The organism is Nocardia sp. NPDC003183 (assembly GCF_053590715.1).
Genome location: NZ_JBSFTG010000018.1, coordinates 57,546 through 115,013 on the forward strand (window position 1 = coordinate 57,546; position 57,468 = coordinate 115,013).

Sequence of the window (57,468 nt, forward strand, 5' to 3'; positions counted from 1 at the left end):
CCAAAAGACGCGTGAAGGGATCCTTCGATGCCGCTGACTCCTGCCGATGTGCACAACGTCGCGTTCAGCAAACCGCCGATCGGTAAGCGCGGCTACAACGAGGACGAGGTCGATGCCTTCCTGGATCTCGTCGAACAGGAGCTTTCGCGCCTGATCGAGGAGAACGCCGACCTGCGTCAGCGGGTCGCCGAACTCGACACCGAGCTGGCCGACGCCAAGAAGAACCGTGGTCCTGCCCCGGTCAGCGCCGCGAAGGCGCCCGTACAGCAGGCACCTCCTCCCGCGCCGGAACCTGTTCCGCAGCCGGTTCCCGTCGCGCCGCCCGCCCCGATGCCCGTCGCGGCGCCGGCGCAGAACAACGGCCCGGACGCGAACATGCAGGCCGCGAAGGTGCTCACCCTGGCGCAGGAGATGGCCGACCGCCTCACCACCGACGCCAAGACCGAGGCCGAGGGTCTGCTCTCGAACGCGCGAGCAAACTCCGAGCGACTGGTCGGCGACGCTCGCACCCGTTCGGAAGCGATGATCGCCGACGCGCGTCAGAAGTCCGACGCGATGCTGGCCGACGCGCAGAACCGCTCCGACACCCAGATCCGGCAAGCCAAGGACAAGGCGGAGGCGCTCACCGCCGACGCCGAGCGTCAGCACGCCGAGATCATGGCCACGATCACTCAGCAGCGCACGGTGCTGGAAAGCCGCATCGAGCAGCTGAAGACCTTCGAGCGCGAGTACCGCGTGCGCCTGAAGTCCTACCTGGAATCGCAGCTGGAAGAGCTCGAGAACCGTGGGTCGGCCGTGCCGGTCGACGGCGGCGAGTTCGCGGGCGAAACCAACGGTTCGGCCAACAGTCTGGCTCCGGCTTCCTTCGCCAAGGGCGGCAAGTAAACTGGTTCCCGAGTCGCGCGACGCAGCGCGTCGCGTGATTCGGGAATGCCCAGTTATCGTCGGGCTGCTCGGTTGGCTTGGGAGTCACCATGCTCGTCTTGACGCTTGTTCTAGCGGCGATCGGCTTCGGACTGCTCGTCGCAGCGCTCGCCACCGGTTCGGTGGTGTGGGCGTGGGGGTGCATTCTGATCTGCGTAGTCGGTGCCGCGAGTTTGCTCGTGAGCGCGCTGGCCACCCGAAAACCCGAGAGCGAACCGGCCTCACCCGGCCGACACGCCCGGCGGAACTGAGCGGCGCGGAATATCCACTGGACGCACCCGGTTAGAATCGAACTACACATGGCGCTGATCCGGCTATCACCGGGGAGCCTTCGGAAGAACGGCGCGTCAGCGCTCAGTAGAACCGAACGGGTGAGCCCGTCACAGCTCACACAACGAGAGGCCTGAACCCTTCGCAGGGAGTGGATCAGGCAAACGGGGTGGTACCGCGGTACGGCGCACCGGCGCCGACATCGTCCCCGTGCCCACATTCCGCGCTCACGGCGCGGCGGCACGAGGAGCAATCCGCGATGGCGGACGAGACAACTACCGGTAGCGCATACCCCCGGGTCGATTTCGGCGCGGCGTCGGGCGCGACGTTCCCGGAGCTCGAAACCCAGGTGCTCGACTACTGGGCCCGCGACGACACCTTCCGCGCCAGCATCGACAACCGCGACGGTGAGGGTGAGTTCGTCTTCTACGACGGTCCGCCGTTCGCCAACGGTCTGCCGCACTACGGCCACCTGCTGACCGGCTACGTCAAGGACCTGATCCCGCGCTTCCAGACCATGCGCGGCAAGAAGGTCGACCGCCGCTTCGGCTGGGACACCCACGGTCTGCCCGCCGAGATCGAAGCCGAGAAGCAGCTCGGCATCACCGACAAGGCCCAGATCGACGAGATGGGGCTGGCCGAGTTCAACGCCGCCTGTAAGTCGTCGGTGCTGCGCTACACCGGTGAGTGGCGCGACTACGTCACCCGCCAGGCCCGCTGGGTCGACTTCGACAACGACTACAAGACCCTCGACCTCGACTTCATGGAGTCGGTCATGTGGGCGTTCAAGTCGCTGCACGAGAAGGGCCTGATCTACCAGGGCTTCCGCGTGCTGCCCTACAGCTGGTACGAGCAGACGCCGCTGTCGAACCAGGAGACCCGCCTCGACGACGCGTACAAGATGCGTCAGGACCCCGCGGTCACCGTCGACATGCGCCTGTCCGTCCCCGCCGAGCACCCCTTCGCCGCGCTGGACGGCGCGAACGCGCTGATCTGGACCACCACGCCGTGGACCCTCCCGTCCAACCTCGCGATCGCGGTGCACCCCGACGTGCGCTATGTGCACGTGCGCGGCGCCGACGACAAGCGCTACCTGCTCGCCGCCGAGCGTCTGTCGCACTACAGCCGCGAACTGGGCGAGGAGCCGGAGGTGCTCGGCGAGTACGACGGCGCGGCGCTGGCCGATCTGTCCTACGCCCCGCCGTTCGACTTCTTCGTCGGCCACCCGAACTCGCACCGCGTGCTCACCGCCGACTACGTCACCACCGACTCCGGCACCGGAATCGTCCACCTCGCACCGGCTTTCGGTGAAGAGGACATGGACGTGGCCACGGCCAACGGCATCGAGATCGTCCAGCCACTCGACCCGGCGGGCAAGTTCACCTCGATGGTGCCGCCGTACGAGGGTCTGATGGTCTTCGACGCCAACCCGGTGATCATCAAGGATCTCAAGGCCGCCGGAAAGCTGTTGCGGCACGAGACGATCGAGCACTCGTACCCGCACAGCTGGCGCTCCGGTCAGCCGCTGATCTATATGGCCGTGCCGTCCTGGTTCGTCGCGGTCACCAAGTTCCGCGACCGGATGGTGGAGCTGAACCAGCAGATCAGCTGGGTGCCCGAGCACATCCGCGACGGACAGTTCGGTAAGTGGCTCGAAGGTGCGCGCGACTGGAACATCAGCCGAAACCGCTACTGGGGCAGCCCGATCCCGGTCTGGGTCTCCGACGATCCGGCCTACCCGCGCGTGGACGTCTACGGTTCGCTGGACCAGCTCGAGGCCGACTTCGGCGTGCGCCCCACCGACCTGCACCGCCCGCACATCGACGATCTCACCCGGCCCAATCCCGATGACCCGACCGGGAATTCGACGATGCGCCGGGTCCCCGAGGTGCTCGACTGCTGGTTCGAGTCGGGCTCGATGCCCTACGCCCAGGTGCACTACCCGTTCGAGAACAAGGAGTGGTTCGACAGCCACTTCCCCGGCGATTTCATCGTCGAGTACAACGGGCAGACGCGCGGCTGGTTCTACACCCTGCACGTGCTCTCCACCGCGCTGTTCGACTCGCCGTCGTTCAAAACCGTGGCCGCGCACGGCATCGTGCTCGGTGAGGACGGCCTCAAGATGTCGAAGTCGAAGGGCAACTACCCCGACGTCAACGAGGTCTTCGACCGCGACGGTTCCGACGCCATGCGCTGGTTCCTGATGAGCTCGCCCATCCTGCGTGGCGGCAATCTCATCGTCACCGAGCGTGGCATCCGCGAGGGCGTGAGCCATGCGATGCGGCCGCTGTGGAACGCGTGGACCTTCCTGCAGCTCTACGCCTCGAAGCCCGGTGTGTGGCGCACGGATTCACCGAACGTGCTCGATCGCTACATCCTCGCCAAACTCGCGGTCACCCGCGACGTGGTCACCGAGGCCCTGGAAACCTACGACATCGCCGGTGCCGCCGACGAGTTGCGTGGGTTCGCCGACGCGCTCACCAATTGGTATGTGCGCCGGTCGCGTTCGCGGTTCTGGTCCGAGGATCGCGACGCGGTCGACACCCTGCACACGGTGCTGGAAGTGGTCACCCGGCTCGCCGCGCCGCTGCTGCCGCTGATCACCGAGGTGATCTGGCGGGGGCTCACCGGCGAGCGTTCGGTGCACCTCACCGACTGGCCGACCGAGACCGAGCTGCCGCACGATCCCGAACTCGTCGCCGCCATGGACGAGGTGCGGGTGGTGTGCTCGACGGTGCTGAGCCTGCGCAAGGCGCAGAACCTGCGGGTGCGGCTGCCCCTGGCCGAGGTCACCATCGCCGCGGCCGATGCCGAGCGGCTCGCGCCGTTCACCGAGCTGATCGCCGACGAGGTCAACGTCAAGAAGGTCGACCTGACCACCGACGTCTCCGCGCACGGCCGGTTCGAGCTGGTCGTGAACGCGCGCGCCGCGGGACCGCGCATCGGCAAGCAGGTCCAGACGGTGATCAAGGCCGTGAAGGCGGGGGAGTGGAGCGAGTCCGCCGACGGTGTCGTCACCGCCGCCGGGATCACCCTGCTGCCCGAGGAGTACACCCAGCGTCTGGTGGCCGCCGAACCCGAGTTCACTGCCGCCCTGCCCGGCAATGCCGGCCTGGTGGTGCTGAACTCGGTGGTCACCGAGGAGCTCGAGGCCGAGGGCTGGGCCCGCGACCTGATCCGCGACCTGCAGGAAACCCGCAAGTCGCAGGGTCTGGAGGTGTCCGACCGGATCAGTGTGGTGCTGGACGTGCCCGCGGAGCGGGCCGAGTGGGCCGCGACCCACCGGGACCTGATCGCCGGGGAAATCCTCGCCACCACACTGACTTTCGGTGACGCCGGTGCCGATGCCGCCGAGATCACGGGCGGCGTGAAGGTATCGGTCGCGAAGGTCTAGTACGTCGGGACACGAAAAAGGGCGGGACCAGCTGGTCCCGCCCTTTTTCGCGTGAATGCGGTTACTCGACGACCAGTTCCACCGGGATGTTGCCCCGGGTGGCGTTGGAGTACGGGCACACCTGGTGGGTCGCCTCGATGAGCTGCTGCCCCTGCTCGTTGTGCAGGTGCTCGGGCAGTTCCACCCGCAGCACGACCGAGAGTCCGAACCGGCCGCCGTCGAGGGGGTTCAGGCCGACTTCGGCGGTTACCGACGCGTCGTCGGCGTCCAGCTTCATCCGCTTGGAGACCAACTGCAGCGCACTGGCGAAACAGGCCGAATAGCCCGCCGCGAAGAGTTGCTCCGGGTTGGTGCCCGCGCCGTCGCCGCCCATCGCCTTGGGGCGGGCGAGCGTCAGATCGAGCACGCCGTCGTCGCTGTAGGAACGGCCGTCGCGGCCGACCGAGGTGGCTACTGCGGTGTAGATGGATGCCATGGTGTCCTCCTAGACAGACTTGTCTGTTCGCTTGTGATCTCAGAGTAGACAGACCTGTCTGGTATCGTCAAGGGAAAGCGCTGAATCCCGGAAAGGACACAGGTCAGGCGATGAGTGCGGCTCGTGAACGTCTGCTCGATACGGCAACCCGGTTGTTCTATGCCGAGGGTGTCCACACGGTGGGCATCGACCGGATCATCGCCGAGGCCGGTATCGCCAAGGCCACGTTCTACCGGCACTTCAAGAGCAAAGATGACCTGGTAGTCGCCTATTTGCAGCGCGAATACGCGCGCCAGCGCGAGGCGCTGGAATCGGTCGAGGGCGAAGGCTTCGCCGCGATCGCCACCACCTTCGACGCGCTCCGTGACATCAGCTGCGGCCCCGGCTTCCGCGGCTGCCCGTTCCTCAACGCCGCCGTCGAATTCACCGACCCGGCGCACCCGGTCCGCCGCGTCGTCGACGACTACCGCACCTGGTTCCGTGAACTCATGGCCGAACACCTGCGCGCCGGCGGTCACTCCGCCCCCGGCGACGCGGCCCGCGCCCTGCTGCTCACCCGCGACGGCGTCACCATCAGCGGCGGCGTAGGCGACACAGACACCGTGCGCGCCGGCATCGAGGCGGCGCTGAAACTCATCGGCTGATCACGCGAGACCGGGGCGACTCACCGGATACGCCCACGACTCGGCTTCGACCCGACCGTCGGCCCGGCAACCTCGTGGCCACGCCGTCACGACCGGCAGAAGTCGCCGAGTGGCCGCACAGTCGTGCAGAATTGTGACGTTACTGCTGATGCGCATGGAACCGCTGAGGCGACAGTGACTGCTCGTGACGTTTGTCCTGTGGAAACGGTGCCGCGCCGATGATGGCGACATCCCGGCGCGACACCGGATCAGTGGGTGGCCCACCCGGATCAGGCGATGCCGCCCGATAGCCGACCAGCCGGAAGCTCAGCTCCCGGCCGTGAGGAAGGGCGCGCACATGAAGCGAAAACTCCTGGGACGGTTGGCCTTCGGCTTCGTCGCCACCGTCACCACCACCATGGTCCTCGCTGGGCCCGTGTGGTCGCAGCCGGGCAGCTCGTCGGGCTCGGGGACGTCAGGTTCCTCGTCGGGGAGTTCCAGCGGCTCCGGCATGATTCCGCTGCCCAGCGCCACCGGCATCGGCGCACTCACCGCCGCCATGACCCAGCTCGGCAAACCCTACGAGTGGGGTGCCATGGGACCGCATTCCTGGGACTGCTCGGCGCTGGTGCAATGGGCATTCCGGCAGGTCGGCGTCACCTTGCCGCGCACCACGTGGGAGCAGGCGAAGGTCGGCCTTCCGGTGACCTTCGGCGGCCTGGCACCCGGCGATGTCGTCATCCTCAACGGCGACGGCTCCCACGTCGGCATCTACGCGGGCCTGGGCCAGCTGCTCGATGCCCATGACTGGGGCGTCCCGGTCGGCCTGCACCCGTTGCGCGAATTCGATATCTTCGCGATTCGCCGGTTCTAGTTCTCGTCCACCAGCTGACGCAACAGCGGGCCGTATTCGGGATGGGCCAGTGCCGAGGCGAACTGGGCCACCAGGTAGTCGGCCGGGTTGCCGGTGTCGTACCAGCGGCCCTGGATGACCTGGCCGTACACCGCGTGCTCGGCGGCGTAGTTGTTGATCGCGTCGGTCAGGTACACCTCGCCGGTCTGGTGGGTGTACCAGTTCTCGGTCTGGATGCGCAGCTCGTCGATGATGCCCGGCGTCACCACGTAGCCACCGATCGCGGCGAAGGCCGACGGCGCGTCTTCGGGCTTGGGCTTCTCCATCAGGCCGGAGATGCGCAGCAGTCCGTCGTCGAGGTCCTCACGCACCACGGGCACGCCGTAGCGCTGCGATTCACCCGGCGACATCGGCAGCAGCGCCAACACCGGGCATCCGGTGGATTCGTAGGCGGTGATCAGCTGCTGAGCGCGCGGTACCTCGGCGACGAACACGTCGTCGGGCCACAGCACCAGCATCGGCTCGTCGCCCAGATGACGTGCGGCGTTGAGCACCGGCGTGCCGTTGCCGTACGGGCCGTGCTGGTCGAGGTAGGTGATGTGGCCCTCGCGGGAGAGCTCGCCGACCTCCTCCACGGCGTCGGCGTAGGCGGACTTGCCGTCGGCGCGCAGCTGCGCGACCAGTGCCGGATTGGGCCGGAAGTGATCCTGGATCAACGACTTGCCGCTGCTCACGACGATGGTGATGTCGGTGATCCCGGAGGCCACCAACTCACGCACGGTGTGCTCGATGACCGGTTTGTCCCCGACCGGCAGCATCTCCTTCGGCGTCGCCTTGGTCAGCGGAAGCAGCCGGGAGCCGATTCCCGCCGCCGGAATGACAGCCTTGCGGATCTTCATCTCCCGATCATCACATATTCGGCTGTGTGATCGGTGTGCGACGGCTGGCAACGGGCTCGAGGAATTGTCGGTGACCCGGCGTAGATTGCGCTCGTGAGCACTCACACTCCTGTCGCCGGGGCTCCGGCCAGGCCCGATGCGGCGGTCACCGCCCGTCGCTGGGTGCTGCATATCGATATGGACGCGTTCTTCGCCTCGGTAGAACAATTGACCAGACCCACGCTGCGTGGCCGTCCGGTCCTCGTGGGTGGGGCGAGTCAGCGTGGCGTCGTCGCGGGGGCCAGCTACGAGGCTCGGGTCTACGGCGCGCGTTCGGCCATGCCGATGCACCAGGCCCGGCGGCTGATCGGCGTGTCGGCGGTGGTCGTCCCGCCGCGTGGCGCGCTGTACTCGGTGCTGAGCGGGCAGGTGTTCGACGCGTTGCGCAGCTGTGTCCCGGTGCTGGAGACGCTGTCGTTCGACGAGGCCTTCGCCGAACCGGCCGAATTGGCCGGAGCGAGTGTCGCGCAGGTGCAGGACTACTGCGCGATGCTGCGCGCGCTCGTTCGAGCACAGACCGGGCTCACCGCCTCGATCGGCGCGGCGACCGGGAAACAGCTCGCCAAGATCGGTTCCGGTCTCGCCAAACCCGATGGGATGCGGGTCATCTCGCCCTCGGAGCAGGGCGAGCTGCTCGCCTCGCTGCCGGTGCGCAAGCTGTGGGGGATCGGCCCGGTCGCCGAGTCGAGGCTGCGCAGCCTCGGCATCGAGACGGTCGGCGCGTTCGCCGCGCTGCCGGAATCGGAGGCCGTCTCGACCCTCGGCGGCAGCATGGGCGCCGCCCTGCACCGGCTCGCGCGCGGGATCGACGATCGCCCGGTCACCGAACGCGCCGAGGCCAAGCAGATCAGCGCCGAGAACACCTACGAGCGCGACATCGTCACGATGGCCGACCTGCGGGCCGCCGTCACCGCGATGGCCGCGTCGGCGCATCGCAGGCTCGAACGCGACGGCCGCGCCGCCCGCACCGTGGTCCTCAAACTCAAGAAGTCCGATATGGGCATCGTGACCAGGTCCTTCACCCTGCCGTACGCCACCGCCGACCTGACCACCCTGGCCGCGGCCGCGCAGCGTTCGGCGATCGATCCCGCGGAACTGGGCCCGATCCGGCTCGTCGGTGTCGGGTACGGGGGATTGTCGCTGGTGCGCCAGGAATCGCTGTTCCCCGAACTGGATCAGGCGGTGCCCGCCGATCTCGGCACCGTCGAGGATCCGCCGCCGCCGTCACCGGAAGAGCCGAATCTGGCTGCGGGACTGTGGTTTCCGGGAATGGATGTGCATCATCCGGAATTCGGGCACGGCTGGGTGCAGGGCGCGGGCTACGGCGTGGTGACCGTGCGATTCGAGACCAGCTCGACAGGTCCCGGTGCGGCGCGTACCTTTCCAGCCGACGACACGGGGCTGACACGGGCCGATCCGCTCGCCAGTCTCGCGTGAAGAGTAGCCTCGGCTACCGCGATGGAACGACTCCCCCCTCGAACGCAAAGGACGAGCAGTTGAAGCTTCGTACGACCGGACGTGTAGCGATCGCCGGACTGGCCGTGGTCGCCGCCCTCGGCCTGAGCGCGTGCAGCGACGACAAGGGTGACAAGCCCGCCGCCAAAGCCACCACCAGCGCGAAGGCTTCGGCTTCGGCGGCCACGGACCTGCCCCCCGTGCCGACCGTGGAACAGCTCAACCAGCAGCTCACCACCGCGTTGGATCCCGCGGTCCCCAACGACCAGAAGCTGGACTTCGTGCAGGGCGGCGAGGCCGACCCCGAGCTGCCGAACCGCTTGGCCCAGGCCGCCTCGGACGCCAATGTGCAGGTGCAGGTCACCGAGGTGACCTCCTTCGGTGACAGCGTCAACGCCAAGGCCAACTTCACCGTCAACGGCCAGACCAATGTCGTCGACGTGCCGTTCGTGGCCGAAGACGGCAAGTGGAAGGTCCAGAAGTCGTGGGCCTGCGGCATGATGACCAACCTGGGTCAGACCTCGGTCGCCTGCCCCTGATCTGCCACGCTCGAGCCCCGTTCGGATGTTTCCGGGCGGGGCTTTCGCGTGTGAGTCGCGACGGTGTTTCGCCTGCTGCCGGTGGCGCGGCTACTATCGGGCCCCGTGGTAGAGACGATCGTGCGGCAGGGGCATCCGCCCAAGGATGTGTCGGAGCCGGCGCGACGTGATCGCCCGGGGTGGGCGCGCATCGTCGCGATCGTCGCGGGACTGATCGGCATTCTCAGCGCCGCGGTGATCCCGTTCCTGCCCGTGCGGGTCGACGCCGCGACGGTGTCCTGGCCCCAGCAGGGGTCGCCCGCCGCGGTCGAATCGCCGCTCGTCGCCTACGCGCCCGCCGCCCTCTCGGCGACGGTGCCGTGTGCCGCGCTGAGTTCGCTGGCCGCGACCGGCGGTGTCGCGGTCTCGACCGTGCCGCGGCAATCGGCCGATATGGAGAAGTACGGCTTCGTCGTGAAGGTGGTCGCCGACACCGCCGAACGCCCCGGCCGGGTGGACGTGGTCTCGCGTTCGACCCTGGTGTGGACGGCCCCGCTCGCCGACGTGCTCGACCGCTCCTGCGCGCTGACGATCGCGATCACTCCGCAGGAATCCACGGTCACCACGTCAGGTCTCGGTGCGGGCGCCGCCGTGGCCGCCGACCTGCGTCCCCAGGTCGTGGGTGTGTTCAGTGAGCTCACCGGCGCCGCCCCCGCGGACCTGGCGGTGCGCGTCGACGTCGACGCCCGCTACACGTCGTCGCCGACCTGGCTCAAACTGGCCGCCATCGTGCTGTGCCTGTTGGCCACCGCGGTGTCACTGTTCGCCCTGCACCGTCTCGACGCCCTCGACGGCCGCTCCGCGCGCCGATTCCTGCCGCAACGCTGGTGGCGGCTGCGCCCGGTCGACTGGCTGGTGTTCGCGGTGCTGCTCGTCTGGCATTTCATCGGCGCCAACACCTCCGACGACGGCTACATCCTCGGGATGGCGAGAGGTGCGCGCAGTTCGGGCAACATGTCCAACTACTACCGCTGGTTCAGCGTCGACGAGGGCCCGTTCTACACCCCTTATGTCGACATCATCGGCTGGCTCACCCACATCTCCGCGGTCAGCCCGCTGGTCCGGCTGCCCGCCCTCGCTGCGGGCGTGCTCACCTGGTGGTTGATCAGCCGCGAAGTGCTGCCCCGCCTCGGCGTCGCGGTGCGCCGCGAACGCATCGCCACCTGGACCGCGGCCTTCGTCTTCCTGGCCTTCTGGCTGCCCTACAACAACGGGCTGCGCGCGGAATTCGTTGTCGCGCTGGGTGTTCTGGTCACCTGGGTATCGGTCGAACGAGCGATCGCGACCCGGCGGCTCGTGCCGTTCGCCGTCGCGGTGATCGTGGCCGCGTTCACCCTCACCGGCGCACCCTCGGGCCTGATCTGCCTCGGCGCGCTGGTGGCCGGCGCGCGTGTCGTCACCGCGATGATCGTGACGCGGTCGAAGTCGGTGGGCTACCTCGCGCAACTGCTGCCGATCCTGGCCGCGGGCGCGGTGGTGCTCACCGTCGTCTTCGCCGACCGGACGTTCGCCGGGGTGCGGGAGATGTTCGCCGTGCACAGCGTGATCGGGCCGGGGGAGTCCTGGTTCTTCGAGTTCCTGCGCTATCAATATCTTCTGCAGCTCAATGCTGATGGCTGGCTGACCAGGCGATTCGGTGTCTTCGCGATGCTGATCGGCCTGATCGTCTGCACTGCCGTCATGCTGCGGCGCGGCGGCCGTATCCCCGGCATCGCTGTCGGCCCCACTCGGCGCATGCTGGGCATCACCCTGGCCGCCATGGTGCTGATGATGTTCTCGCCCACCAAGTGGACCCACCAGTTCGGCGTGTTCGCGGGCCTGGCCACCTGTGTCGCCGCGGTGACGGCGGTCGCGGTGAGCGCGCACGTCCTGCGGCCGATGCGTAATCGCGCGCTGTTCGCCGCGGGTGTCTTCTTCGCCCTCGCCATGACCTGGGTCGGCGCCAACGGCTACTGGTACGTCTCCTCGTGGGGGATCCCCTGGTGGGACAAGCCGCCGACCGTCGCCGGATACGGCGTCTCGACCGTGTTCGTCGGTCTGACTCTGCTCGCGCTCGCCGCGGCCGCGTGGTACCACGTCCATCCGAACCTGAACCCGAAGGCCGAGGTCGGCTGGTTCGCGGGGACACCCGTTCTCGCTGTCGCCGCCGCGGTGATGGTGCTGTTCGAGGTGGCATCCTTCGCCAAGGCCACCGTCGCCCAGTATCCCGCGTACTCCCTCGCCGGCTCCAACCTCTCCGCGGCCTTCGCCGGCGGGTGTGGGATGGCCGACGAGGTGCTCGTCGAAACCGACCCGAACGCCTCGATGCTCGCGCCGCTGTCCGGCGACATGACCAGCACGATGAACGGCACCGACTCCACCGGCTTCCGGGCCGGCGGAGTCGCGCCGGTGCTCACCTCCGACGAGGTGGAATCGACCACCGGCCAAGCGAATTCGGTATCCGACGACCCCGACAAGCTGCGCGACGCCTCCACCTCGGCGGGCTCGGAATCACGACAGGGCTCGCTGCAACTGCCCTTCGGTCTCGACCCCGCGACCCCGGTTCTGGGCAGCTACCGCCCCGGTGCCCAGGAGCCCTCCGCGCTGACCACGGGCTGGTTCCGGCTGCCGGACGGCCCGCGCGGCCCGCTGCTGGCGATGTCGGTGGCAGGCCGGATCCGCTCGGTCGACGCCGACGGCATCGTCCACCCCGGCCAGGAGCTGGCCCTCGAATACGGCACCGCCGCGGCCGACGGCACCGTCACCGTGACCGGCCAGATCGCGCCGACCGATATCGGCCCGGCGCCGATGTGGCGCAATCTGCGCGTCCCGATGGATCAGCTGCCGTCCGAGACGAGCGTTGTCCGCTTGGTCGCCGCCGACAAGGATCTCGGCCCCGACCAGTGGCTCGCTCTCACCCCGCCGCGCATGCCACAGACCACCACGCTCAGCGCGCTGGTCGGCCGTGCGGCGCCGGTGCTGCTGGATTGGGCTGTGGGGCTGCACTTCCCGTGCCAGAACCAGATGCCCACCTACAACGGCGTCGCTGAGCTCCCCGAATATCGCATCCTGCCCGACCGCAACGGCGCCACCATCACCAACCTCTGGCAGGGCCACGACGGTGGCGGCCCGCTCGGCTGGACCCAGCTCCTCTTCACTGCCCGCACCCTGCCGACGTACCTGAACAACGACTGGGACAGGGACTGGGGCTCCCTCGAGCAGTACCTTCCCCTCGACCCCACCGCCGGCCCCGCGAAGATCACCGTCGACTCCGAAAACCGCTGGGGCACCTGGACCCCCGGCCCGATCATCACCGCCTGGTAGCCACGGCGGTGGGCCGGTCGATCACCACGCTGCCGGTGGAGCGCCGCCGAGTGCGGTCCGCACCACGGTGTGGTGATCAGCTGCCCACCGTCAGCGGGAGTTGGTGGCGATGCGCAGGGCCAGATCGGGCAGGTCGGCGCCGGTGAGGCCGGGGTAGCCGTGCAGGATGGCGCGCCAGCGAGCGGGGACCGCCGAGGCGCCCCAGCGGGCGCCGAGGAGGCCCCCCGCGATGGCCGCGGTGGTGTCGGTGTCGTTTCCGGCCCGGACGCACGCCTCCAAGGCGAGCGGAAGGTGCTCGGGCGTCGACTGATCGGTGGTCGTGATCGCCCACCACGCGGTCTGGAGGGCGTGCACGACCCAGCCGTTGTTCGGGAAGTCGGCGGGCGTGCCCTTCTCCGCTTCGTCGAGACGGTCGGTCCAATAGTCGGACTGGGGTGAGCCGCTGACGTATTCGCGAACGCCGTCGAAATCGGCGTTCAATACCGCATGCCGGATCGCGTAGGTCCACATCTTGCACGCCTCGACAGCGTTGTCGTCGTGGTGCGTGAGCAACCCGACCCGGCCCGCCGCCGCGACGCATTCGGCGGCATCGTCGAGATAGGCCAGCGCGACCGGCGCGGTCCGCATCAGCGAGCCGTTGCCACCGGTTCGGCCGGTGAGCGACATCGCCACCGCCTGCATGTCCAGTGCGGAGGAAGGTCTGGCGGACAACACGTTTCGCGTCTGGTTCCCGATGTCGGGCGGCTTCGAGTCGTACCAGGAGACGAACCCGGCCGCGACCGCGTCGAGATCGATGCCCGGGCCGCCGGCAGCGGCGACCGCCACGGCGACGGACATCGACGTATCGTCGGTCCACTCGCCCGGCGCCCAGTCGAATACTCCGCCGCCGATCATGTCGATCACCGTGTCCGGTCCGGGATGTGTGAACTCGTAGCCTGCCCCCAGCGCGTCGCCGGCGGCGGTACCGACCAGCACGCCGGCGACCCGATCCGAGTACCCCGCATCGTGCACAGAATCCACCCCTCTCGGGTGTGCCCACTATCCGATTGTTCGATGGGCAAGCCTACCGGTCGGCTTGTGGTCCTCCGGCGATTCGTGCCGGTGTGACACCGAATCGAGCTTCGGGTGTGACACCGAATGGGCTAGTGCGTGGTCGCGTCCACCGTCTCGGCCACCGAGAGCTGCCTGGTGCGGCGTGCACGCAGCAGCGCGTCGGTGGTGAACACCGCCAGCGCCGTCCAGATCAGGGCGAATCCGGCCCAGCGCGACACGGGCATGGGTTCGTGCATCACCGCCACACCCCAGGCCATCTGCAGGGCGGGGGTGAGGTATTGCAGAATGCCCATCGTCGAGAGCGGGACCCGCTTGGCCGCGACGGCGAACAGCAGCAGCGGCAGCAGCGTGACCGGCCCGGTGGCCAGCATGAGACCGAAATGGGCGGGGCTGGAGGTCATCTCACTGCGGCCGGTGGCCATCGAGACGATCAGGAAAGCCAGCGCGAACGGCACAGCGACTATCCCCTCGGCCGCGATGCCGGGGAGCGCGTCGAGCCGGATCACCTTCTTCACCAGCCCGTAGGTGGCGAACGAGCAGGCCAGGATCAGCGCGATCACCGGCGGCCTGCCGTAGTCGACCGTGAGCACCACCACCGCCAGCGCGCCCAGCCCCAACGCCGCCCACTGCGCCCTGGTGAGCCGCTCCCGGAACAGCAACACGCCGATGGCAACGGTGACCAGCGGGTTGATGAAGTAACCGAGCGCGCATTCGACGATGTGCCCGGTGGTGACGCCGAAGACGTACACACCCCAGTTCAGCGACAAGGCCGCCGAGGCCGCGGCCGCCAGGCGCCAGGTCCTGGCATCGATGCCGCGCAGGTTTCCCAGCCGTCCCGTCAGCGTGAGCACCAGCAGGACCACGACCAGCGTCCACACGATCCGCTGCGCCACCACCTCGGCGGGCGAGGCGAACGACAACAGTCCGAAGAAGGCGGCGAACGAACCCCAGATGAGGTAGGCCCCCGCCCCGAAAACGACACCGGGCGGGGATGAGCTGCGCTGCATTCATCCCATGTTACGACCGGCTAATCTGGCGAGCATGTCCATTTCCGTGCAGGAACCGGCGGCTGCCGGGCTCACCGCCGCACAGGTCGACGAGCGCCGCCGCGACGGGCGCACCAACGACGTCCCCGCCAGGGCGAGCCGGTCGGTCGGCGAGATCGTCCGCGCGAATGTGTTCACCCGCATCAATGCCATTCTCGGTGTGCTGTTCCTGCTGGTGCTGTCGACGGGCTCGATCATCGACGGTATGTTCGGGCTGCTCATCGTGGCCAACAGCGCGGTCGGCATCATCCAGGAGGTCAGGGCGAAGCGGACCCTGGACGAGCTGGCGATCGTCAGCCAGGCCAAGCCGACGGTGCGCCGCGACGGCGTCGCCCAGCAGATCTCCCCCGGCGAAGTGGTGCTCGACGATCTGATCGAGCTCGGCCCCGGCGACCAGATCGTGGTCGACGGTGAGGTCGAGGAGGCCGCCGCGCTCGAGATCGACGAATCGCTGCTGACCGGCGAGGCCGACCCGATCGACAAGGGCGTCGGCGCGCCGGTGATGTCGGGCAGTTTCGTGGTGTCGGGTTCGGGCGCCTACCGCGCCACCAAGGTCGGCAAGGACGCCTACGCGGCGAAACTGGCCGAGGAGGCCAGCAAGTTCACGCTGGTGCACTCCGAATTGCGTTCGGGCATCGACAAGATCCTGAAATTCATCACCTACCTGCTCATTCCCGCCGGCCTGCTCAGCATCTACAACCAGCTGGTCTCGAGCGGGGAATCGTGGCGCCCGGCCGTCACCGGCATGGTCGCGGCGTTGGTGCCGATGGTCCCCGAGGGCCTGGTCCTGATGACATCGATCGCCTTCGCGGTCGGTGTGGTCCGCCTGGGTAAACGTCAGTGCCTGGTACAGGAATTGCCCGCGATCGAGGGCCTGGCCAGGGTCGACGTAGTGTGCGCCGACAAGACCGGCACGCTCACCGAGAACGGTATGCGCCTGGCGCAGGTCGAACCGCTCGGCGCGTTCGACGAGGCACAGGTGAAGGCCGCGCTGGCCGCGCTGGCGAGCGACGATCCGCGCCCCAATGCCAGCGTCCAGGCCATCGCCGAAGCGCTGCCCGACTCGCCCGGCTGGTCGCAGACCGCCGTCGCGCCGTTCTCCTCGGCCAAGAAGTGGAGCGGCATCTCCTATGGCGACCACGGTGATTGGCTGCTCGGCGCCGCCGACGTGCTGCTCGACCCCGACTCCGAGGACGCCGCCCACGCCGAGCAACTGGGCTCGTCGGGGCTGCGCGTGCTGCTGCTGGCACGCAGCGACCGTGCGGTCGACGCCGAGGACGCGCCAGGCCGGGTCGAGCCCGCCGCGCTGGTCGTGCTCGAACAGAAGGTGCGTCCCGATGCCAAGGCGACGCTGGAATACTTCGCGAGTCAGCAGGTCTCGATCAAGGTGATCTCCGGCGACAACGCCGTATCGGTCGGCGCGGTCGCCTCCTCGCTCGACCTGCCCGGCGGTGACCACGCCGTCGACGCGCGCACCCTGCCCGACGATCCGGCCGCGCTCGCCGACGTGCTCGATCACGAAACCACCTTCGGCCGGGTGCGTCCCGATCAGAAGCGCGCCATGGTCGGTGCGCTGCAATCGCGCGGGCACACCGTCGCCATGACCGGTGACGGCGTCAACGACGTGCTGGCGCTCAAGGACGCCGATATCGGTGTCGCGATGGGCGCCGGTAGCCCGGCCACCCGCGCGGTGGCGCAGATCGTGTTGCTGGACAACAAGTTCGCGACCCTGCCCTACGTGGTGGGGGAGGGGCGCCGGGTGATCGGCAATATCGAACGCGTCTCGAACCTGTTCCTCACCAAGACCGTGTACTCGGTGCTGCTGGCCTTCCTCGTCGGGCTGGCCGGTGTCGGCTCGCAGATCTTCGGCTACGACCCCATCGGGTATCCGTTCCTGCCGCGCCACGTCACCATCGCGGCCTGGTTCACCATCGGCATCCCCGCGTTCGTGCTCTCGCTCGCGCCGAACAACGAGCGCGCCCGCACCGGCTTCGTCGGCCGGGTGATGCGTCTGGCCGTGCCCTCGGGCGTGGTGATCGGCGTGGCGACGTTCGTGGCCTACCTCATCGCCTACGCCGGACCGGAAGCCACGGAAACGCAGAAGGTGCAGGCGGGCACCACCGCGTTGATCACGCTGATCATGATCGCGGTGTGGGTGCTCGTGCTGGTCGCGCGGCCGTATGTGTGGTGGAAGGTGGTGCTGATCGCGGTGTCCGTGCTGGCCTATGTCGCGCTGTTCACGATCCCGTTCACCCGCGAGTTCTTCAAACTCGATCCGTCCAACCCGCGCCTGACGCTGGCGGCGGTGGTCTGCGGTGTGATCGGCATCGTGCTGGTCGAGCTGGCATGGTGGGTGCAGGCACGGCGCTCCGGCGGCGCGGGCAAGCTCTTTCCCCCGGTGGGCGCGCAGGGGGCGTGACCGGCCGCTGACGCGGGTCTGGTGGTTTCGAGAACCCTTGTGCCCGACGAACATTCGGTGTTGGAGTACCTTTGCCGGTTATGGAGGTATTGCTGCCGCTGTCGCACCGTCTCGGGACCACCCGGTGACCCCCGACGAATTGGATGATCTGTTCGCCGACCTCATCGGGCAGATCGATCGGCTCGACGTCGATGCGCTGGAATTGATGGCAGCCGCTTATGACCAGGCCGGAGATGTCGACCGGGCCCGCGAGCTGTGGGTGATGGCCGAGACGCGCCGCGGCAGTGATCGGCCGTAGACGCAGCGGCTCGGCGCGATCGAGCGGCGCGAACCTACTCGGTGGGAACCGGGCCGTCGTCGGGGCTCGGTGCGACGGTGTCGCTGCTGCCGGGGAGTAGGGGACTCACCGCGAACCGTCCCGCGACGGCGTCGGCCGGCAACGCCTGCACTGCTCTGACGCCGGGTTGTGTTGCCAGGTCACGTAATTGGGGCAGGGTGCCGCGCACCACGAGGCCCGCCGTGCACGCGCAGCCCGCACGCAGGCGGCTCTCGGTGACGTGCGCGATCGCGGCGCTGCGCTCGTCGCGGAACTGCTGGGCCGCGACCAATCCCGCGGCTGCCTCGCCGGACTTCACCGCGGGTTCGTCACCGCCCGGCGTCGCGACGGTGATCACCGGTGTCTGCACCCGGTCGACCGGCACGTGCTGGATCACCCCGGAGATCCGCAAGCCGTCGGCCGTGGCCGGAAGCTGTTGGGGTGCGATGTATTCGGTGAACGACACCAGCGCCCAGTGCTGGTCGGTATCGGCGCCGTCGAGGGAAGCCTTCGCGTCGACCAGGTAGTGCTCGACCTGCTCGCCGGGCGCGGGCCCCAGTCGATCGGTGGCCACCGCCGACGCGGGCGGCGGCTCGCGAAAGGCGATCACCAACAGGATCGCCGCGCCGACAGCCGCGATCCCGAAGATCACCGAGTTGCGCAGCGACATCCGCCGGTCGGCTGAATCGTCTTCGGCGGCAGTCGATTCGGCGGGCATGTTCCCGAGATCCTCGGCGGTCGAACCCGGACCACCGTCCCGCGGCGCCTGCCCGGCCGATGAATTCCCGCGGTCGTCCGACGCCGTATCCGGCGCCGGTTCGGACGACCGCGGGTCGTCAGGCATTGCGTAGTACGTCCAAGGCGCCCGCCAGATCGTCGGGGTACTCGCTGGTGATCTCCAGCCAGCGACCGTCGGCGGGATGGTGGAAGCCGAGCTGACGCGCGTGCAACCACTGCCGTTCCAGACCGAGGCGTTTGGCCAGCGTCGGGTCGGCGCCGTAGGTGAGGTCACCCGCGCAGGGGTGGCGGACCGCGGAGAAGTGCACCCGGATCTGGTGCGTGCGGCCGGTCTCGAGGTGGACGTCGAGCAGGCTGGCGGCCTGGAACGCCTCGATGGTGTCGTAGTGGGTGACGCTGGGCCTGCCGTCGCCGGTCACCGCGAACTTCCAGGCATTGCCCCGCGCACGCCCGATCGGCGCGTCGATGGTGCCGCTGCTCGGATCCGGGTGTCCCTGCACGAGTGCATGGTATTGCTTGTCGACCGTGCGTTCCTTGAAGGCGCGCTTGAGCATCGTGTAAGCGTGTTCGGATTGTGCCACCACCATCACCCCGGAGGTGCCCACGTCGAGCCGGTGCACGATGCCCTGGCGTTCGTGCGCGCCCGAGGTGGAGATGCGGTAACCCATCGCCGCCAGGCCGCCGACCACGGTCGGACCGGTCCAGCCGACGCCGGAGTGCGCGGCGACCCCGATCGGCTTGTCCACGGCCACGATGTCGTCGTCGGCGTAGAGAATGTTCATCCCGTCGACCGGCGTGGCCTCGACCGTGAGCTCGCGCTTGGGTTCGGGGAAGATCACTTCCAGCCACGCGCCCGCGGTCAGCCGGTCGGACTTGCCCGCGGCGACGCCGTCGATCTGCACCGAGCCGTCCTCGGTGAGCGCCACGACCGCGGTCCGTGAGAGACCGAGCAGGCGGGCGAGTCCCGCATCCACCCGCATCCCGTCCAGTCCGTCGGGAACGGGCATTGTCCTGGTTTCTCTCATGCGGTCTCCTCGGTGTGTTTGCGACCGCTGCGGGTGCCGTCCGGTTCGAAACCGAACACGGTGAGCGCGACCAGCAGGATCGCCCCGCACACGATGGCCGAGTCGGCGACGTTGAAGACCGGCCACCAGCCGACGGCGACGAAGTCGACCACATGGCCCTGCAGCGGGCCTGGGTATCGGAAGAGCCGGTCGACCAGGTTGCCCAGCGCGCCACCCAGGACCATGCCGAGGCCGATGGCCCACCACAGTGATCGCAGGGTGCGTCCGATCCGGATCACACCGATCACCACCGCGGCGGCGATCAGGGTGAGCAGCCAGGTCATGCCGGTCGCCATCGAGAACGCCGCGCCCGGGTTGCGGACCAGGGTGAACCGCGCGAAATCGCCGATGATCGGCACCGATTCGCCCGGGTCGATGAAGGCGACCGCGAGGCACTTGGTCAGCAGGTCGAGCCCGAACAGCACGACGGCGATGATCAGCAACGTCGTCAAACGACGGCGACCAGCGGGTTTCGCCGTCTCGGACGTCTCGGGCACGGCTGCCGCCGACGGTGTGGCTGAGTCGTCGCCGGTCTCGGGGACAGCAGCGTTGTCGGTTGGCCGGTCTTCACTCACGCGTCCATCATTCCCTAGTGGCGATCCGGCCCGCGCCGCGGTGCCGAGGAGTCCCAGGTGTTACTCAGGAAGCGGTCGTACCCTGATGGCTGTGACGGTGTTGTCTAGATCTCGCTTACCCCGCATCGCGCGCCCCGGGGTGTTACTGGTGGCGCTCGTGCTCGGGTTCGCGACCTTCGGCGCCGGCTGCGCCGATCGCTCGGCCCCTGCCGCGGAGGTCGACGGCACCGAGCCGCTCGGTATCGGCAAGGAAGTCACCGTGCCGATCTCGGCCGCGGTCACCACGATGGTCTCGCCCGGCGAGGAGCCGCGCGATCTGTTGCGGCCGCGCTATGCCGCGGGCACCACGCAGGAGGTGACGCTGCGCACCGACTACCGGATCCAGCAGCAGGTCAACGATCAGCCCGCTCGCGACTTCTCGCCTGCCGCGCTGACCATCCCGATGACCGCGCGCACGGGCGCCGACGGCGTCGATCTCACCGTCGGTGCGGTCACCACGCCCGACCCCGCGCTCAACAAGGCGTTCACCTCTGCCGACGGTTCACACGCCGGTTTGGGGATGAGCGACTTCGGTGCGATCACCGAGCTGCGCATGGCGCCCTCGCCGGACACCCCGAACACCGCGCGGGCCGCGCTCGAACAGGCCTTCTATCAGGCTGTGTACCAGTCGATCGCGTTCCCGGACCAGCCCGTCGGCGTCGGCGCGGTCTGGACGGTGCACCAGCAGATCACCGGCGGGGTGACCCTGGACCAGATCACCACCGCCACGCTCACCAGCCGCGAGGGCGACCGGCTCACCATCGATCTCCAGGTGAATCAGACGCCCACCGACAACGTGTGGGAGCTGCCCAACGACGCCGGTGAGCTCGACATCGACGGTTACGTCATGGAAGGCGTCGGCTCGATCACCATCGATCTCGGTATGCCACTGCCGGTTTCGGGTTCCATCGAGATCGGTGGACAGCAGACCTACCGCGACGCGCGCAGTGTGAGCACCTTGGTGCAGACACAGTCGACCCGCGTCTCCTGGACGGAATGATGCGGGCGGATTCGCTGCGCGTAGGCGCGGTGGTTTCAGCGTGTGTCGGGTTGGTCGGCGTTGCGGGCTGTGGGTCCGACGACACGGTGGACACGCCGGGATCGGGTCCGTTCTCCGCCGCCGTCACGGCCGCACCGGGAACCGGGGCCGTGATCGGCGATGCGGCGCAGTTGTCGGCCGGTCTGCTCGCCGCTACCGATCTGCCCGGTGATTTCGCGGTCGTACCGTCGCGCGGTGAATCCGACGAGCCCGCGGTGCCGCCCGCGGCGCTGACGGATCCGCCGGATTGTGGGCGCCTGCTCTCACCGATCGCGCAGCAGTGGCCGGGGTCGGCTGCCGCCGCGTCGGTGCAGTTCGCGGGGCCCAGCTTCGCCACCATCGACATCGACGCCGCCAGCTACTCCGACGCGGCGCTGGTGCCGGCATTCGACGCGCTCCAGGCGCAGCCTCGGCGCTGTACCAGCTACTCCGGCGACGATGCGGGCGTGCGGATCGAGTATCGAACCAGCGCGCTCGCGCAGCCGGTCGCGGGCGACGCGGGCTCGGCGTTCACCCTGACCGCCACGAGTGAGGGGCTCACCCTCACGTCGGCGACCTCGCTTGTCCAAGTGGGGAACACGCTGGTTCAGGTTGTCGTCACGGCACCGGAAGTCGTCGATCCCGGTGTACTCGCCGATCTCACCGCGGCGCAAGTGCGCAAACTCCGCGGCTGAGACCGGCTCGGGTTCACGCCGATACGGCGAGTTTCCCGCCGAGATGGCCGAGGTAGCCACGGACCTCGTCGGCACTCTTGTCGGGCAGCCCGAAGACCACCTCGGTGACGCCTTGGTCGGCCCAGCTCGCGAGCTGCTCGGCGTTGTGACGACCGGCCAGCGCGATCACCCGCGGGGTGCCCTCGCGGCCGGCTTCCTTCCAGACCCGGTGCAGGAGATCGACTTTGGCGCCCAGGTCACCTTCGGTCGGGGTGGTGATCCAACCGTCGGCGTTGGCGGCCAGCCATCCGAACGATTTCTCGGTACCGCCCGCTCCGAGCAACACCGGAACCCCGGCGCGTACCGGCTTCGGCCAGGACCAGCTCGGGCCGAACTTCACGAAGTCGCCGGCGAATTCTGCTTCCTCCTGCGACCACAGCGCCCGCATCGCGTCGAGGTTCTCGCGCAACACCGTGCGCCGCTTGTTCGCCGGAACGCCGTGATGGGCGAGTTCGTCGGTGTTCCAGCCGAATCCGACGCCCAGCTCCACCCGTCCACCGGACAGGTGATCGAGCGAGGCGATGGTCTTGGCGAGGGTGATCGGGTGGTGTTCGGCGGGCAGCGCGACCGCTGTCGACAGGGTGATCCGCTCGGTGACCGCGGCGGCGGTGGCCAGCGCGACCCACGGGTCGAGCGTGCGCAGGTACCGGTCGTCGGGTAGCGAGGAGTCGCCGGTCTGCGGATGGGCCGCGGCCCGCACGACCGGGATATGGGTGTGCTCGGGGACGTAGAACGCGTCGAATCCGGCGTCCTCGGCGGCCTTGGCCGCATCGGCGGGCGCGATGCCCCGGTCACTGGTGAACAAGACAACCCCGTAGCGCACGTCCCGGCCCTCCGACTTCGACAGCAAAACTGAAACAGGTTCTAAACCTGAGACAAGTTCTACAGGAGTAAAACGAGTTCTACTAGTCCTGATCTCATCGGACGGCCGAAACGGCGAGGCCCTTTTCCCGATCAGGCGAGGGGAATACGCTGGTGGTCGTCCGAGCATCACTCTCGACACGGAGGTATCCGATGTCTGATGTTTCCCCTTTTCCCGAGGGTTATCCGCGGATCTGTCCCGGCCTGGCGTGCGTGGGAGCGGCCGCCGCGATCGACTTCTACACCGCGGTCTTCGGCGCCACTGTGCGCATGAAAATGGACGGCCCCGGTGGCACCATCGTCCACAGTGAACTGCTCGTCGGCGATTCGGTGCTGATGGTGGGCGATCCGGTCCCCGAGATCGGCTTCAACGACCCGAAGGCCGTCGGCGGTTCGCCGGTGAACCTGATGGTCTACGTCGCCGACGCCGACGCTGCCTTCGGCGCGGCCCTCGACGCGGGCGCTACCGCCATCACTCCCATGACCGACCAGTTCTACGGCGACCGCAGCGGCGCCTTCGAGGACCCGTGGGGACACCGCTGGACCGTGGCCACCCACATCGAAGACGTCTCGGCGGAAGAAATGGAACGGCGTATGTCCGAAATGATGGACGCCGCCGGCTGAGCTGAACGGCACGCCCGCACCGTCGGCGAGGACCGCAGTGCGGGCGTGCCGCGCGTCTAAGCGGGAACGATCGAGTCTCCCTCGACGCGAACAGGTTTGGCGGGCAGCGGCTCGGTCGCGGGACCGCCGCGCACCGCGCCGTCGAGCTCGAATCGGCTGCCGTGGCAGGGGCAGTTGATCGTGCCTCTGGCCACCGTGGCGACCTTGCATCCAGCGTGCGTGCAGGTCGACGACAGCCCGATGAAATTACCCGCGGTCGGCTGGGTGACGACGGTGTCACCGACGATCACCCCACCGCCTACCGGAACATCCGCCGCTTTGGTCAGCGCACCCGCCGGCGCCCCCGGTTCGGGTGACGCGGCGGCCGCCGACTCGGTGTTGTCGTCGGCACTGCACGCGGTCATCGTCGCCGCGGCGGCCAAGACGCCGACACCCACCACGACGGTGCGGCGGTTCAGCGAGAAATCGTTGATGGTCATCGGTCGTTCTCCGCTTCAGTTGGTGCGGCCGCCGGTCCGTGGCCCCATGCCCACCGGCTCCTTCCCTGTCAACGGCCCACACCCCCTCGCGGTTCGACCGATTCCTCGAGATTTCGAAGCGTTCGGTGCCACGCGGGCAATTCCGCACCTGGCGTGAAATCTCCGGAGACATCGGGGAATTCCCTGATGTGGGTGGGCGGGTCGGGCGCCTAGCGTTCTCGGTGTGAGGGCGATCGTGCAGCAGGTATACGGGTCATCGGCGATGTTGGCGACGGCGGAGATCGGGCGGCCGTCGGCGGGGGTGGGGGAGGTGCTGGTGCGCGTTCGCGCCGCGTCGGTGAATGCGCGGGATTGGCATGTGATGCGGGGCGATCCGAAGATCGCGCGGTGGATGGACCGGTCGGTCTTCGGCCGACGGGGGCCGGCGAATCCGGTGCCGGGCGGTGATTTCGCGGGGACGGTCGAGGAGATGGGGGACGGTGTCACGGAGCTGGCGGTAGGCGACGAAGTCTTCGGGGAGGCGGTCAGCGGTGCGTTCGCGGAATACGTCGCGGTGCCGCGGGGGTTGCTCGATCGGAAACCGGCGAACCTGAGTTTCGAGGAATCGGCGGCGGTGCCGTTGGCCGCCAACACCGCCCTGACCTGCCTGCGTCACGTCGGCGAGGGCGAGCGGGTGCTGATCATCGGCGCGTCCGGTGGCGTCGGCACCTTCGCGGTTCAGATCGCCCGAGCACGGGGTGCGCGAGTCAGCGCGGTGTGCAGCACCCGCAATGTCGAGGCGGCGCGCAGACTCGGCGCCGAACACGTCGTCGACTACACCCGCGACACTCTGACCGGCCGCTACGACACTGTCCTCGACCTGGCCGGAACGCGGACGCTGCGGGAACTGCTCCGCCTGGTCGAACCCACCGGCACGCTCGTCCTGTCCGGTGGCGGCAACTTCGACGGCGGCAGCTGGTTCGGCCCGGTCGGCCTGCTCGCGCGCGGTCAGCTGGCTCGACCGTTCGTGAAACCGGCCGTCCGTGCTCCGCTGGCGGAGCAGACGCCGGAGTCGCTGACCGAGCTTCGCGAACTGATCGAGTCGGGCCTGCTCCGCCCGGCCATCGACCGGACCTATCCGCTGGCGGATACGCCGGCCGCCATCGAGTACATGGAGACCGAACACGCCCGCGCGAAGATCGTGATCACCATCGCGCCGGCGGGCTGACGTCACAGCAGACGGAACTCCATCATCGCGATCGCGTCGTCGACGGAGGTGGACAGGGCCTCGAGCCGGCTGTGCGCGTTCGGGGCGGACAGGGCCGACTGACGGTCGGTCGGTCCGATCGGCAGGCGAGCCGCGAGCTCGTAGGAGCGAGTGGTTGGATCATCGGACAGATCGTTCAGCGAGGCCGACGGCGGCGGACGGCGGATGCCGTTGCGTCGCGCGAACTGGGCCGTGAGGGTGTGCAGGCGGTCCGCGCGTTCACGCAAACCCGCCAGCAACGCGCTGTCGTCGAGGCCGGGGTCGTCCGGCCAGGTCTCGGCTTCCGCCTGGGGATACGGCGCGTCGACGAGCCATTTCTCGATGCGAATGCGGTCGGTTCCTTTGCAGCGCAGCCGGTATCGCGAGCCGGGCAGTTCGATGACCTCGGTGATCCGGGCGACGGTGCCCACTTCCGTGCGTACCTCACCGCCGCCCACCTCGTGCCCGCGCGCGATCAGCACGACACCGAATTCCGGCTCCCGCCGACCGTCCATGCAGTCCTCGATCAGCGCTACGTACCGCGGCTCGAAGATCTGCAACGACAACGACTCACCGGGTAGCAGCACCGCTCCCAGCGGGAACATAGGTATCTCCACCGTCCCAGCATGCCCGGTGCCGCGCGGACTACGTCCATCCGGCGCGCTCACGCTGTGTCCTTTCGGCAGGTTCGGGTCCGGTCCACGGTGACAGGGGCCGGCCGATGCTTCCCGCGCCACCGACCGGTGGCGCGGGCTGTTGTCCTGCCGTCACGCGGTGGCGATCGACTCGAACACCGTCGGATCGACCAGTGTCGAGGTGTCGCCGAGCTCGCGTCCCTCGGCGACATCGCGCAGCAGCCTGCGCATGATCTTGCCGCTGCGGGTCTTGGGCAGTTCCGGCACGATGTGGATTTCGCGTGGCCGCGCGATCGGGCTGATCTCGAGCGACACCGCCGCCTTCAGCTCCGACACGAGCCCGTCGGCCGTGGCCGCCGATCCCGTGAGGATGACGAAGGCGACGATTCCCTGCCCAGTGGTCTCGTCGGACGCACCGACCACCGCGGCCTCGGCGACGGCCGGGTGCCCGACGAGCGCGGATTCCACCTCGGCGGTGGAGATGCGGTGACCGGACACATTCATCACGTCGTCGACGCGCCCCAGGATCCACAGATCACCGTCGGCATCGAGCTTGGCACCGTCCCCGGCGAAATACCAGCCTTCGGAAGCGAAACGCTGCCAATAGGTTTCGCGGTAGCGGTCCATGTCGTTCCAGATGCCGCGCAGCATCGACGGCCACGGCTGATCCAGGACGAGCAGACCGGACCCGTCGGGACCCACCGGTGTGCCCTCGTCGTCGACGACTTTCGCGGAGATCCCCGGCAGCGGGCCCATCGCGGCGCCGGGCTTGGTGTCGGTGACGCCGGGCAGCGGCGCGATCATGATGGCGCCGGTCTCGGTCTGCCACCAGGTGTCGACGATAGGAGTCTCGTTGGCGCCGAAGACTTCCCGGTACCAGCGCCAGGCTTCGGGGTTGATCGGTTCGCCGACGGAGCCCAGCAGTCGCAGCGTGCTCAGATCGTGCGCGTCGGCGATGTCGCGGCCCCACTTCATGAACGTGCGGATCAATGTCGGCGCGGTGTAATAGATCGTGACGCCGTACTTCTCGATGATCTCGAAATGACGATTCTCGTCAGGGAAGTTCGGAGTGCCCTCGTACACGATTTGCGTCGCGCGGTTGGCGAGGGGACCGTAGACGATGTAGCTGTGCCCGGTGACCCAGCCGATGTCGGCGGTGCACCAGTAGACGTCCTGTCCCGCTTTGTGGTCGAAGACGTTGTGGTGGGTGTAGGCGGTTTGGGTGAGGTAGCCGCCGGTGGTGTGCAGGATGCCCTTGGGTTTTCCGGTGGTGCCGGAGGTGTAGAGGATGAACAGCGGGTGTTCGGCGGGGAAGGGCTGTGCCTCGTGGGAAGGTGAAGCGACAGCGACGGTTTCGTCCCACCACAGATCGCGCACCTCGGTCCACGGCACGTCGAGGCCGACCCGGCGCACCACCAGCACATGCTCGACGCTCGACGGATCCGAACCCAGCGCCTCGTCGACGGCGTACTTCAGCGCGGCGGGCTTGCCGCGACGCCACTGCCCGTCGGTGGTCACGATCAACCTGGCCTCGGCGTCGTCGACCCGCTGGCGCAGTGCCGTGGGGGAGAACCCGGCGAACACCACCGAGTGTGTGAGACCGAGCCGTGCGCATGCCAGCATCGTCACGATCGCTTCGGGCACCATCGGCATGTAGATCGCGACGCGATCGCCCGCCTCGAGTCCCAACGCGGTGAAAGTGTTCGCGGCCCTGCACACCTCATCGAGCAACTCCGCGTAGGTGATCGCGCGGGAGTCGCCGGGTTCGCCCTCCCAGTGGATGGCGACCTGGTCGCCGTGGCGGTCGATGACGTGGCGGTCGAGGCAGTTGTAGGCGACGTTGAGCTCGCCGTCGCCGAACCAGCGCGCGACCGGCGCGTCGGTCCAGTCGAGTACCTCGGTGAAGGGCTTGTGCCAGTGCAGCCGGTTGGCCTGCTCGGCCCAGAAACCGTCGCGGTCGGTGCGCGCCCGCTCGTACAGCGCGGCATCGGCATTGGCCTGCGCGACGAACTCCGGGGCGGGCGGGTAACTGGTCACAAGAATCTCTCCTTCGAAAAGCATGGGGGTACAACCCGTGCCGGTGGGGCGAACCACCGGCACGGGCAGGGTTGGCGTCAGTGCGCGATCGCCTTCTCCGCACCGACGCCGGTCAGGGACCGGACTTCCATCTCCGCGGCCTTGGCCTGGTCGACCTGCTCACCGCGGCCACCCAGGTAGGTGCCGAGGATGCCGAGCACGAAGGCCAGCGGAATGGACACGATGCCCGGGTTGGACAGCGGGAACCAGTCGAAATCCGCGCCCTTGATCATCGCGGTCTTGTTGCCCGACACCGCGGGCGAGAACACGATGAGCACGATGGTCGAGATCAGGCCGCCGTACATCGACCACAGCGCACCGGTGGTGTTGAAGCGCTTCCAGAACAGCGAGTACAGGATCGTCGGCAGGTTCGCCGCCGCCGCCACCGCGAACGCCAGCGCCACCAGGAACGCGATGTTCTGGCCGTTGGCGAGGATGCCGAGACCGATCGCGAGGACACCGATCACCACCGCGGTGATCCGCGAGACCCGCACCTGCTTGACCTCGTCGACGTTGCCCTTCTTGAGCACGCTGGCGTAGATGTCGTGGGCGAACGAGGCCGACGCGGTGATGGTGAGACCGGCCACGACCGCGAGGATCGTCGCGAACGCGACCGCCGAGATCACCCCGAGCAGGATCACCCCGCCGAGTTCGAACGCCAGCAGCGGCGCCGCCGAGTTCTGGCCACCCGCCGCGGCGAGGATCCTGTCCGGGCCCACGATGGCCGCCGCGCCGTAACCGAGCACCAGGGTGAACAGGTAGAAGGCGCCGATCAGGCCGATCGCCCACACCACCGAGCGCCGAGCCTCTTTCGCGGTCGGGACCGTGTAGAAGCGCATCAGCACGTGCGGCAGACCCGCGGTGCCGAGTACCAGGGCCAGGCCCAGCGACAGGAAGTTCAGCTTCGACATCTCGCTGCCGCCGTATTGCGCGCCGGGCGCGAGCACGTCGCGGGCGGCGACCGCCTTGCTGGTGGACTCGCTCACCGATTCCTGTGCGGCACCGAGGATGTCGGAGAAGTTGAAGCCGAACTTCGCCAGCACCATCACCGTCATCAGCGCGGCGCCCGCGATCAGCAGCACCGCCTTGATGATCTGCACCCAGGTGGTGCCCTTCATGCCACCGACCAGCACATACACGATCATCAGCACACCGACGGCCGCGATGACGATGGATTGCCCGGTGCGGCTGGAGATATCGAGCAGCAGCGCCACCAGGCCGCCGGCGCCCGCCATCTGCGCGAGCAGATAGAACAGCGAGACGGTGAGGGTGGTCAGCGCGGCCGCGGTGCGCACCGGGCCTTCCTTCAGCCGGAAGCTGAGGACGTCGGCCATGGTGAATTTGCCGGTGTTGCGCAGCATTTCGGCCACCAGCAGCAGCGCGACGAGCCAGGCGACGAGGAACCCGATCGAATACAGGAACCCGTCGTAGCCGTAGACGGCGATCGCGCCCGCGATGCCGAGGAAGCTCGCGGCCGACAGGTAGTCACCGGCGATGGCGATGCCGTTCTGCGGACCGGAGAAGCCGCGTCCGCCGGTGAAATAGTCGGCGGCACTGGCGTTGTTGCGGCTGGCCCGGATCACCACCACCATGGTGACCGCGACGAACAGCAGGAAAATGGCGATGTTGGCGATGGGATTGCCCACCGTCGACGACGCGGCAAGGGTGACGCTCATGATGCCTGGCCCCCTTCGAGTTCTTCGCGGATGGCCGCGGCGCGCGGATCCAGTTCACGGTTGGCGAAACGGACGTAGAGCCCGGTGATCAGGAACGTGGAGACGAACTGCCCGAGTCCGAGCAGCAGACCCACGTTGATGTTGCCGAAAACCTTCTGGGCCATGAAGTCGTGCGCGTACGCGCCGAGCAGCACATAGCTCAGGTACCACACCAGGAACAGCGCGGTCATCGGGAAGATGAAGCGGCGCAGCCGGTTTCGCAGATCTTGGAACTGCGGACTCGCTTGTACCGCGAGCCATTCGTCGGCACTCGGCGTGCGCGGATCTGGCGCCTCGGTGTCGGTTTGGGTCATGCCGGTCGTCCTAGCGTGAAGGGGGGTCGTGCGTGGAGATGACGGTAGGTCCCCGGACGCGGGCGCATGAGGGTGTGGCGTGGGTCACTCGGTGAAGGTGGCCGCCCGTGCGGTGAGCGGTCGGTGTGGTGCGACGAACGGTCGGTGCGAGATCACCGATGAGTGGCGGTTTCGGGGTCGCGATCGGCACTCATCCCGAGCCGTTCGGGGGCGTGCATGCGCAGGAACACCCCCGCCACCGCCCGGGGATCCTGACCCGTGGTGGCGAGGCTCACCAGGATGGTCACCGCGAAGGCCAGCGGAACACTGACCGCGCCCGGATAGTCGACGATCGCGGCCGGCCAGCCGTTCGCCAGGTCGGGGGAGACGCCACCGAGCACCGCCAGCACGGTCGCTCCGCCCGCGGTGACCCCGCCGGTGAGCATGCCCGCGGCCGCGCCGGTCGCGGTGAGTCCGCGCCACCAGATGCCGAGCACGAGCAGCGGGCACAGCGTCGACGCGGCCACCGAGAAGGCCAGGGCGACAGTGCGCGACAGATCCAGGGACGCCACGGTGACCGCGAGCGTCAGCGGGACCAGGCCCGCGACCAGGGCGGCGAGGCGGAAGTCCCGGATCCGGCCGCGCAGCACGTCGGTACTGAGCACTCCCGCCAAGCTGACCAGCAGCCCCGACGAGGTGGACAGGAATGCCGCGATCGCCCCGGCCGCCGCCAGCGCGGCCAGCAGCTGTCCGCCGAGTCCACCGAGCACTGCACCGGGCAGCAGCACGACGGCCGCGTCGGAGGCGCCGGTGATCAGCAGTTGGGGCACGTAGAGGCGGGCGAAGACGCCGAGCAGGATCGGGAACAGGTAGAAGACGCCGACCAGCCCGATCACCGTCAGCGCGGTCCGGCGCGCGGACGGGCCGTCGCGATTGGTGTAGAAGCGGACGAGCACGTGGGGTAATCCCATGGTGCCGAGGAAGGTCGCCACGATCAGCGAGAACACCTGGTACTGCGGGTGTTCCCCGCCGAATCCGCCGCCGGGCGCCACCCAGCCGGCGCCGTCGGCCGGTGCGCCGGCCACCACCGGAACGGCCGAGCCCGGCGCGAGGATCAGTTCGGTGCCTTCGTCGAGGGTGTGGTTGCCCGGTGTCAGCACGACCGGGCCCGCGGTGGGGTGTCCGTCAAGTGTTCCGGTGATCGTCACCTGCTGCGAAACGTCGAGGTGCACGACGACATCGGTCGAGATGTCGACGGTGGTGCGCTCGTCGACCGTGGGTGGCACCGGGGTGGCGACCGGTCGTTCGTCGGCGAGGAAATGCATTCCGAGCACCAATGCGGGTACCGCCACCGCGGTCAATTTCAGCCAATACTGGAATGCCTGCACCAGGGTCACCGACCGCATGCCGCCGCCGATCACATTCGCCGACACGATCGCGCCCACCGCGACCGCCCCCACCCAGGCGGGTACGCCGAGCAGAATGTGCAGCGTCAATCCGGCTCCTTGGAACTGCGGAATCAGATACACCGCGCAGACCAGCACCACGAGACCGGCGGCCATGCGCCGCAACCGAATAGATCCCAACCGGAATTCGGCGAAGTCCGGCACGGTGTACGCACCGGATCGGCGCAGCGGGGCGGCCACGAACATCAGCAGGCCCAGATAGCCCGCGGTGAAACCCACCGGATACCACAGGGCGTCCGCACCGTATTTGGCGATCAGTCCGGCGACGCCGAGAAAGGAAGCGGCGGAAAGATATTCACCGGAGACCGCTGCGGCGTTCCATCGCGAACCCACCGTGCGTGACGCGACCAGGAAATCCGAAGTCGTGCGGGACAGGCGCACTCCATAAAACCCGATGCCGACAGTGGCAAGCGCCGCCAGCAGCAGTGCGGCGACCGTGAGCGCCGGATTGTCGGGGCTCATGAGCTCGGCCCGCCCGACGGTGCCGGTTTCGATCCGCGGGCGCGGTCAGGCCCATACGGCGCTGTCGACAGCTCGTACGGCATGTGTCAGTCCCCGGCCAGTTCCAGGAAATCGTCTTCGTTGCGCTGGGCGAGGCGAACGTACGACCACCCCACCGCGTACAGCGCCGGGAACGCGAGCACGCCGAGAATCAGCCAGGGCAGCCGGATGCCGGCCACTGTCGCCTCGGCGATCGCGTCGACGCGCAACAGCACCGGCAGCGCGCCGAACCCGACCGCCACCATCAGTCCCAGGCGCAATGCCAGGCCCAGCTGCGCCCGGATCAGCCCACCGATCAGCGCCGTGCCGAGGTCGGTCTGCTCGACCATCTCCGTGCGCGTGCGCACCTGGCGCGCACCCCGCCGCTGCGCCAGCACCACGCGTTCCCGCGGCGGTCGCTGCGGACCCGTCACCGCTGTGACCAGTTCTGCCGAGGTCCGTGCACCAGCCGCTGCTTGAGTTCGCGCACCTGGCGACGACTCACCGGCAATTCCACCGCGCCCGCCGCCCCTTCGGCCCGCAGACACACCACCGTCGCGTTGCCCGCGCTCCGCAGCCCGGTCACCAACCGCAAGGCCACCAGATAGGACCGATGCACCCGCAGAAATCCGGCATCCTCCCACCGTGATTCCAGCGCCGACAGCGGAATTCGCACCAAATGCGACCCGCTGCCGGTGTGCAACCGTGCGTAATCCCCATCCGCTTCGACCCACGCCACATCAGCCCGGTTCACCAAGGTGGTCACCCCGCCGAGCTCCACCGGAATCACCTCGCTCGGATGCGCGGACTGCGCCACGACCGTCGCGGGCACCGAAATACGCCCCGCCAGAATCCGTCGCACCGCCTCACCCAATCGAGCACCTCGCAGGGGCTTCAACAGGTAATCCACGGCCCCCAGATCGAAGGCTGCCACCGCGTGATCATCATGGGCGGTCACGAACACCACCGCGGGCGGCTCAGCGAATTCCGACAGGATTCCCGCCAATTCCATCCCCGTGAGCCCCGGCATATCGATATCGAGAAATACCGCGTCGATCGGATGTGCCCGCAACAACCGCAAAGCCCCGGTCGCTTCACCGGCCCGATAGATCTCACCGACTCCCGCCTGCGTGCTCAGCAGATACACGAGCTCGTCCAGCGCCGGTTTCTCATCATCGACGGCGAGCACCCGCAGAGCGGTCGAGGGTTCATCGGTGTTCCAAGTCACAACCCATCCATCGTAACCGGCAGGGTCGGCGGCGGTGCCGAACGCCGCCATGAGACCGGGATCAGGCCCGAATACCGGCGCGAAACTTCGGGACCCGCATGCTGACTTTCGTGCCTGCGCCGGGGGCGGTTTCCACGACCAGGCCGTAGTCGTTGCCGAAAGCGGCGCGGAGGCGGTCGTCGACGTTGGCCAGGCCCACGTGGGCCGCCTCGCCGGTGCGGGCGGGGCCGGAGCCGGTGTCGACGGCGTCGAGTGCGCCGGAGCGCAACAGGTCCGGGTCCATGCCGATGCCGTCGTCTTCGACACTGATCAGGCAGTCGGTGCCGGCGTCGGTGGCGACGATGCTCAGCTGGCCGCCTCGGCCGCCGCCGGCGAGGCCGTGCCGGACCGCGTTCTCGACGAGTGGCTGCAAGGCGAGGAAGGGCAGCACGACACCGAGAACTTCTGGTGCGATGCGCAGCCGCACGTCGAGCGCGTCGCCGAAGCGGGCCTGTTCCAATGCCAGATATCGCTCGATGTTGCGTAGTTCGTCGGCGAGCACGGTGAATTCGCCTGCGGCGCGGAAGGAATAGCGGGTGAAGTCGGCGAATTCGAGGATCAGTTCGCGAGCCCGATCCGGGTCGGTGCGGACGAACGAGGCGATCGTGTTGAGCGCGTTGTAGATGAAATGCGGGCTGATCTGGGCTCGCAGCGCCCGCAATTCCGCCCGGTCGACCCGCGCCCTCGACGCGTCGAGCTCGGCGAGTTCCAGCTGTCCACACGCGTAGCGCGCCACCTCCGCGACCGCCCCGAGCATGCCGGGCCCCGGCTTCCCGGTCGTCACCATGCCGAGCGCCCCGACCGCCGCCCCCGTGTCGATCGGCAACGGTTGCGCGATCAACGTGTGCTCGTCACCGGTGACCAGCACGGGCCGCTCATCGGCGACGGCGCGGCGCGCCGCCTCGGCGAACGAGGCGAACATCCCGGTCTGCGGACCGTCCCACGCCAGCAGCGTCCCCTCGGCATCGGCCACACCCAGCGCCTCGGCACCCGCGAGCGCCCGCAGGTGTGGCGCCGCTTCACTCGCGGACTCCTCGGTCAGCCCGCGCCGCAACGGCACGGCGGCCAGCGACGCGGTGTGCAGTGCTTGGTGGACGGCCCGCTGGGCGGGTGTGGTGACGACCCGCTGGGTTCGCCGCCAGACCAGCAACGCCACGACCAGCAGGGCGAGGGCCGCGGCGGCCACGATGAAGGGGGTCATCGAGTCGGCCGATCGGTGTGCACCGATCGATTATGTCGGGGCGAGCGCCGGAATCGGATCAGGCCGCCTTCTTCGCGAGATCGAGGGCCCGTCGGTGACGTTCACCACGACACGCCGCCCCTCGCCCAGGCGCGGTTCGTGGCGTGCCGAATCTGTCGGACCCCCGTGCATAGAATGCCAAGGCCAACCCCCGCCGACTCTATGGGAGGAAGGACCGTCTTGGCTCCGTCCGGATCGTTCGTTCACCTGCACAACCACACCGAGTACTCGATGCTCGATGGAGCGGCGAAGATCTCGCCGCTGTTCGCGGAGGCGGATCGGTTGGGCATGACCGCGGTCGGCATGACCGACCACGGCAACATGTACGGCGCCTCGGAGTTCTACAACTCGGCCAAGAAGGCGGGCATCAAGCCGATCATCGGCATCGAGGCCTACATCGCACCGGGCTCGCGCTTCGACACCAAGCGGGTGAAGTGGGGCGATCCGGGTCAGAAGGGCGACGACGTCTCGGGCTCGGGTGCCTACACCCACATGACGATGGTCGCCGAGAACGCGACCGGCCTGCGCAACCTGTTCAAGCTGTCCTCGCTCGCCTCGATCGAGGGCCAGCTCGGCAAGTGGGCGCGCATGGACGAGGAGATCATCGCCCAGCATGCCGAGGGCATCATCGCGACCACCGGCTGTCCGTCGGGTGAAGTACAGACCCGCCTGCGTCTGGGCCACGACCGCGAAGCGCTCGAAGCCGCCGCGAAGTGGCAGGAGATCTTCGGCGCCGACAACTTCTTCCTCGAGGTGATGGACCACGGTCTGTCCATCGAGCGCCGGGTCCGCGAGGGCCTGATCGACATCAGCAAGCAGCTCGGCATCCCGCCGATCGCCACCAACGACTGCCACTACGTCACCAAGGACCAGTCGGTCAACCACGAAGCGCTGCTGTGCATTCAGACCGGCAAGACGCTGTCGGACCCGACCCGTTTCAAGTTCGATGGTGACGGCTACTACCTCAAGTCCGCCGCGGAGATGCGCGCGATCTGGGATGCCGAGGTCCCCGGCGCGTGCGACAACACCGAGCTCATCGGTGAGCGGGTGCAGTCCTACGACGACGTGTGGGCTCACCGCGACCGGATGCCGATCTTCCCGGTGCCCGAAGGCCACGACCAGGCCAGCTGGTTGCGCAAGGAAGTCCTCGACGGTCTCGATCGCCGCTTCCCGGACGGTCCCTCGCGCGAATACCTCGACCGTGCCGACTTCGAACTCAAAGTCATCTGCGAGATGGGTTTCCCGGCCTACTTCCTCGTCGTCGGTGACCTGATCAAGCACGCGCTCGAGGTCGGTATCCGGGTCGGTCCCGGTCGTGGTTCGGCCGCCGGTTCGCTGGTCGCCTACGCGATGGGTATCACCAATATCGACCCCATCCCGCACGGTCTGCTGTTCGAGCGATTCCTCAATCCCGAGCGCGTGTCGATGCCCGATATCGATATCGACTTCGATGATCGCCGCCGCGGTGAGATGGTCCGCTACGCCACCGAGAAGTGGGGCAGCGACCGCGTAGCCCAGGTGATCACCTTCGGCACCATCAAGACCAAGGCCGCGATCAAGGACTCCGCGCGAGTCCTGTTCGGCCAGCCCGGTTTCGCCATCGCCGACCAGATCTCCAAGGCGCTGCCGCCGCCGATCATGGCCAAGGACATCTCGGTCTCCGGCATCACCGATCCCGACCATGAGCGGTACAAGGAAGCTGCCGAGGTCCGCGAACTGATCGGCTCCAATCCCGACATCGCCAAGATCTACGAGACCGCGAAAGGCCTGGAAGGTCTGATCCGCAACGCGGGTGTGCACGCCTGCGCGGTCATCATGTCCTCGGAGCCGCTCACCGACGCGATCCCGGTGTGGAAGCGCGCCCAGGACGGCGCGATCATCACCGGCTGGGACTACCCGTCGTGCGAGGCCATCGGCCTGCTGAAGATGGACTTCCTCGGCCTGCGCAACCTCACCGTCATCGGTGACGCCCTGGAGAACATCAAGGCCAACCGCGGCATCGATCTCGACATGGACAACCTGCCGCTCGACGACCCGGCCACCTACGAACTGCTCGCCCGCGGCGACACCCTCGGCGTGTTCCAGCTCGACGGCAGCGCCATGCGCGACCTGCTGCGCCGCATGCAACCCACCGGCTTCGGCGATATCGTCGCCGTCCTCGCGCTGTACCGCCCCGGCCCGATGGGCATGAACGCCCACAACGACTACGCCGACCGCAAGAACAACCGGCAAGAAGTCAAACCGATCCACCCCGAACTCGAAGAGCCACTGCAAGAGATCCTGGCCGACACCTTCGGCCTGATCGTCTATCAGGAACAGATCATGCAGATCGCGCAGAAGGTGGCCGGGTACTCGCTCGGCCAAGCCGATATCCTGCGCCGCGCCATGGGTAAGAAGAAGCTGTCCGTCCTGGAAGAGGCTTACGCCGGCTTCCGTGACGGCATGCTGGCCAACGACTTCTCCGAGCCCGCCATCAAGGCGCTGTGGGACACGATTCTCCCGTTCGCCGGGTACGCGTTCAACAAATCGCACGCCGCCGGCTACGGCCTCGTCTCCTTCTGGACGGCCTACCTCAAGGCCAACTACCCGGCCGAGTACATGGCCGGTCTGCTCACCTCCGTCGGTGACGACAAGGACAAGGCCGCCATCTACCTGTCGGATTGCCGCAAGATGGGTATCACGGTGCTGCCGCCCGATGTCAACGAATCGGAGCTGAACTTCGCCTCCGTCGGCACCGATATCCGGTTCGGTCTCGGCGCGGTCCGCAACGTCGGCACCAACGTGGTCGGCTCGATCATCACCGCGCGCAAGGAGAAGTCGAAGTTCACCGACTTCTCCGACTACCTGAACAAGATCGACGCGATCGCCTGCTCCAAGAAGGTCACCGAATCCCTCATCAAGGCAGGCGGATTCGACTCCCTCGGGCATCCGCGCAAGGGCCTGCTGTTGATCCACTCCGACGCGATCGACGCGGTGATGTCGACCAAGAAGGCCGAGGCGATCGGCCAGTTCGACCTGTTCGGCGGCCTCGGCGACGGCGACGAATCGATGGCGTCGGTGTTCAATGTCAAAGTCCCCGAGGACGAATGGGAGACCAAGCACAAGCTCGCCCTCGAACGGGAGATGCTGGGACTCTACGTGTCCGGCCACCCGCTCAACGGCGTCGAGCACGTGCTGGCAGCGCAGGTCGACACCCCCATCCCGGCGATCCTGGAAGGCGACGTCAAGGACGGCGCGCAGGTGACCATCGGCGGCATCCTCGCCTCGGTGAACCGCCGGATCAACAAGAACGGGTTGGCCTGGGCCTCGGCCCAATTGGAAGACCTCACCGGTGGCGTGGAGGTGCTGTTCTTCCCGCAGTCGTACTCGGTGTACGGCATGGATGTGGTCGAAGACGCCGTGGTGCTGGTGAAGGCCCGCGTCTCGGTGCGTGACGACCGCATCTCCCTGATCGCCAACGACCTCGTCGTTCCCGACCTCTCGGCCATCGGCGTGGCCAAGCCGGTGGCGGTGGTGATGACGACCCGGATGTGCACGCCCGACAAGCTCGGTGAGCTGAAGAAGGTCCTCACCCGGCACCAGGGCACCTCGGATGTCTTCATCCGCCATGTCGGCGCCCGGGAGAAGACCACCATGCTCAAACTCGACGACGCCTGGCGAGTGTCTCCCTCCTCCGCGTTGATGGGGGACCTGAAAGCGCTACTCGGCCCGGGCTGCCTGGGCTGAGCCCGAGACGTCGAAACCACCCGTATCTGTCGCGGGTGGTTTCGACGTCTCATGACCTACGGGTGGGTGAGCGCTGGTAGTCGAGGCTCGGAAGTGCCGGCGGCCGTGCGGGGTTCACGTTCCAGCCGATGGGACAGCCCGACGGTGGCGAGCATGGCCAGACCGAGTCCGGCGCCGATCCAGCCGACCGAAGCGAAGCCGAGCCCCGCGCCGATGGCCAGTCCGCCCAGCCATGGACCGACGGTGATTCCGACATTGAACGCCGAGTAGTTGGTCGCCGCGGCCAGTGTCGGGGCGCCGTCGGCCAGCGTGAAAACGCGGGTGTTCAGGGCCGGGTTCGTGGCGAAACCGACAGCGCCGAGCAACAAGACGAGCACGATTGTCGGCGCCGGGAAGCGCGCGGTGACAGCGATCGCGGCCGCGATCACCGTCATCCCCGCGGCGCCCACGTACAGCGTGCGGAACGGGTGCGCGTCGGCGAATCGACCGCCGATCGTGATACCGATCAACCCGCCGACGCCGTACAGACCCAGCACCGCCGGGACCCACGCCGCCGAGATGCCGGTGGTGTCGGCCAGCATCGCGCCGAGGTAGGCGAAGGTGACGAACGCCGAACCCGTCGACAGCGCGGTGGCGCCGTAGGACACCCACAGCCGCACATTCGCCATCACCCGCAATTCGCCCCGCAAGTCCGCGACCCTGGCGGGTCGACCGCCGGGAATCTTCGTGAACACACCGATCATCGTCAGTGCGGACAGCCCGGCGACCGACCAGAAGGCCGCGCGCCAGCCCAGATGGTGGCCGATGACGGTGCCCGCGGGCACCCCGATGATCGTGGCGATGGTGAGTCCACCCGCGACGATGCTCATCGCCCGTCCGCGTAACTGCGGGGCCACCAGGCTCACCGCGGTCGCCGCCGCCAGCGCCCAGAACCCCGCGTAGACGAAGGCGCTCACCACCCGGGTCGCGAAGATCACCGAGTAGTCGTCGCTCAGCGCGCCGACGACGTGCGCCGCGACGAAGATCGCGAGGAAGGCCAGCAGTGCGTCACGGCGTGGCCAGCGCAGCGTCACCACGGCCAGCAGTGGCGCGCCGACCAGCATGCCGAGCGCGAAGGCCGAGATGAGCAGTCCCGCACGGGGAATGGAGACTCCCAGGTCGGCGGCCAGGTCGGGGAGGAGTCCGGCCAGCATCAGCTCGGAGGTGCCCTGGGCGAAGATGGACAGGCCCAGGATGTAGACAGCGGTCGGCATGACAACCTCTCGTACGTCGAACTATTTTGGATCAATCAGTTCAAAATCAAGCCATGATGAAAGGCGATGGGGGCCGGTGGATCTCAGAGGCAGCGCATCGCGGTCTCGGCGATCGCGGTCAGGGTGGCGTGATCCGCTCCGCCGCGCGCCGCGACGCGCATGCCGCTGATGGTGGCGGTCAGGAACTGGGCGATGGCGCGTGCATCCCGATCGGCGGCGAATTCGCCTGCGCGCTGACCACTTTCGACAGTCGCCGTGAGTGCGTCGAGACGGCGCTCGCCATCGGCATCCAGGAGCGCGCGCGCAGCGGCATCGTGGGGGGCGAGTTCGACGATCGAGTTCACCACGAGGCAGCCCGACGGTTCGGTTTCGGACGCCTCGGCGGTCCGGCGCAGGATGTCGGCGATCCGCTCCCTGGCCGGTGCGTCGCTGTCGAGGATGTCGAAGAGGGGGGCGTTCTGGGTGGTCATGTAGTGGCGCAGAGCTCGATCGAACAGATCGCGCTTGCTGGTGAAGGTGTTGTAGATGCTGCTGCGGCCCAAGCCTGTCGCGGCGCAGAGGTCCTGGGTGGAGGTCGCCTCGTAACCGGCGGACCAGAACGCCCGCATCGCGGCGTCCACGGCGCGGTGCTCGTCGAATTCTTTGGGTCTGGCCATGCCGACGACCGTAACACATTTTGAATAGATCAGTCCAAAACCGAACTGTCCGCGGACACAGCCCCTCGGTGACTCCCCTGTGGTGGGTCGTGATGGCCGCCTCGCGAACTACGGGCTAGCGTCGAGAGACGTGACGTCCGTGCCGCTGCTCGACTCGCCACCGCACTCCCGTGACCCGTCGCGGCCGGTGCCGTGGCGGATCACCGGGCGGACGGTGCTGCTCGTCGCGACGGCGCTGATCGTGGCGCAGCTGGTCCTGCGCGGCTGGGTGGCCGCGTCCGGATTCTTCTACTGGGACGATTTCCTGCTGATCGGCCGGGTGAGCAGCCAGCCGGTGTTCTCGACGGAATTGCTGTTCACCAGTCATGACGGGCACGTGATGCCGTTGGCTTTCGTGCTGACCTGGCTGGTCACCGAGGTGGCGCCGTTGAATTGGGCAGCCGCCGTCGTGGTGCTGATCGGGTTGCAACTGCTCGCTTCGCTGGCGGTGCTGCGACTGTTGATCGTGCTGCTCGGGGTCCGCACCCGCCTGCTCGGACCCCTGGCGTTCTACCTGTTCGTCCCGCTGACGGTGCCCGCGTTCGCCTGGTGGTCGGCGGCGGTGAACGCGCTGCCGTTGCAGATCGCACTCGCGTGGGTGAGCGCGGACGCGGTGCTGTTGGTGCGAACCGGGCGGCGTCGATATGCGGTGTCGGGGGCCGCGGTGTTCGCGGTGGCGTTGCTGTTCTTCGAGAAATCGGTGGTCGTGCTGCCGGTGGCTTTCGCGGTGGCAGTGCTGGCCGCGCACGTGACGGGCGGATCCGTACAGGCGGCCGCTCGGCGTGGGGGCGCGCTGTGGACGGCGGGCGGCGCGGTGCTGCTGACGTGGTCGGCGTGTTTTCTGCTCGTCATCCAACGTCCGAGGGGGCTCTCGGCTCCCGAACATTCCGGGTCCCTGTGGAGCCGCGCGCTGTCCGACGGGTTGGTACCCGCGCTGTTCGGCGGTCCATGGCGCTGGGAACGCTGGCAACCCGCCACGCCGTGGGCGGACTCGCCGAGCTTGCTGGTCGCGCTGAGCTGGCTGTCGCTGATCCTGTTCGCGGCGTGGACGATTCGTACCCGCTGCCGGGTCATCGCGATCTGGGTGAGCGCCGCCGGATACGCGGTCCTGACCATCGCGCCCGTCGTCCTGCTGCGTGACGGCCCGAGTACCGCGGGTCTGCTCCTCCAATCGGTGCGCTACTTCGCCGATTTCGCCGTCATCGCGACCGTCGCGCTCGCGTTGATCACGCTGGCACCCCGTCGGCGCCGGTCGAGTTCTGCATTCGGATCGAACGAGCCCGCACACCGGCGAATTCCGGCTGACATCGATCCGGCACGTGCGCGCACCGTCAGCGGATCGGCTCCGGTCGCGGTGGGGCGTGATGGCCGAGCTCGGCAGGCAGTGGGTATCTCGGCGATCATCGTGTTCCTCGCGAGCAGTGTGTACTCGACGATCACCTTCACCAGGTCCTGGGAACCGAGCCCCGCCCGCATCTACGTGAGCGGCGTGCGAGCCGCGCTCCCCGGCGCCGCCGACGCGCCGCTGCTGCCTCAAGAGGTTCCGTGGAATGTCTTGAACCCGTTGGCCTTCCCCGAGAACATGACCGACCGTGTCTTCGCCCCGATCGCGACCCCCACCACCTTCGCCCTTTCGACTCCGCGCCTGCGGATGATCACCGATGAGGGCGCCGTCGTCGACGCGCAGGTCTGGTGGAACCGCGCCATCGTCGAGGGCCCCGAACCCCGCTGTGGGTACCGCGTGCACGGCACCGCCGGCGCCAACCTCCCCCTCGACGGCCCCATGCAGATCCGCGACTGGACCGCCCAGGTGAACTACAACGCCGAACGGGACGGCCGGATCGCGCTGTCCTTCGAGGGCGAGACCGAGACGATCGCCGACGTGCGCGCCGGCTTGAACACCGTGTACGTCCGGCTGCTCGGCGGCGGCGACACCCTGCGGATCAGATCCCTCGACGAGCGGCAGTCGCTGTGCGTCGGCGCGGGACCGGTCGGGGTCGCCGCGCACGCGCGGTGAATCGTTGATCGAGCACACCGGCGCGGGGCATGCGATGCTGGGCCGATGAGGCAGTTTCGGGTGTGGGCGCCGGAGGCGGGGGCGGTGCGGCTGCAACTGGACGGGGTCGAGCACCCGATGCGAAGAAACGGTGGCGGCAGTTGGTCGGTCCGCGTCGACGCAGGTCAGGGTGCCCGTTACGGCTTCCTGATCGACGACGACCCGACGGTGTTGCCCGACCCTCGCTCGGCTCGCCAACCCGACGGCGTGCACGAAACCTCCGCTGTCCACGACCTGGACCAGACGGCCTGGACCGACCGGAACTGGACCGGCCGACCCGTGGCCGGCTCGGTGTTCTACGAACTCCACATCGGCACCTTCACCCCCGCGGGAACCTTCGACGCGGCGATCGAGCACCTCGACCATCTCGTGACACTGGGCGTCACCACCGTCGAACTCATGCCGGTGAACGCCTTCGACGGCACCCACAACTGGGGCTACGACGGCGTCGGATGGTACGCGGTACAGGAAAGCTACGGCGGTCCCGACGGCCTGCAACGCTTCGTCGACGCCTGCCACGCCCGTGGTCTCGCGGTCTGCCTCGACGTGGTCTACAACCACCTCGGCCCGTGCGGCAACTACCTGCCGCGCTTCGGCCCCTACCTCACCGAGGGCCGCAACACCTGGGGTCAGAGCCTCAACCTCGACGGCCCCGGCTCCGACGCGGTCCGCGCCTACATCATCGACAACGCCCTGCGCTGGCTGCGCGAATTCCACCTCGACGCCTTGCGTATCGATGCCGTCCACGCGCTGGTCGACCGCACCGCCACCCACCTGCTCGACGAGCTCGTCGTCGAAACCACCGCGCTGGCAGCACATCTGGGCCGACCGCTCAGCTTGATCGCGGAAAGCGATCTCAACGACCCCCGCCTGATCACCCCGCGCGCGGCAGGCGGCTACGGGCTCACCGGCCAGTGGAACGACGACCTGCACCACGCCGTGCACACCGCGGTCTCCGGCGAAAGACAGGGCTACTACGCCGATTTCGGCTCACTGGCCTGCCTCACGCAGACACTCACCCACGGCTTCTTCCACGCCGGGACCTATTCCAGCTTCCGCGGCCGCACCCACGGCGCGCCGCTGCGTCGCGACCTCGTCCCCGGCAGCGCGCTGTTCGGCTACACCTGCAATCACGATCAGATCGGCAATCGCGCGACCGGTGATCGCCCCAGCGCCTACCTCACCCCGGGGCAACTCGCGGTGAAGGCGGCGCTGGTGCTGCTCTCGGCGAGTACGCCGATGCTGTTCATGGGGGAGGAGTGGGGCGCGCGCACCCCGTTCCAGTTCTTCACCTCCCACACCGACCCGGTCGTCGCCGCGGCCACCGCCACCGGGCGTCGCGCCGAATTCGCCGAGCACGGCTGGTCCAGCGACGAGGTGCCCGACCCGCAGGACCCGGACACCTTCACCCGCTCCAAGCTCGACTGGACCGAGGTCGGTCGCGAACCGCATGCCCGATTGCTCGCCTGCTATCGCGGCCTGCTCGCCCTGCGCAAGTCGCGGCCCGAGTTCGCCGATCCATGGCTGGAACGGGTGTGGGCCGACTATGACGAAGCACAGCGTTGGTTCGTCCTGCGTCGTGGCCGAATCTCGGTGGTGTGCAACCTCGCCGAGGACGAAGTGGTGATCCCGGTGCACGGTCGGGTGCTGCTGGCCTGGTCGCCTGCCACCGAAAGCGGTGCGGGAACACTGATTTCGGGTCACAGTTTCGCCGTGCTCGAGGAAGGTGACGGCGCGGGCACGGTGGTCACCGAGTGATGACGCCGGGCTACGGGTCGGCCACATTCCGAAACGTGGCGTTGCCGAATAGGCATAACGCCGTATAGTCGGATGATGAGCAACGACGCTTACGGGCAGGACAGCGCTGCCCTCCCGGCCGGTGTCGGGGGTTTCGCCCCGGCCGGATTCGGTCCGCTGGTGCGCGCTTTCGCCACCTTGATCGGCCATCGCCGCGATGCGGGCGGTGCGCTCGCGATCTATCGGCACGGTGAACCACTCGCCCATTTCTGGACCGGTAGTGCGGGTGACCGACCATGGAACGCCGAAACCGGCGCGATCGTGTTCTCCGCGACCAAGGGTGTCACCGCCACCGTCATCCACCGGCTCGCCGACCGCGGACTGATCGACTACCAGGCGCCGGTCGCCGAATACTGGCCGCGTTTCGCCGCGCACGGCAAGGGCGCGATCACCGTCGCCGACGTGCTCACCCACCGCTCCGGGCTGTCGTCGCTGTCCTCGGTCGCCAACACCGCCGCGGAAGCCCTCGATCACGAGTTGATGGAGGACCGCCTGGCACTGGCCACCCCGGACCGGATGCTCGGCACCCCCACCTATCACGCCCTGACCTACGGCTGGCTGCTCGCGGGCCTGGCCAGGGGCGTGACCGGCCGGAGTATGAGCGAGCTGATCCGCACCGAGGTCACCGATCCGCTCGGTATCGACGGCATCCACCTCGGTCGCCCCGCCGCGGACTCGTCGACCGAATACGCCCGGCTGGCCGGCGCGCACCTGAGCTTCGCCGCGCATCCCGTCGGCGCCAGTTTCCTCGCCAATGTCGGATTCCGGCTGCCCGGACCGCTCGGCGCGGCCGCTCGCTGCCTGTTCGTGCCCGGCCTCGACGGCATTCTCGACGGTGACGACCCCACGATCCTGAACACCGAGATGCCCGCGGGCAACGGTGTCGCGACGGCCGCCGGATTGGCGAAGATGTACGCGGCGCTGGCCGACGGCGTCACCGTCGACGGCACGCCGTACCTGCAGCAGAGCACGCACGCCGCGATCCGCCGGGTGCAGAGCTACCGGCTCGACCACGCGCTGTTCTACCTGCCGATGATGTGGCACCTGGGCTATCACTCGTTGCCCGTCCCCGGCGCGCGGCACGGCTTCGGCCATATCGGGCTCGGCGGTTCGTTCGGCTGGGTCGACCCGCAGTCGGGCCTCTCGGTGGCCTACGTCCACAACCGTCTCGACCAGATACTGCTGCCCTACGACCAGCTCGCCATGGGCTGGCTACTGCCGCTGGTCGTGTCGAGCGTGCGCGCGAGTCGCACGTCCGGACACCGCGAGGACCGCGCGGCGGCGTGACCGCCGCGCGGCGGACCTACGTCAGGTAGCGATAGGCGGGGGAGCCCGGTTCCAGGCGTTCGGCCTGGATCGGGGACTCCTCGATACGGTGCATCAACGACGCCAGATTGTCGGTGGCACCGAGCTCGATGCCGACCAGTGCGGCCCCGGTATCCCGGTTGTTGCGCTTGACGTACTCGAACATGGTGATGTCGTCGTCGGGGCCGAGAACATCGTCGAGGAAGCGGCGCAGCGCACCGGGCTCCTGCGGGAAGTCGACCAGGAAGTAGTGCTTGAGACCACGGTGCACCAGTGAGCGCTCGATGATCTCGCCGTAGCGCGACACATCGTTGTTGCCACCCGAGACCAGCACCACGACCGTGCTGTCGGGCGCGATGTCGATCTCGGCCAAGGCCGCGGTGGCCAGCGCGCCCGCGGGCTCGGCGATGATGCCTTCGCTCTGGTAGAGGTCGAGCATCGCGGTGCAGATAGCGCCCTCGTCGACCAGCATCACCCGGAAAGCCGCTGTCCCGGTGGAGGATCCGGGTGTGGTGAGCAGGGGCAGCGAGGCATGCGAGACCATCCGGCCGCCGAACGACGCTGCCGCCCGGTAGGGCAGTTCGCCGATGCGGCGCACGGCGGCGCCGTCGACGAACGGGTCGATCTCGGGCAGCGTCACCGGTGCGCCGGCGACCAGCGCGGCGGTCAGCGAGGCCGCGCCCGCGGGTTCGACGGCCAGCAGACCGGTGTGCGGTGCGCGTTCGCGCAGGTAGGTGCCGATGCCGGCGAGGCAGCCGCCGCCGCCGACCGGGACGATCACCAGGTCGGGGGCCGTGCCGAGCTGGTCGAGGAACTCCGCGGCGATGGTGCCCTGCCCCGCGGCGGTGCGCGGGTCGTCGAACGGCGGCACCATGGTGGCGCCGGTGCGGGCGACATCGTCGGCGGCGGCCGCGGCCGCGGCGTCGTAGGTCTCGCCGACGGCGATCAGCTCGACGAACTCGCCGCCGTGCACGCGGATGCGGTCGCGCTTCTGCTTGGGGGTGGTGGTCGGCACATAGATGCGCCCGCGCACACCCATCGCCCGGCAGGCGAACGCCACGCCCTGCGCGTGATTGCCCGCGCTGGCGGTGACCACACCGGCCGCGCGCTCGGCGGCGGTGAGCTGCACCATCAGGTTGTAGGCGCCGCGCAGCTTGTAGGAGCGAACCGCGGTGAGGTCTTCGCGCTTGAGGTACACCTGCGCACCGGTGCTCGCCGACAGCCGCGCGCTGTACTGCAGCGGAGTCGGCTCGATGATGTCGGAAATTCGCTTGGCGGCGGCGTCGATCTCGTCCGCGGTGAGCGGCGGACGGATTACGGACACTTCGGCGACGTCAGCGATGGGGGACACCCGGACAATGCTACCGAGGCGGTTCGCGCGCTCGGCGAGCGGAACCACCCGCCGCGGCGACCGCGGCGGGTGGGCTCGGACCTGCGGTTCAGCGCGGCGTGAGGACGAAGACCGGGATCACGCGATCGGTCTTCTTCGTGTACTCGTCGTAGTCGGGCCACACGGCGACCGCGCGCTCCCACCACTGCGCTCGCTCGTCGCCGGTGAGCTCGCGTGCGGTGTAGTCCTTGGTGGTGGTGCCGTCGCGCAGTTCGACGTGCGGATCGGCCTTGATGTTGTGGTACCAGACGGGATTCTTCGGCGCCCCGCCCAGCGACGCGACGACGGCGTACTCGCCGTCGTGCTCGACCCGCATCAGCGGCGTCTTGCGCAGCTTGCCGGTCTTGGCGCCCTTGGTGGTGAGCAGGATGACGGGCTTGCCCTGCAACGAGGTGCCCTCGGCGCCGCCGGAGTTCTCGTAGGTCTCGGCCTGTTCGCGTGCCCAGTCCGAAGTGCTCGGTGCGTACTCTCCTGTGAGTGGCATGACCTGCACAACGAACCATCGCCCTGTGATGTTCCCGATAGAGCCACTCGAACAAGTTCGGTGGACCGAACTTCGATGTACGCCTATCCTGGTCTGCATGGCAGTGCTCACCTCATCGGCAGCATCCGCGACCGTCGACATCGCGGGTAGTGCTTGGCCGGTCTACAAGCTCGAGGCGCTCGTTGCCGCGCTCGTGGTCGCCGCGCTGCTGCTGCTGATCATCGGGTCGCCGCAGGTCGCGGTGCTGGCGGCCGCCGCGGTCGCCGCCGTTCGCTGGACCGTCGGCGCCACCCGCACCGCGTCGCGCCACTGATTCGGGCACCAGGCCAGGTTCGTGCACCCCGGATGGCGGATCATTCCGTCAGGTCGAGCGAACTCAACTCACCGCGCGACAGCACGCCCAGCTTCGGATACGCCTTGTACAGGTGATGGCCGACGGTGCGGTGGCTCAGGAACAGCCGTGCCGCGATCTCCCGATTCGACAATCCCTGCGCGGCCAGCCGCACGATCTGTGATTCCTGCGGGGTGAGCAGGCTCAGCGGGCCGCCGCTCGCACGCGTACCGGTTCCGACACCGAGCGCGCCCAGTTCGGTGCGCGCGCGTTCGCTCCACGGTGCCGCGCCGAGCCGATCGAACAGCGCTGTCGCCTGTTCCAGCTGGGTCCGCGCGTCGACCTTGCGCTTGTCGCGGCGTAGCCACTCGCCGTAGAGCAGCCGAGTGCGGGCTTCGTCGAACGGCCGGTTGGCGGCGAGCGCGGCCACGAAATGCTGTTCGGCCGCCGGGCCGTCGGCCAGCAACGCCCGGCCACGGGCCGCCAGCGCCGCGATCCACTCCTGCTCGGTCCGCTGCGACCAGGCGGTGAGCCGATCCAGCGCCTCGGTCGCGCGGTCGGTCGCGCCGAGCCGAACCGCCACCTCGATCTGATCCGGCAGTGTGCGCAGCCCGATGACATGGTGCCGCGCCGGTTCGATCGTCATCTGCGCGAGCTCGGTCCTTGCCTGCTCCAGCCTGCCTTCACCGAGGGCCAGCAGCGCCACGGCCGCGTGCGCCCACGACGCACCGACCGCGCCCGGCCCGCCGAATTCCTCGGCCGCCGCACGCTCGGCATGGTCGCGACACGCTGCCGAATCACCCTGTAGCGCGGCGAGATACGCGAGAAATGCGTGGATCTGACTGTTCCACTGCGCCTGTCCGCTGTCCTGTGCGATCCGCAGCCCTTCCTCGGCCGCGATCCGGCTCTCCCTCGGTCGCCCGCCGAACAACAACCCCTCCGATCGGAAGAACAGCAGCGGCGCCAGCAACCCGATCCGCCCCTGCTCCCGGCATTCCCTGATCAACTCGCCGGCCAGTTCCTCGACCTGCTCGTCCTGCCCGACGACCAAACCGCTGCCACACAGCTGCACCAGGTCGGCCGGACTGTCCGCTCCGCCGGTCCGGGCGGCGGCCGCCGCGTCCCGCAGGTCGGCGACCCGCTGACCTGTCACCGACCCGGTCAGATATCGCGCGATCGGCGTCGCGGGGTCTTCCTCCATCAGCCGCAGCGTCGCCAGGACATCGGCGACCTCGTCGAGCTCATCGGGTCCGAGGTACCAGGCGGTGTGCACGGCCTTGGTCAGAATCCGAGCCGCGCCACGGGGATCGGATTCGCGCATCGCGACGGCCGCTGACATCAACCGCCGATGCGCGGAACCCGGTTTGCCGCCCGCGAATTCGGCCTGCGCCCGCACCAGGTCCAGCCGCAGCTCGAACGCGGCTCCGCCTTCCTCGGCCGCGCTACCCTGCTCGCCGCCCTCGCCGCCCTCGCCGACTACCCCGGCAGAGCCGACAGCCTCTCGTTCGCCAGGCTGCGCCGCCTGCTGCGCCGGGCCACCGGTTGCTGGCGCGCCGGGGGCATCGCCCGCCGGCTCGCGGACGTCGCTCCACAGGGACGCGGCTCGCTCGGCCAGTCGCTCTGCGCGGTCGGTGAGGCCCGCCTCCGTCGCGGACTCGGCGGCGAGGACGAGTCTGCGCACGCGGGCGTTCGTGTCGATGCTCAGCGCGGCCGCGCGATCGTAGGCGGTCACGGCGGCATGGAGGCCGTGGCGGCGCCGGGCACGGTCGGCTGTGTGCTCGAGTGTGGTGGCGGTGTTCTCGTCGGGACCTGTTGCGGCACTGGCGAGATGCCATGCCCGCAGGTCCGCGGTGTCGTCGCCGCTCAGTGCGTCGGCCAAGGCGTGGTGGGCGGCCAGCCGGTCGGTGAGCGCGGCGCCTTGATACACCGCCGACCGCAGCAGTGGGTGGTGCCAGGTCAGCACCTGACCGTCGGTGCCGATCATGCCCGCGTCCTGGGCGGGTTGCAGATCCCGCAGTGACGCACCGAGACCGGCCGCGGCACGCAGGATCGGCGCCAGGTCCACGGCACCGGCCGCCGCCGCGACCAGAAGCACGGTCCGCGTCGACGTGGGCAAGCGGGTGACGCGGCCGTGGAAGGCCAGCTGTAACCGCTGCGACAACGGCAGCGGATTCGCGTCGTCGACACTGCCGTCGCCGACTACTGCCGGAAGTTCCAGCAGCGCAAGGGGATTACCGCCCGACTCGGTGAGCAATCGATACCGGACGGCCGGACTCAGCGGGGTTGTACCGGCATCGAGCAGTGCCGCCGACGCCTCGGGACGCAGACCGGACAGGGCGAGTTCTGTCAGCCCGGGCGCGGGAAAATCCTGCGGCCCCGAGCGCGTGGCGAACAGCATCACCACTCCCTCGGCCTCGAGCCTGCGCGCCGCGAACAGCAGTGCCTCCGCGCTGGCCCGGTCCAGCCAATGCGCGTCGTCGATCAGGCACAGCAGCGGCCCGTCGGCTGCCTCCTCGGCGAGCAGGGTCAGTACCGCCAGCCCGATCAGCATCCGATCGGCGGGTGCGCCATCGCCGAGCCCGAACGCCGACTCGAGCGCGTCACGCTGCCGCGACGGCAGGTGGCGCACGAGCTCCATACCTGGCCGGACCAGCAGATGCAGTGCCGCGAAGGGCAATTCGGCCTCGGACTCGATCCCCGCGCTACGCACTGTCGGAACACCTTGCGCTGCCGCGTAATCCAGCAGCGCGGTCTTCCCGATCCCGGCCTCGCCGCGCACCACCATGGCCCCGCTTCGCCCCGCGCGCGCCCCGCTGAGCAGGTCATCGATCCTGGCCTGTTCGACATCGCGTCCGTGCAGCATGGGCTCCACCGTATCGCCGTACCGGTACCGCGGGCAGCCGCGCCGGGAAAAGTACCTATACGCGACTGATTCGACCGACCCCCCTCGCGCCATAACGTTGTGCCCATCGCAGGAACTACCAGCGAAACACCAGCTCACAACCTATTTCGGAGGTCGAGATGAACACCGTCGTCGCACAGTACCTGGAAGCGTGGAACACCCGCGAGCCCGCCGCCCGCCGCTCCGCCGTCGCCCGTCTGTTCACCCCGCGGGCCCGCTACGTCGACCCGCTGGTCGCGGTCACCGGCCACGCCGAACTCGAGGCCGCCATCGCCGGTGTCCAGGCTCAGTTCCCCGACTGGACATTCACCCTGGCCGGTCCCGTCGACGCCCATCACGACCAGGTCCGCTTCACCTGGGGCCTCGGCCCCGCCGACGCCCCCGCCGTGGTGATCGGCTTCGACGTCGCCGTCCTCACCGACGGCCGCATCGACAGCGTCTACGGCTTCCTCGACCAGGTTCCCGCCACCACCTGACCCCTTCGCAGCCAAGGAGATCCGCCATGACCACCACCGCTCCGTCCCGCCTGTCCGCGTTGTTCGCCTCCGGCGAGAACCTGCTGCGGCTGTCGCTGCGCCTCGACGCCGTCGTCACCACCGCCAACGGCCTGGCCTACCTGGCACTGGCGCAACCACTGGAACGGCTGCTCGGACTCGATGCCGGTGTCGGCCTCGCGATCGGCGCCTTCCTCACCGCCTACGGCCTCGCCGTCGCCGTCGTCGGCCGATCGGCGCCGGTCAACCGGGCTGCGGCGTCGGCGGTGGCGATGGGCAACACCGTCTGGGTCGTGGCCAGTCTCGCCGCGCTGTCGACCGGTGCGCTCGGTCTCACCACGGTGGGTGTGGTGTGGGCGGTGATGCAGTCGGTGACTGTCGGCGGTTTCGCCGCGCTGCAGTATCTGGGACTCCGTCGTAGTCGCTGAGCTGGACACGAGGGACCGGCTCGCGCAGTGTCGGTCCCTCGCGGGTGCGCGCCTTCTGGCCCGTGAGTGCTGTCAGCGCACCAGCAACGCGACAGGAAGTCGAGCGAACAGTTTGTCCACCCGCGCACTCCCCGCGAAGGTGTTCCCGGTGAGCCGATCGGTCCAGTTGCCCTGCGGCAGCGGCAAAGTGGTGTCCAGCCAGCCCGTCGTGCCGAGCCCGACCGAATGCCGGGTCGCCGCCACGATCACCTCCGGCGCTTCGCCCGCGGCCCCCCGCCCGTAGGCGATGAACCGATGCGCGTGCTCACCGATGGCATAGAGCGGGCGGTACATCCCGCCGACGAAGCACTCCGGCCGCTCCCGGCGCAACCACAGCGCGTAGGCGACCACCCACATCTTCGCCGCGCCGGTGGTGTCCAAAGTCGGTGTGTCGGTGAGTGACTGGAGCATCCCGACCCGGGTGGCGAAGTTCACCGGCCGCCGGTTGTCGGGGTCGACGAGGGAGTCCTCCCACAACTCGGTGCCCTGATAGATATCGGGAATCCCCGGCGCGCCCAGCTGCAAGAGCTTCTGCGCCACCGCGTCCGACCACGCGTGCGGCGCGAGCTCGTGGGCCAGATCGCCGATGCCGGTACCGACCGGTCCATCGATCACCGCGTCGAGCCAGCCGTGCACGGCCGATTCGAACGCCGCGTCCGGCTCCTCCCAGGAAGTCTTCGTGCCCGCCTCGCGAATCGACTTCTCCGCGAACATGTGCAGCCGGTCCCGCAGCCCCGGCACCGACGAGGCGGGTCGCCCGTCGGCGGGCCACACCCCGAACATGTTCTGCAACAGGAACAACGCGGTCGCCCCGTCGGGCGCGGGGGTGGTCTCCAGCCAGCCTCGAACCCGCTGCGACCAGACATCGGCGACCTGCGACAACACCCCGATCCGGGCACGCACATCCTCTCCGCGTTTGGTGTCGTGGGTCGAGATCGTCGTCATGGTCGCGGGCCAGCGCTGCGCGCGTTCACTGTTGGACAGGTGGAAGTCGTTGACGGAGTGGCCGAATCGGGCCGGATTGCCGCCCACCTCCTGCAGCGACACCAGCCGCGCACCCTGATAGAACATCGTGTCCTCGACCGATTTGGCGGTGATCGCCCCACACACCTGCGAGAACCTCGTCGCCGCTTCACCCCCCACCGACAGCGCGGTCACCAGCACCGACAGCGGCGCCGTCAGCTCGGCGTTGCGCTTCTCCACCTCCGCCACGACCGCGGCCGTCATCCCGGCCAGCGGTGCGTAATCCACCCGGTACACCGGCATGAAGGCCAGTACCTCGATGGTCGCGTTGCTCACCGCGAGAGTGTCGAAACTGCCCGCGTTGCCGTCGCGTTTGATCGCGGCGACCAATCGCCGGATCTCCGGCGCCAGAATGGTTTCGGCGACAGCGCGTTTGATCCGATGCTCGGTTTCACCGAACCACGCCCGGTCGCTGCCGTGCCCCGCGACGTGCTGGGACAGTTCGGTCAGCGTCGCCTCGCCCGCCGGATCGATCAGCACCCCACCGAGATCGGCGAGCGCGTCGTAGCCGGTGGTGCCGTCGACCGGCAGCGTCGCGTCCAACGGCTCGCGATTGGCGAGGATCTTCTCGACGAGCAGGAGCCGTTGCGGCCCGATCAGCCTCCGCAACCGGGTCAGATACGCGCTCGGATGCGACAAGCCGTCCGGATGATCGACGCGAACGCCGTCGATCAGATCGTGTTCGCACCAGGCCGCCAGCTCCCGGTGCGTCGCCTCGAACACCTCCGGGTCTTCCTGCCGGATCGCGGCCAGACTGTTCACCGCGAAGAACCGCCGATACGTGCACACCCCGGCCTTCCAGCTCACCAGCCGGTAGTGCTGGCGGTCGTGGATGCGCAGTGCGTTGTCACCGTCGGTGCCCGCCGCGATCGGGAATCGCAGATCGTGCAAGGCCAGCATCGGTTCCGCGCCGGACCGGTCGACGGTGAGCGCGGCCGGGTCGTTCTCGTTCTGCAGGACCGGCAGCGCCAACCGCCCGCCCGCGCCGTTGCCCGAGCTCCAGTCGATGTCGAAATACTTGGCGTACTGCGATTTCTGGCCGTTGCGCAGCACATCCCACCACCACCGATTCTGCCGCGGATCGGCGACACCCACATGGTTGGGCACCAGGTCGACGATCAATCCCATACCCCGGCTCCGCACTTCGTCGGAGAGCGCTTTGAGGCCCGTCGGCCCGCCGAGCGCGGCGGAGACCGTGGTGGGGTCGGTGACGTCGTAACCGTGCGTCGACCCGTGCGTCGCGGTGAGGATCGGCGACAGGTACAGGTGCGAGATACCCAGCTGCTGCAGGTATTCGGCGATGGCGCGGGCATCGGCGAAGGTGAGCGCGTCGGGGCGCAACTGCAACCGGTAGGTGCTGCGCACCGTGCCCGCCCGGACGGGCGCGCGATGCAGCATGGTCAGCGGGTCGGTCACATAGGTCTCGGTCATCGTCTCGCTCGGCGGCTAGGTGGTTCGGCGCAATACGAGCAGGCAGCGGCTGGCGACCGGCAGCGTCGCCGCCGCGGCGTACACCGCGTCGGCCGCGCCGGTCGGGGTCGAACTATCCAGGGCGAGCGACCACTGCGCGCCGAACTCCGGTCCGGGCAGTACGAAATCGATCGCTTCGTCGTGCGCATTGAAGCACAGCAGGAACGAGTCGTCGGTGATGCGCTCACCCCGTGGACCCGGTTCGGCGATGCCGTCACCGTCGAGCAGCACGGCCAGTGATTTCCCGAAGCCGCTGTCCCAGTCGTCGTTGGTCATCTCGGTGCCCGCGGGCGCGAACCAGGCGATCTCGCGTCGGTGACCCTGATCGTCGCTCGGCCCCGCGGCCAGGAAGCGGCGACGCCGGAAGATCGGATGGTCGGTGCGCAAGGCGATCACCGTGCGGGTGAACTCGAGCAGGTCGGCATTCGACTCCGCCAGCGACCAGTCCATCCACGCCAGCGGCGAATCCTGGCAGTACACATTGTTGTTGCCGAGTTGCGTGCGTCCGATCTCGTCACCATGGGCGAGCATCGGCGTGCCCTGACTCAGAATCAGCGTGGCCAGCAGATTGCGTTGCTGACGTGCACGCAGCGCGAGGACCCGGGGATCGTCGGTCTCACCTTCGACACCACAGTTCCAGGATCGGTTGTGGCTTTCACCGTCCCGATTGCCCTCACCGTTGGCGTCGTTGTGCTTCTCGTTGTAGGACACCAGGTCGCGCAGCGTGAAGCCGTCGTGCGCGGTGACGAAGTTGATGCTGGCACCGGGCCTGCGGCCCGTCGACTCGTACAGATCCGACGACCCGGTGAGCCGAGAGGCGAACTCGCCCAGTGTCGCGGGCTCCCCACGCCAGTAGTCACGCACCGTGTCCCGGTATTTGCCGTTCCACTCTGTCCACAGGCTGGGGAAGTTGCCGACCTGGTAACCGCCTTCACCCACGTCCCACGGTTCGGCGATGAGCTTGACCTGACTCACCACCGGATCCTGGTGTACCAGGTCGAAGAACGCGGAAAGCCGGTCCACGTCGTGCAATTCGCGTGCCAGGGTGGCGGCGAGGTCGAAGCGGAAGCCGTCGACGTGCATGTCCAGAATCCAGTACCGCAGCGAATCCATGATCAGTTGCAGCGTGTGCGGATGCCGGACATTGAGGCTGTTGCCGGTGCCGGTGTAGTCCTTGTAGTGCTCGGGGTCGGCCTCGTCGAGCCGGTAGTAGGCGGCGTTGTCGATCCCGCGCAGGCTCAGTATCGGCCCGTTGTGGTTGCCCTCGCCGGTGTGGTTGTAGACGACGTCGAGAATCACCTCGATGCCCTCGGCGTGCATCGCGCGCACCATCGCCTTGAACTCCGCGACCGCACCGTCGCCACGCGGCCGGGCCGAATACTGGTTGTGCGGTGCGAGATAGCCGATGCTGTTGTAGCCCCAGTAGTTGCGCAAGCCCTGATCGGTGAGCACGTGATCGTGGAAGAACTGGTGCACCGGCATGAGCTCGATCGCGGTGACGCCCAGCGACTTCAGATGCCCGATGATCGCCGGATGCGCCAGGCCCGCATAGGTGCCGCGCAGGTCCTCCGGGATATCCGGGTGCGTCATCGTCAGGCCCTTGACGTGCGCCTCGTAGATCACCGTCTCGTGGTACGGCCGGTTCGGCGGCCGGTCGGGGCCCCAGTCGAAGAACGGGTTGATCACCACCCCGGTCATCGTGTTGCCCAGCGAATCCAGCCCGTAGGTATAGAGCGAGGGATCGTTGACGAATTCGCCGTCGAACGCTTTCCCGTACGGGTCGAGCAGCAGTTTGCTGGGGTCGCAGCGCAATCCGAGCTCCGGATCGTACGGACCGTGGACCCGAAAGCCGTACCGCTGCCCCGGGGTGACGGAGGGCAGGTAGGCGTGCCAGACATAGCCGTCGACTTCGTCGAGGTCGACGCGGGTCTCGGAGCCGTCCTTGGCGATCAGGCAGAGCTCGACCTCGGTGGCGACTTCGGAGAACACCGAGAAGTTCGTGCCGCCACCGTCGTAGGTCGCGCCGAGCGGATACGGGGTGCCCGGCCACACCTCGGGTCGGTCGTTCGGGCTCGACATGCTACGACAGTAATGGAACCCCGGGCCCCACCGCGCACGATGTGACCGGCCGCTCGCTGACCGCCGCTCAGGCCGATGTGGTCGCGAGCAGCCGCCGCGCGTAGCCCGTGCGCCGCGCGAGCCCGGCCAGTCCGCCGAAGATCAGCCGTTGCAGGAATGCGGGCGGACCGGCGAGATAGCCGTCCTGGTACTCCCACAGCAGCCCGAGGGCGAGCGGATTGCGGGGCAGTTTGCTCGTCGTCGTCTGGTTCGCGTTGTCGAGGCCGCTCCAGAACGTGAACATCTCCCAGTGCCGCAGCGGCGGACGGATCACGTGGTCCATCACGGTGTCGCCGGCTTCGTTCCAGAACTCGTGGACGACGCGCGGCGCAGCGGTGACCGTGTCGCCGGGCTTCGCGACGATCTCTTCGCCGCCGATCCGGAAGCGCACCTGACCGGTGCGAACGGTCCAGGTTTCGCTGATCTCCGGATGCCAGTGCGGGCCTGCTTCCCGGCCGACGTGCGGCAGTACGTGTTCGAGTCGGAGATAGGCGCCCTGCGCGTCGGCGCCACGATCGACGAGCGTGACCCGATGCCCGTTGCGAAAGGTGAGGACGGAACCGATGGCAGCCATGATCCAGGTATAAAGGTAACCTTCCTATTATGCCAATGGCTGAGCGGTCCTCCTTGCTGAAACTGCTGGTCCAGGCGGCCGATGCCTACGAGCGCGCGCTGAACCCCGCGCTGCGCGCCGGGCTCGGAACCGATCTGCGCCCAGCGCACTACGCGGTGTTCCGATACCTCGCACCGGAAGGCTCCCGGGTGACCGCGCTGGCCGAGGCCGCCGGAATGACCCAGCAGTCGATGGGGGAGTTGGTCACGCACTTGGAGAAGTGCGGATACGTGGAGCGCGCGCCCGATCCCGCGGACGGGCGCGCGCGGCTGGTGGTCACCACCACGGCCGGTCGGGAGGTGATGTCGCTGGCCGGGCAGCACATCCAGCGCATCGAACGGGTGATCGCCGCCGAGCTGGGCGCGGAATCGCTCGCCGTGGTCCGCGACGCCCTCGCCCGGCTCCCCGCTGCGATCGCCAGTCATGCCGACACCCCGCCCGCCGATGACGGCAGGTGATAACTTGAACAGTGTTCAAGGCTGTCGTCTCGGCAGCACCGGGCGACGACGAGGAAACCTGTGGACCTGACCCCCGAGCAGATCACCGCCCTCGATGCCGAACACGTCTGGCATCCCTACGGCGGATTCCCCGCGACCACCGAGCCGCTGGTCGTGGCGAGCGCGGCAGGAACGCGACTCACTCTCGCCGACGGCCGCGAACTCGTCGACGGGATGAGCTCGTGGTGGGCGGCCGTCCACGGCTACTGCCACCCGGTCCTCGACGCGGCCCTGCTCGCGCAATCCCAGCGCATGAGTCACGTGATGTTCGGCGGGCTCACCCACGAACCGGCCACCCGGCTGACCCAACTGCTGGTCGAACTCACGCCCGCGGGTCTCGACAAGGTCTTCCTCTGCGACTCCGGCTCCGTGTCGGTCGAGGTCGCGACCAAGATGTGCCTGCAGTACTGGCGCGGCGCCGGGCGCCCGGCGAAGAACCGGCTGCTCACCTGGCGCGGGGGATACCACGGCGACACCTTCACCCCGATGAGCGTCTGCGACCCCGATGGCGGCATGCACTCACTGTGGACCGACGTCCTCACCGAGCAGGTCTTCGTCCCCGCGCCGCCACGAGAGTTCGAACCCGGATACGTCGCCGAGCTCGAACGCGCCGTCGCCGATCATCGCGACGAACTGGCCGCGGTGATCGTCGAACCGGTCGTCCAGGGCGC

At 68.4% G+C, this 57,468-nt stretch carries 48 protein-coding genes (1 of these 48 cut by a window edge); 23 read left to right on the top strand and 25 right to left on the bottom strand.

Annotation, left to right across the window (positions count from 1 at the left end):
• The first annotated feature begins 27 nt into the window (after window positions 1-27).
• The 3 genes from wag31 (at window position 28) to ileS (ending at window position 4,588) form a co-directional block, all read left to right on the top strand.
• Window positions 28-885, top strand: coding sequence for a DivIVA-like cell division protein Wag31 (gene wag31 / locus ACWDXS_RS31640; protein ID WP_378992599.1), 858 nt, complete (start codon window positions 28-30; stop codon window positions 883-885).
• Window positions 886-974: 89 nt separating this feature from the next.
• A complete protein-coding gene (locus ACWDXS_RS31645) occupies window positions 975-1,175 on the top strand; it encodes a hypothetical protein (protein WP_378636709.1) in 201 nt (66 codons plus the stop codon).
• A 278-nt stretch (window positions 1,176-1,453) separates the two neighbouring features.
• The gene (gene ileS, locus ACWDXS_RS31650) at window positions 1,454-4,588 is read left to right on the top strand and encodes an isoleucine--tRNA ligase (RefSeq protein WP_379312909.1); all 3,135 of its coding nucleotides are present in this window, start codon (window positions 1,454-1,456) and stop codon (window positions 4,586-4,588) included.
• Between the two features lie 61 nt (window positions 4,589-4,649).
• Here the strand turns inward: ileS and ACWDXS_RS31655 are convergent, their stop codons facing one another.
• Window positions 4,650-5,063, bottom strand: coding sequence for an organic hydroperoxide resistance protein (locus tag ACWDXS_RS31655; RefSeq protein WP_378992602.1), 414 nt, complete (start codon window positions 5,061-5,063; stop codon window positions 4,650-4,652).
• 110 nt (window positions 5,064-5,173) lie between these two features.
• Here ACWDXS_RS31655 and ACWDXS_RS31660 point away from each other — a divergent pair, with 110 nt between their 5' ends.
• On the top strand, window positions 5,174-5,707 hold the full coding sequence (locus tag ACWDXS_RS31660; protein ID WP_378992604.1) for a TetR/AcrR family transcriptional regulator: 534 nt from the start codon (window positions 5,174-5,176) through the stop codon (window positions 5,705-5,707).
• Between the two features lie 337 nt (window positions 5,708-6,044).
• A complete protein-coding gene (locus ACWDXS_RS31665) occupies window positions 6,045-6,560 on the top strand; it encodes an NlpC/P60 family protein (protein ID WP_378992606.1) in 516 nt (171 codons plus the stop codon).
• Here the strand turns inward: ACWDXS_RS31665 and ACWDXS_RS31670 are convergent.
• The gene (locus tag ACWDXS_RS31670) at window positions 6,557-7,438 is read right to left on the bottom strand and encodes a UTP--glucose-1-phosphate uridylyltransferase (RefSeq protein WP_056816413.1); all 882 of its coding nucleotides are present in this window, start codon (window positions 7,436-7,438) and stop codon (window positions 6,557-6,559) included. The two genes, ACWDXS_RS31665 and ACWDXS_RS31670, sit on opposite strands and share 4 nt — an antisense overlap.
• Window positions 7,439-7,615: 177 nt before the next feature.
• On the opposite strand from ACWDXS_RS31670, the gene ACWDXS_RS31675 reads away from it, so the two are divergent.
• The 3 genes from ACWDXS_RS31675 to ACWDXS_RS31685 all read left to right on the top strand — a co-directional run bounded on the left by ACWDXS_RS31675 (window position 7,616) and on the right by ACWDXS_RS31685 (window position 12,813).
• Complete coding sequence (locus tag ACWDXS_RS31675; protein WP_378992688.1) at window positions 7,616-8,914, top strand: DNA polymerase IV; 1,299 nt, start codon at window positions 7,616-7,618, stop codon at window positions 8,912-8,914.
• A gap of 59 nt (window positions 8,915-8,973) precedes the next feature.
• The gene (locus tag ACWDXS_RS31680; RefSeq protein WP_378992608.1) at window positions 8,974-9,471 is read left to right on the top strand and encodes a hypothetical protein; all 498 of its coding nucleotides are present in this window, start codon (window positions 8,974-8,976) and stop codon (window positions 9,469-9,471) included.
• A gap of 105 nt (window positions 9,472-9,576) precedes the next feature.
• A complete protein-coding gene (locus tag ACWDXS_RS31685) occupies window positions 9,577-12,813 on the top strand; it encodes an arabinosyltransferase domain-containing protein (protein WP_449971396.1) in 3,237 nt (1,078 codons plus the stop codon).
• Window positions 12,814-12,903: 90 nt separating this feature from the next.
• Here the strand turns inward: ACWDXS_RS31685 and ACWDXS_RS31690 are convergent, their stop codons facing one another.
• Together ACWDXS_RS31690 and rarD are read right to left on the bottom strand one after the other, a co-directional pair.
• Complete coding sequence (locus ACWDXS_RS31690) at window positions 12,904-13,833, bottom strand: ADP-ribosylglycohydrolase family protein (RefSeq protein ID WP_387447603.1); 930 nt, start codon at window positions 13,831-13,833, stop codon at window positions 12,904-12,906.
• Window positions 13,834-13,955: 122 nt separating this feature from the next.
• Window positions 13,956-14,873, bottom strand: coding sequence for an EamA family transporter RarD (gene rarD, locus ACWDXS_RS31695; protein ID WP_378992614.1), 918 nt, complete (start codon window positions 14,871-14,873; stop codon window positions 13,956-13,958).
• 34 nt (window positions 14,874-14,907) lie between these two features.
• Between rarD and ACWDXS_RS31700 the strand changes: the two genes are divergently transcribed.
• Window positions 14,908-17,331 (top strand): cation-translocating P-type ATPase, encoded by a 2,424-nt coding sequence (locus ACWDXS_RS31700; RefSeq protein WP_378992615.1) that lies wholly within the window; start codon window positions 14,908-14,910, stop codon window positions 17,329-17,331.
• Window positions 17,332-17,455: 124 nt separating this feature from the next.
• Window positions 17,456-17,629: a hypothetical protein gene (locus ACWDXS_RS31705; protein ID WP_378992616.1), complete on the top strand. Its 174-nt coding sequence runs from the start codon at window positions 17,456-17,458 to the stop codon at window positions 17,627-17,629.
• Window positions 17,630-17,663: 34 nt separating this feature from the next.
• Here ACWDXS_RS31705 and ACWDXS_RS31710 read toward each other — a convergent pair whose 3' ends face one another.
• The 3 genes from ACWDXS_RS31710 to lspA all read right to left on the bottom strand — a co-directional run bounded on the left by ACWDXS_RS31710 (window position 17,664) and on the right by lspA (window position 20,024).
• On the bottom strand, window positions 17,664-18,365 hold the full coding sequence (locus tag ACWDXS_RS31710; protein WP_449971401.1) for a hypothetical protein: 702 nt from the start codon (window positions 18,363-18,365) through the stop codon (window positions 17,664-17,666).
• A gap of 118 nt (window positions 18,366-18,483) precedes the next feature.
• Window positions 18,484-19,410, bottom strand: a complete 927-nt coding sequence (locus ACWDXS_RS31715; RefSeq protein WP_266299589.1) for an RluA family pseudouridine synthase — start codon at window positions 19,408-19,410, stop codon at window positions 18,484-18,486.
• A complete protein-coding gene (gene lspA, locus ACWDXS_RS31720; RefSeq protein WP_449971405.1) occupies window positions 19,407-20,024 on the bottom strand; it encodes a signal peptidase II in 618 nt (205 codons plus the stop codon). Before lspA ends, ACWDXS_RS31715 begins: the two co-directional genes overlap by 4 nt.
• 85 nt (window positions 20,025-20,109) lie before the next feature.
• On the opposite strand from lspA, the gene ACWDXS_RS31725 reads away from it, so the two are divergent.
• Window positions 20,110-21,063 carry a hypothetical protein gene (locus tag ACWDXS_RS31725; protein WP_378992621.1) on the top strand — a complete coding sequence of 318 codons (954 nt, stop codon included), beginning with the start codon at window positions 20,110-20,112 and terminating at the stop codon, window positions 21,061-21,063.
• Window positions 21,060-21,776, top strand: coding sequence for a hypothetical protein (locus ACWDXS_RS31730; protein ID WP_387447599.1), 717 nt, complete (start codon window positions 21,060-21,062; stop codon window positions 21,774-21,776). The genes ACWDXS_RS31725 and ACWDXS_RS31730 overlap by 4 nt, the downstream gene beginning before the upstream one ends.
• A gap of 13 nt (window positions 21,777-21,789) precedes the next feature.
• Here the strand turns inward: ACWDXS_RS31730 and ACWDXS_RS31735 are convergent, their stop codons facing one another.
• Complete coding sequence (locus ACWDXS_RS31735) at window positions 21,790-22,638, bottom strand: TIGR03619 family F420-dependent LLM class oxidoreductase (RefSeq protein ID WP_378992623.1); 849 nt, start codon at window positions 22,636-22,638, stop codon at window positions 21,790-21,792.
• A gap of 191 nt (window positions 22,639-22,829) precedes the next feature.
• Here ACWDXS_RS31735 and ACWDXS_RS31740 point away from each other — a divergent pair, with 191 nt between their 5' ends.
• Window positions 22,830-23,300 (top strand): VOC family protein, encoded by a 471-nt coding sequence (locus ACWDXS_RS31740; RefSeq protein ID WP_378992624.1) that lies wholly within the window; start codon window positions 22,830-22,832, stop codon window positions 23,298-23,300.
• A 56-nt stretch (window positions 23,301-23,356) separates the two neighbouring features.
• Here ACWDXS_RS31740 and ACWDXS_RS31745 read toward each other — a convergent pair whose 3' ends face one another.
• Window positions 23,357-23,779 carry a QcrA and Rieske domain-containing protein gene (locus tag ACWDXS_RS31745; RefSeq protein ID WP_378992626.1) on the bottom strand — a complete coding sequence of 141 codons (423 nt, stop codon included), beginning with the start codon at window positions 23,777-23,779 and terminating at the stop codon, window positions 23,357-23,359.
• Between the two features lie 223 nt (window positions 23,780-24,002).
• Between ACWDXS_RS31745 and ACWDXS_RS31750 the strand changes: the two genes are divergently transcribed.
• The gene (locus tag ACWDXS_RS31750; protein WP_449971409.1) at window positions 24,003-24,986 is read left to right on the top strand and encodes an NAD(P)-dependent alcohol dehydrogenase; all 984 of its coding nucleotides are present in this window, start codon (window positions 24,003-24,005) and stop codon (window positions 24,984-24,986) included.
• 2 nt (window positions 24,987-24,988) lie between these two features.
• Here the strand turns inward: ACWDXS_RS31750 and ACWDXS_RS31755 are convergent, their stop codons facing one another.
• From ACWDXS_RS31755 to ACWDXS_RS31790, 8 genes are all read right to left on the bottom strand, one after another.
• Complete coding sequence (locus ACWDXS_RS31755) at window positions 24,989-25,609, bottom strand: LON peptidase substrate-binding domain-containing protein (RefSeq protein WP_378992630.1); 621 nt, start codon at window positions 25,607-25,609, stop codon at window positions 24,989-24,991.
• 162 nt (window positions 25,610-25,771) lie between these two features.
• Window positions 25,772-27,676, bottom strand: coding sequence for an acetate--CoA ligase (gene acs, locus ACWDXS_RS31760; protein WP_449971413.1), 1,905 nt, complete (start codon window positions 27,674-27,676; stop codon window positions 25,772-25,774).
• A 77-nt stretch (window positions 27,677-27,753) separates the two neighbouring features.
• Window positions 27,754-29,391 carry a solute symporter family protein gene (locus ACWDXS_RS31765; RefSeq protein WP_449971416.1) on the bottom strand — a complete coding sequence of 546 codons (1,638 nt, stop codon included), beginning with the start codon at window positions 29,389-29,391 and terminating at the stop codon, window positions 27,754-27,756.
• On the bottom strand, window positions 29,388-29,744 hold the full coding sequence (locus ACWDXS_RS31770; RefSeq protein ID WP_379312527.1) for a DUF485 domain-containing protein: 357 nt from the start codon (window positions 29,742-29,744) through the stop codon (window positions 29,388-29,390). Before ACWDXS_RS31770 ends, ACWDXS_RS31765 begins: the two co-directional genes overlap by 4 nt.
• A gap of 152 nt (window positions 29,745-29,896) precedes the next feature.
• Window positions 29,897-31,651: a sodium/solute symporter gene (locus tag ACWDXS_RS31775; protein ID WP_378992636.1), complete on the bottom strand. Its 1,755-nt coding sequence runs from the start codon at window positions 31,649-31,651 to the stop codon at window positions 29,897-29,899.
• A gap of 86 nt (window positions 31,652-31,737) precedes the next feature.
• The gene (locus ACWDXS_RS31780) at window positions 31,738-32,103 is read right to left on the bottom strand and encodes a hypothetical protein (protein WP_378992638.1); all 366 of its coding nucleotides are present in this window, start codon (window positions 32,101-32,103) and stop codon (window positions 31,738-31,740) included.
• The gene (locus ACWDXS_RS31785) at window positions 32,100-32,897 is read right to left on the bottom strand and encodes a LytR/AlgR family response regulator transcription factor (protein ID WP_378992641.1); all 798 of its coding nucleotides are present in this window, start codon (window positions 32,895-32,897) and stop codon (window positions 32,100-32,102) included. The genes ACWDXS_RS31780 and ACWDXS_RS31785 overlap by 4 nt, the downstream gene beginning before the upstream one ends.
• A 61-nt stretch (window positions 32,898-32,958) precedes the next feature.
• Window positions 32,959-34,137 carry a sensor histidine kinase gene (locus tag ACWDXS_RS31790; RefSeq protein WP_378992643.1) on the bottom strand — a complete coding sequence of 393 codons (1,179 nt, stop codon included), beginning with the start codon at window positions 34,135-34,137 and terminating at the stop codon, window positions 32,959-32,961.
• Between the two features lie 201 nt (window positions 34,138-34,338).
• Between ACWDXS_RS31790 and dnaE the strand changes: the two genes are divergently transcribed.
• Window positions 34,339-37,902, top strand: coding sequence for a DNA polymerase III subunit alpha (gene dnaE, locus ACWDXS_RS31795; RefSeq protein ID WP_449971421.1), 3,564 nt, complete (start codon window positions 34,339-34,341; stop codon window positions 37,900-37,902).
• A gap of 56 nt (window positions 37,903-37,958) precedes the next feature.
• On the opposite strand, the gene ACWDXS_RS31800 is transcribed toward dnaE, so the two are convergent.
• A complete protein-coding gene (locus ACWDXS_RS31800; protein WP_449971425.1) occupies window positions 37,959-39,155 on the bottom strand; it encodes a Cmx/CmrA family chloramphenicol efflux MFS transporter in 1,197 nt (398 codons plus the stop codon).
• An 83-nt stretch (window positions 39,156-39,238) separates the two neighbouring features.
• A complete protein-coding gene (locus tag ACWDXS_RS31805) occupies window positions 39,239-39,811 on the bottom strand; it encodes a TetR/AcrR family transcriptional regulator (RefSeq protein ID WP_449971428.1) in 573 nt (190 codons plus the stop codon).
• Window positions 39,812-39,941: 130 nt separating this feature from the next.
• Here ACWDXS_RS31805 and ACWDXS_RS31810 point away from each other — a divergent pair, with 130 nt between their 5' ends.
• From ACWDXS_RS31810 to ACWDXS_RS31820, 3 genes are all read left to right on the top strand, one after another.
• Window positions 39,942-41,867 carry a hypothetical protein gene (locus tag ACWDXS_RS31810; protein ID WP_449971431.1) on the top strand — a complete coding sequence of 642 codons (1,926 nt, stop codon included), beginning with the start codon at window positions 39,942-39,944 and terminating at the stop codon, window positions 41,865-41,867.
• A 45-nt stretch (window positions 41,868-41,912) separates the two neighbouring features.
• Window positions 41,913-43,664 carry a malto-oligosyltrehalose trehalohydrolase gene (gene treZ, locus ACWDXS_RS31815; RefSeq protein ID WP_449971434.1) on the top strand — a complete coding sequence of 584 codons (1,752 nt, stop codon included), beginning with the start codon at window positions 41,913-41,915 and terminating at the stop codon, window positions 43,662-43,664.
• A 75-nt stretch (window positions 43,665-43,739) separates the two neighbouring features.
• A complete protein-coding gene (locus tag ACWDXS_RS31820; protein ID WP_449971437.1) occupies window positions 43,740-44,990 on the top strand; it encodes a serine hydrolase domain-containing protein in 1,251 nt (416 codons plus the stop codon).
• Between the two features lie 16 nt (window positions 44,991-45,006).
• Here the strand turns inward: ACWDXS_RS31820 and ilvA are convergent, their stop codons facing one another.
• Window positions 45,007-46,359, bottom strand: a complete 1,353-nt coding sequence (gene ilvA / locus ACWDXS_RS31825) for a threonine ammonia-lyase IlvA (RefSeq protein WP_378992653.1) — start codon at window positions 46,357-46,359, stop codon at window positions 45,007-45,009.
• Between the two features lie 88 nt (window positions 46,360-46,447).
• Complete coding sequence (locus ACWDXS_RS31830) at window positions 46,448-46,882, bottom strand: nitroreductase family deazaflavin-dependent oxidoreductase (protein WP_378992654.1); 435 nt, start codon at window positions 46,880-46,882, stop codon at window positions 46,448-46,450.
• Window positions 46,883-46,979: 97 nt separating this feature from the next.
• Between ACWDXS_RS31830 and ACWDXS_RS31835 the strand changes: the two genes are divergently transcribed.
• Window positions 46,980-47,195: a hypothetical protein gene (locus tag ACWDXS_RS31835; RefSeq protein WP_379316668.1), complete on the top strand. Its 216-nt coding sequence runs from the start codon at window positions 46,980-46,982 to the stop codon at window positions 47,193-47,195.
• 40 nt (window positions 47,196-47,235) lie between these two features.
• On the opposite strand, the gene ACWDXS_RS31840 is transcribed toward ACWDXS_RS31835, so the two are convergent.
• Window positions 47,236-50,076, bottom strand: a complete 2,841-nt coding sequence (locus ACWDXS_RS31840) for an AAA family ATPase (RefSeq protein WP_449971442.1) — start codon at window positions 50,074-50,076, stop codon at window positions 47,236-47,238.
• A gap of 158 nt (window positions 50,077-50,234) precedes the next feature.
• On the opposite strand from ACWDXS_RS31840, the gene ACWDXS_RS31845 reads away from it, so the two are divergent.
• Together ACWDXS_RS31845 and ACWDXS_RS31850 are read left to right on the top strand one after the other, a co-directional pair.
• Entirely contained in the window at window positions 50,235-50,591 is a 357-nt protein-coding gene (locus ACWDXS_RS31845) for a nuclear transport factor 2 family protein (protein ID WP_378992660.1), read from the top strand.
• Window positions 50,592-50,617: 26 nt separating this feature from the next.
• Window positions 50,618-51,037 (top strand): hypothetical protein, encoded by a 420-nt coding sequence (locus ACWDXS_RS31850; RefSeq protein WP_449971445.1) that lies wholly within the window; start codon window positions 50,618-50,620, stop codon window positions 51,035-51,037.
• A gap of 72 nt (window positions 51,038-51,109) precedes the next feature.
• On the opposite strand, the gene treY is transcribed toward ACWDXS_RS31850, so the two are convergent.
• The 3 genes from treY to ACWDXS_RS31865 form a co-directional block, all read right to left on the bottom strand.
• Window positions 51,110-53,497 carry a malto-oligosyltrehalose synthase gene (treY, locus tag ACWDXS_RS31855; protein WP_449971469.1) on the bottom strand — a complete coding sequence of 796 codons (2,388 nt, stop codon included), beginning with the start codon at window positions 53,495-53,497 and terminating at the stop codon, window positions 51,110-51,112.
• Window positions 53,498-53,545: 48 nt separating this feature from the next.
• Window positions 53,546-55,648, bottom strand: a complete 2,103-nt coding sequence (gene glgX / locus ACWDXS_RS31860) for a glycogen debranching protein GlgX (RefSeq protein ID WP_449971448.1) — start codon at window positions 55,646-55,648, stop codon at window positions 53,546-53,548.
• Window positions 55,649-55,715: 67 nt separating this feature from the next.
• On the bottom strand, window positions 55,716-56,261 hold the full coding sequence (locus ACWDXS_RS31865) for a cupin domain-containing protein (RefSeq protein ID WP_449971451.1): 546 nt from the start codon (window positions 56,259-56,261) through the stop codon (window positions 55,716-55,718).
• A 35-nt stretch (window positions 56,262-56,296) separates the two neighbouring features.
• Here ACWDXS_RS31865 and ACWDXS_RS31870 point away from each other — a divergent pair, with 35 nt between their 5' ends.
• Both ACWDXS_RS31870 and ACWDXS_RS31875 read left to right on the top strand, forming a co-directional pair.
• On the top strand, window positions 56,297-56,758 hold the full coding sequence (locus tag ACWDXS_RS31870; protein ID WP_449971454.1) for a MarR family winged helix-turn-helix transcriptional regulator: 462 nt from the start codon (window positions 56,297-56,299) through the stop codon (window positions 56,756-56,758).
• Between the two features lie 60 nt (window positions 56,759-56,818).
• Window positions 56,819-57,468 carry the 5' portion of an adenosylmethionine--8-amino-7-oxononanoate transaminase gene (locus tag ACWDXS_RS31875; RefSeq protein WP_449971457.1) on the top strand. The gene runs 628 nt beyond the window's last position, so the window shows 650 of its 1,278 coding nt (coding positions 1-650); the start codon lies at window positions 56,819-56,821; the stop codon falls past the right edge of the window.

Excerpts from the sequence above, each read along its gene's own strand:
- wag31 (WP_378992599.1), top strand. The coding sequence starts at position 28 with ATGCCGCTGACTCCTGCCGATGTGCACAACGTCGCGTTCAGCAAACCG.
- ACWDXS_RS31645 (WP_378636709.1), top strand. The coding sequence starts at position 975 with ATGCTCGTCTTGACGCTTGTTCTAGCGGCGATCGGCTTCGGACTGCTC.
- ileS (WP_379312909.1), top strand. The coding sequence starts at position 1,454 with ATGGCGGACGAGACAACTACCGGTAGCGCATACCCCCGGGTCGATTTC.
- ACWDXS_RS31655 (WP_378992602.1), bottom strand. The coding sequence starts at position 5,063 with ATGGCATCCATCTACACCGCAGTAGCCACCTCGGTCGGCCGCGACGGC.
- ACWDXS_RS31660 (WP_378992604.1), top strand. The coding sequence starts at position 5,174 with ATGAGTGCGGCTCGTGAACGTCTGCTCGATACGGCAACCCGGTTGTTC.
- ACWDXS_RS31665 (WP_378992606.1), top strand. The coding sequence starts at position 6,045 with ATGAAGCGAAAACTCCTGGGACGGTTGGCCTTCGGCTTCGTCGCCACC.
- ACWDXS_RS31670 (WP_056816413.1), bottom strand. The coding sequence starts at position 7,438 with ATGAAGATCCGCAAGGCTGTCATTCCGGCGGCGGGAATCGGCTCCCGG.
- ACWDXS_RS31675 (WP_378992688.1), top strand. The coding sequence starts at position 7,616 with ATGGACGCGTTCTTCGCCTCGGTAGAACAATTGACCAGACCCACGCTG.
- rarD (WP_378992614.1), bottom strand. The coding sequence starts at position 14,873 with ATGCAGCGCAGCTCATCCCCGCCCGGTGTCGTTTTCGGGGCGGGGGCC.
- ACWDXS_RS31700 (WP_378992615.1), top strand. The coding sequence starts at position 14,908 with ATGTCCATTTCCGTGCAGGAACCGGCGGCTGCCGGGCTCACCGCCGCA.
- ACWDXS_RS31710 (WP_449971401.1), bottom strand. The coding sequence starts at position 18,365 with ATGCCCGCCGAATCGACTGCCGCCGAAGACGATTCAGCCGACCGGCGG.
- ACWDXS_RS31715 (WP_266299589.1), bottom strand. The coding sequence starts at position 19,410 with ATGAGAGAAACCAGGACAATGCCCGTTCCCGACGGACTGGACGGGATG.
- ACWDXS_RS31725 (WP_378992621.1), top strand. The coding sequence starts at position 20,110 with ATGGCTGTGACGGTGTTGTCTAGATCTCGCTTACCCCGCATCGCGCGC.
- ACWDXS_RS31730 (WP_387447599.1), top strand. The coding sequence starts at position 21,060 with ATGATGCGGGCGGATTCGCTGCGCGTAGGCGCGGTGGTTTCAGCGTGT.
- ACWDXS_RS31740 (WP_378992624.1), top strand. The coding sequence starts at position 22,830 with ATGTCTGATGTTTCCCCTTTTCCCGAGGGTTATCCGCGGATCTGTCCC.
- ACWDXS_RS31745 (WP_378992626.1), bottom strand. The coding sequence starts at position 23,779 with ATGACCATCAACGATTTCTCGCTGAACCGCCGCACCGTCGTGGTGGGT.
- ACWDXS_RS31755 (WP_378992630.1), bottom strand. The coding sequence starts at position 25,609 with ATGTTCCCGCTGGGAGCGGTGCTGCTACCCGGTGAGTCGTTGTCGTTG.
- ACWDXS_RS31765 (WP_449971416.1), bottom strand. The coding sequence starts at position 29,391 with ATGAGCGTCACCCTTGCCGCGTCGTCGACGGTGGGCAATCCCATCGCC.
- ACWDXS_RS31770 (WP_379312527.1), bottom strand. The coding sequence starts at position 29,744 with ATGACCCAAACCGACACCGAGGCGCCAGATCCGCGCACGCCGAGTGCC.
- ACWDXS_RS31775 (WP_378992636.1), bottom strand. The coding sequence starts at position 31,651 with ATGAGCCCCGACAATCCGGCGCTCACGGTCGCCGCACTGCTGCTGGCG.
- ACWDXS_RS31790 (WP_378992643.1), bottom strand. The coding sequence starts at position 34,137 with ATGACCCCCTTCATCGTGGCCGCCGCGGCCCTCGCCCTGCTGGTCGTG.
- dnaE (WP_449971421.1), top strand. The coding sequence starts at position 34,339 with ATGGGAGGAAGGACCGTCTTGGCTCCGTCCGGATCGTTCGTTCACCTG.
- ACWDXS_RS31800 (WP_449971425.1), bottom strand. The coding sequence starts at position 39,155 with ATGCCGACCGCTGTCTACATCCTGGGCCTGTCCATCTTCGCCCAGGGC.
- ACWDXS_RS31805 (WP_449971428.1), bottom strand. The coding sequence starts at position 39,811 with ATGGCCAGACCCAAAGAATTCGACGAGCACCGCGCCGTGGACGCCGCG.
- treZ (WP_449971434.1), top strand. The coding sequence starts at position 41,913 with ATGAGGCAGTTTCGGGTGTGGGCGCCGGAGGCGGGGGCGGTGCGGCTG.
- ACWDXS_RS31820 (WP_449971437.1), top strand. The coding sequence starts at position 43,740 with ATGAGCAACGACGCTTACGGGCAGGACAGCGCTGCCCTCCCGGCCGGT.
- ACWDXS_RS31830 (WP_378992654.1), bottom strand. The coding sequence starts at position 46,882 with ATGCCACTCACAGGAGAGTACGCACCGAGCACTTCGGACTGGGCACGC.
- ACWDXS_RS31835 (WP_379316668.1), top strand. The coding sequence starts at position 46,980 with ATGGCAGTGCTCACCTCATCGGCAGCATCCGCGACCGTCGACATCGCG.
- ACWDXS_RS31840 (WP_449971442.1), bottom strand. The coding sequence starts at position 50,076 with ATGCTGCACGGACGCGATGTCGAACAGGCCAGGATCGATGACCTGCTC.
- ACWDXS_RS31845 (WP_378992660.1), top strand. The coding sequence starts at position 50,235 with ATGAACACCGTCGTCGCACAGTACCTGGAAGCGTGGAACACCCGCGAG.
- ACWDXS_RS31850 (WP_449971445.1), top strand. The coding sequence starts at position 50,618 with ATGACCACCACCGCTCCGTCCCGCCTGTCCGCGTTGTTCGCCTCCGGC.
- treY (WP_449971469.1), bottom strand. The coding sequence starts at position 53,497 with ATGCTGCATCGCGCGCCCGTCCGGGCGGGCACGGTGCGCAGCACCTAC.
- glgX (WP_449971448.1), bottom strand. The coding sequence starts at position 55,648 with ATGTCGAGCCCGAACGACCGACCCGAGGTGTGGCCGGGCACCCCGTAT.
- ACWDXS_RS31865 (WP_449971451.1), bottom strand. The coding sequence starts at position 56,261 with ATGGCTGCCATCGGTTCCGTCCTCACCTTTCGCAACGGGCATCGGGTC.
- ACWDXS_RS31870 (WP_449971454.1), top strand. The coding sequence starts at position 56,297 with ATGGCTGAGCGGTCCTCCTTGCTGAAACTGCTGGTCCAGGCGGCCGAT.